We start from the raw sequence: 55,185 nt of genomic DNA, 5'->3' as shown, positions 1-55,185 counted from the left end.
AACGTCTGTACGCCCGTCGAAGTGTTCCCCTCGACCGTCCGCTACGTCGACCTCCACGTCGACGTGGTCAAACACGGCGACGGCACGGTCGAGCGCGTGGACGACGACGAACTCGACGCGGCCGTCGACGCCGGACACGTCGCCGCGGACCTGGCCGAGAAAGCACGCGGCGTCGCCGCAGCCGTCGAGAACGCCCTCTAGCGGCGACGCCGCCAGGCCTCGATCCCGAGCCCGGCGAGTGCCGCGGTGACGTCGAACCCGGGACCGCTGGCGTCGGTCGTCGATCCTGCTCCTGTCCCCGTCCCTGTTTCTGTGGCCGTCTCGTTGCCCCGGAGAGACGCTGCGGCCGCGTCGGGGATCGGGAAGGTGTAGAGGCGATCCGTGATGGTGACGTCCTGTCGGCGATCGATCCCGCTGGGTGCGACGATGGCCTCGGTAGCGACCTGCGCGTTCCAGAAACTCGCCGCCTCCGAGTCGCGCCACGCGGCGACCTCGGTGGGACTCGCGGGGTCGCTCACGTCGAACACCTTGATCCCGCCCTGGTACCAGGACGTGTAGAGGTGGTCGCCGGCGAACTGGAAGTTGTGTGAGGTGGTCCACTCGCCGCTGTATCGGGGGTCCGACGACGGGGGCGGCGCGATGGTCGAGAGCCGACTGGGCGCCGTCGGGTCCGAGACGTCCCAGAGTTCGACCCCGCCCGGGCCGCCGCGGCCGTCGCCCTGTTCTGCGTCCCAGGATTCGATGCCGATACCGAGCACGGACGCGTCCTCGTCGACGGCCACGTAGTGGTCGTTGCCCGGCGGCTGGAGGGCTTCGAGGCCGCTCTGGGCCTGCCCCAGCGACGCCAGGGCGTCGGCCGACCGACCGCGGACCTGGGAGAGCAGCGAGGGAGAGCGCGGGTCCGAGACGTCGACGATCCAGGTACCGGCGTCCCAGTGTGCGAGATACGCTCTGTCGTCCTGCACGTAGACGTCGTGGACCGGCCACAGGCCGGGCCAGACGTCGCCCCACCGCTTCGACCGGTCGAAGAGCGACCAGGACCCGACCTGCGTCGGCTCGTCGCCGACTTCGACGAGCGTGAGACCGTTGCGCTGGTAGCGGTTGGCCGAAAGGTAGGCGACGCCGTCCGCGAAATAGCAATTGTGAATCGGATAGCTGGTCTCGTGGACGCCGAGTCGCTGCGGGTCGGCAGGATCGGACACGTCGTAGAAGATCGCGGCGTTGAGGGCGTTCTGTTTCGGGTTCGCCGGACCGACGACGACGAGTCGGTCGCCGTCGACCTTGGCGTCGTAGATCTGGGACAGTGGACCGGACGCGCGATCGGCGAGGAGGTTCCGTCGGTCGGCGAGGACGGTCGGGTTCGCCGGGTCGGCGACGTCGATCGTGGCGAAGCCGTCCGTCGCAGCCGCGTAGACGGTCGTCCCGTCGGGACCGACGACTGCCTCTTTGATGCCGTCGACCGCGACGGTACCGAGCGGGGCGAACGCGTCAGCCGTCGGTCGAGAGCGAGTGGAGGGCGCTCCGATCGCGACGCCGGAGCCGAGCGAGACGCCGACGGACGCAGATACGAACTGGCGGCGGCGCATACAGCGTAGTCGGTCGTGGCGCACCTATGGATTGTGGTCGGCCACGCCGTGCCGCGTCAGGTACAAACCCGCCAGTGTGCTAGACGGAGACATGGACGAAGACGAGCAGACGGACGCGGCCGCGGCCCTGACTGAACAGGAACGCGAGGCCCTCCACCAGGTCGAACTGGGACTCGAGTGGTTACAGCGGGCACACGGACACCTGATCGAGTTCCACCACAACACGGGGCACGCGATGGACCACCTGGCCGATGCAGAGACGATGCTCCGGGAGTGTGGGTACGAGGAGCTGGCGAACGCGCTCCGGGACCAGTACCTCCCCCGGGGCGTCATCGACGAGGACCGCTGGTCCTACGACGTGCTGGAGTGTTTCCAGGAGGACATTCTCGCAGACATCCGGACGTTCGAGACGGAAACGCGCGAGGCCGTCGCGGACGGCCAGCGTCACGTCGCAGAGCGGACCCAGAAGTGGGAGTGGCGAGAGCGGGCCAGGCGGGACTGATCAGGCGTCGATCTCGACGTCGTCAGTGACCAGCCGACTTCGGACGTAGGCGTCTAGCTCCTGGCGGACGACGTCGACGTCCACGTCGTCGATCGTCGCCTGCCGGAGGATCGCCCCGTCGATCACCGTCAGCAGCATCTCGGCGGTTCGGTCGGGATCGACGTCACGGAACGTTCCCTCGTCGATGCCGTTCCTGACGATCTCGGCCAGTTTCGACTGGATGAACTCCTCGTTGGCCGTGAACTGGCGCCGGTACGTTTCGTCGGTCGCCGCCTGGGCGCGCAGTTCCAGCACCGCGCGCAGGAAATCGGGTTCCTCGAACAGTTCGCCGAACGCGTGACGGAACGCGGACATGAGCTGATCGTAGGCGTTCCCCGACTCCTGGATGGGAACGTCGGCCTCCATCTGTTCGAGCATGAACCCGAGGAAATCGACGAGCAGCGCGTCCTTGCTGTCGTAGTGGTGATAGAGGAGCGACTTGCTCTTGTTGAACTCGTCGCTGATGCGCTGGATCGTCAGGTCCGCGTAGCCGTGTTTCGCGAGCGCCGCGTACGTCGCCTGCATGATGGCCTCGCGAGTACTCGTCGGCTCGTCGTCGAACAGCTCCATCGGCGGGGCCATTGTTGACTGAATATTCAATCACCCACAAATAACCTTTCGCATCACCGGACGTCCTGTACCTAAGTGGAAAGTTTTTTGTATTGAATGAACGTTCAATCAGAGCAAGTAGCTGAATGAACGTTCAATCAAAATCATGAGGGGTTCACAGATCGCGGTCGCACTGGTAGTCGTATCGTTGCTCGTGCCGACGTCGGTAGTAGCGTCGGTCAACGGGAGTCCAGAGTTCAAAGTCTCAGTTCCGAACGAAAAATTAACGCCAGACGAGAGTACGGACCTGACGGTCAAACTGACAAATCAAGGACAGCTCCAGGTGAGTTCGACCAGGAATCCCAGTCTGAACAACGAAGTGACGACTGCACGGGGTGTGGAAGTGGAACTGAAATCCAATGGGGCACCGATCAAAGTCCGAGACAACGCACAGACGAAGGCCCAGATAGCCAAGGGAACGTCGGCACCGTTCGATTTCGGGGTGACAGTCGCAGAGGACGCCGAGCCGGGGACCTACGAGATGGAAGTCGTCGTCGAGTACAAACACGCCATGACGGTCGGGGAACTCGAGGGCGGAGTAAACGAGAAAACGACGAAGCGACACTTCGACGTGGAAGTCGAGATCGAGGACAGAGCACGCTTCGAGATCGTCGACACTGAGACCAACGTCCGGGTCGGATCGTCGGGGACCGTGGACATGACGATGGAGAACGTCGGCACCGAGGCGGCCAGCGACACCACGGTCGCGATGCAATCGCCCAACGGTGACCTTACCTTCGGGAACGGAGCGAGTTCGGCAACGCGATACAAAGGCACCTGGCGGCCCGGCGAGCAAAAGACCGTCTCGTATCAGGTCAGAGCCTCTGAAGACGCCAAAGAACAGAGTTACGCCTTCACGGCAACCACTGAATTCGAGGACACCGACGGAGTGAACTATCAGTCCGACCCGCTCAAACTGGGCGTGACCCCGCTGCCGGAGATGGAGTTCTCCCTCAGCAACGTCTCGAGCGACCTCCAGGTGGGGGAAGAGCGGACGTTACGGGGAACAGTTACGAACGACGGGGAAACCGTCGCTCGCGACGTCGTCATGCGACTTACGACGGAAAACGAGAACGTCAATCCGACCGAACGAGAGTACTCAGTCGGCAATCTCGAACCCGGCGAGTCCGCGAACTTCGACTTCGCGGTCGAGATCAGCGACGGGGCCGAATCCGGCCCGCGACAGTTCTCCTTCGTCGCGGAGTACCGTGATAGCGATGACGAGATCAGAAAGAGCGACTCCCTGACGACGCGCCAGAAGGTCGGCGAGAAAACCGACACCTTCGACGTCGACGTCAAGAAGGGGAGCCTCTCGAACGGCCAGACCGCGAACCTCGAGGTCGTCGTGACCAACACCGCGAGCGAGACGATGACGGACATCTCGGCGAAGTTGTTCGCCGACGACCCGATCTCGGCCGGTGACTCCGAGGCGTACATCGACGAGTTGCAACCCGGGAACTCGACGACGATCTCGTTCACCGTCTCCGCCAGCGGCGCGATCGCGAAGGACTACCCGGTCTCGATGGACTTCCAGTACGACGACGAAGACGGCGACACGTTCGTCTCGGACACGTACCGGGAGCCGGTGACTGTCACCGAGAAACAGGGCGGCGGAAGCGGCGGCTTCCCGCTCGTGATCGTCGGGATCGGCGTCGCGGCGGTCGTCGGCATCGGCGGCTACTTCCGGTTCCGGTAACCCGCGGAGATTCGTTTCATACATGGACTACCAGCGCATCATCGACCGCGTCGACGAGACCATCGTCGAGCGGCCGGGCCGAATCATCCTGGCCTTTCTCGTCCTGACAGTCGTGTTCGGGACGGGGCTGGGCAGCGTCGGCACCTCGGCCGGAACGTCCCAGTTCACCACCGGATTGCCCGCAGAGAAAGCCTACACTGCAGTCAACGAGGACTTCGAGGACCCGTTCGCGACCGACACCGGGAACACACAGCTCATCCAGTCGAGTCAGAACGTCCTCTCGAAGCCCGCCTTGCTCCGGATGCTCCGGACCCAGGAACAACTCGAAGACCAGCAGGGGCTCCGCGTCTCCTCGACGTCGAGCGCTGCGGGCCTCGTCGCCCAGCAGCTAGACCCGAAGGCCAGCACCCCCGCCGAGCGGGTCGACGCCGTCGAACAGGCCACGCCGTCACAGGTCGAGGCTGCCGTCGCGCGGGCGGCCGAACAGAACCCCCGGTTCACGACGCTCGTCAGCACCGACTTCAACCGCCGCTCGGCGTCGGCGTCGGCGACGATCGGCCTCGTCGAACACGACGTGCCGGCCGGCATCTCCCAGAGTTCGGGCCAGGGTGGGTCAAGCCCCCTGACGCCGCTCCAGGAGCAGAGCCAGTTCATCGTCGAATCGGCCGACAGCGGCGACAGCATCGACGTGTTCGGCTCGGGGATCATCGCGAACGAGTTCTCCAACGTCATCACCGACTCGCTGCTGATCGTCGTTCCCGCGGCGGTCATCTTCATCACGTTCTTCCTCGTCATCGCCTACCGCGATCTGATCGACCTGCTGTTGGGAGTCGTCTCGCTGGCGATGGCGATCGTCTGGACGTTCGGGTACATGGGCCTCGCGGGAATCCCGTTCAGTCAGATGCTCATCACCGTCCCGCCGCTGTTGCTGGCGGTCGGGATCGACTTCGGGATCCACGCGGTCAACCGCTACCGCGAAGAGCAGGTCCAGGGGAAGGACGTCGAGACCTCGATGCGCATCACGACCGACCAGTTGATCGTCGCCTTCTTCATCGTCACCGGGACGACCGTGATCGGCTTCGCGGCCAACCTCACGAGTTCGCTCCCGCCGATTCAGGACTTCGGCGTCGTCGCATCGGTCGGGATCGTCTTCACGTTCCTCATCTTCGGCGTGTTCCTCCCGGCGGCGAAGGTGTACGTCGACAAGATACGCGAGCGCTATCCGATCCCGCAGATGAGCACGACGCCGCTGGGATCGGAAGGATCGGCGTTCAGTCGCGTGCTCCGGGGCGGCGTCGTCATCGCCGACCGCGCGCCGGCGATCTTCCTCCTGCTCATGCTCGTCACGAGCGGAGCGGCCGGGTACTACGCGACGGGCGTCTCCACCTCGTTCACCCAGGAGGACTTCCTGCCGCCGGAGGACAACCCCGACTGGGTCATGCAGCTCCCCGAGCCGTTCCGTCCCCACGACTACACGGTCACCGAGCAGACGAACTTCCTCGAAGACAAGTTCGCCTCGACGCAGAGCGACTCGGCGACGGTCTACGTCCAGGGAGCGATGACGAGGGACACGGCGCTCGAGGACATCCACAAGGCCGGCGAGAACCCGCCAGACAGCATCGTCACCGACGACCGACGCGCCGACAGCACGAGCATCGTCACCGTCATTCAGTCCCACGCCGAGCGGGACGAGGAGTTCGCCGCACTCGTCGCGCGCAACGACCGCGACGACGACGGGGTGCCCGACGACAACCTGGAACAGGTCTACGACGCCCTGCTATCCTCCCCGGCGCGCGACCAGGCGCTGCGGTACATGACCGAAGACCGCCGGAGCGCCCGCGTCGTCTACACCGTCGAGGCCGAGGCCAGCCAGGGCGAGATCACGGCGGACTCCCGGGAGCTGGCTGACCGCTACCGCGACACAGCGATCGCGACCGGACAGATCGTCGTGTTCCAGGCCGTCTCGGACGTCATCTTCGAGTCCGCGATCCAGAGCCTCGCCGTTGCACTCCTGGGTGCGACGCTGTTCCTGGTGCTGGTCTACTGGGTACTGGAAGGCGAGGCGTCGCTCGGCATCGCGAACACCATCCCAATCGTGGTGACGGTGGCGCTGCTGGCCGGGACGATGCGTTTCCTCGAGATCCCGTTCAACGCGCTCACGGCGACGATGCTGGCGATCACCATCGGCCTGGGGATCGACTACTCCGTCCACGTCGTCCACCGCTTCGCCGACGAGCGCCAGGAACGGCCGCTCATGCCCGCACTCGACCGCACGGTGCGCGGCACCGGGGGCGCGCTGATGAGCAGCATGTTCACCACCGTGTTCGGCATCGGCGTGCTCGCGCTCGCGCTGTTCCCCGCCATCGGCCAGTTCGGCATCCTGACGGCGATGAGCATCGTCTACGCGTTCCTCACGTCGATTTTCGTCCTCCCCGCGGTGCTCGTCCTCTGGGACCGCTACACGCCCCACGACCTGGGCGCCGGCCAGCACTCGGCCCAACCGGAACTCGGCCCGGAACCGGCGACGGCAGTCCCCGGTCCCGAGATGGACGGCGAGAGCGACTGACGTACCGATTTCCTCGTGGGGATGCGCTCGCTCCGCTCGCCCACTACTCCTCGCAAAAATCTACGCTAAAAATGGCTGCTGGCTCGGTCTTCGTCGTCGGCGCGTAGCACCGGCTACCAGAGGGACCTTCGGTCCCTCGCTGACCTCGCCAGCAGTGAACCGCCTCGCTCGCGTTGCTCGCTCGGCGGATGCTGACGTGCGCAACACAGCACCGATACTGGGCAGCGAGCGTCCGTGTGACTAGCGACAGAGCGGGGCGAAAAATCCCGACGATGAAAAGAGATGGGACCCAAGGAGAGGTATGCTCGCACCCGACCTCTCCGGACAGACGGCACTCGTGACTGGCAGCGCGAAAGGCGTCGGCCGCGAATTGCTCCTCGCACTCGCTGCCTGTGGCGCAGACGTGGCCGTCCACTACCGGACGAGCGACGACGAAGCCGCCGAAGTGGCCGGGCGCGCCCGAGAGAGCGGCGTCGACGTGACGACCGCACAGGCCGACGTCACGGACCCCGACGACGTGGACGCGCTGTTCGAGACCGTCGAGGCGGAGTTGGGAACCGTGGACGTTCTCGTCAACAACGTCGGTGCGTTCGCGCCCGAGCACTGGGAGGACATGGATTTCGAGACGTGGAATACGGTACTGGAAACGAATCTGAACGGCACGTACCTCTGCTCGAAGCGTGCGCTCCCGGGGATGCGCGCCCAGGGGGCCGGCCGGATCGTCAACGTCGGCTATGCGAGCGCGGAGCGAGCGCTCGTCAGCCCGAAGAACTTCCCGTACTTCGTCGCCAAGACGGGCGTAGTAATGTTCACGCGGATGCTCGCGGCCGACACCCAGTCAGAGGGCATCACGGTCAACGCCGTCTCGCCGTACGTGGTCGAGAACTCCGACGAGTTCCCCGACGAGCTCCCGCGCGGGCGCCCGGCGAGTTTCGAGGACGTGATACAGCCCGTACTCTTTTTTGCTGCTCCTGATAGCGACTACGTCAGCGGTGCGAACGTGGAGGTTTCCGGCGGGTGGCTCCCCGAAACGGTTTGACAAATCCCTTACAAGCTCCGGAACGCTTTTTTTATATCGGGTCGGCCCTCCGGTGTGGCAGCAACGAACCCGGACGACAGTGACGGAGGTATCGCCGAGTCAGTTGTCGAGTTCCTCATCGAGCGCGTACTCACGTTCCCGTGGGCCGGTGGCCTCGTAGCGGGGAGCGGAGCGTTCGTGCTCGGATATCTACTCCTGGGCGCGTATTATCTCGCCGGGGTCATCAAGGAGCTTCCCGGTGCCGCGTCGGAGAAGGCGATGCAGCTGGGCTTTATTCTCTACAACGCACACACGATAACGCTCATTCCCGAAGCAGCGGAGCCACTCCCGTCCGGGCAGTCGATCGCGCGAACGCCGTTCTCGCTGCTCGCGAACGCGACGGACGCCGGCCTGTACTACGCCGTCCCGATCCTCGCGATCCTGGGGGTCACCGTCGCCTTCACGTACTGGCACGACCCGGACGAGCGGAGCGTCGCACTTGCGGTCATGACCGGACTGTCGATGACCATCGGGTACCTCCTGCTCGCGCTCGTCGGGACGTTCCTCTTCGTGCAGACCCAGCAGACGAACCCGGCAAACGGGACCTCCATTGCGATCGCGTTCCACCCGAACCGCGTTCAGACGCTGCTCTACGGAACGCTGTATCCGCTCGTGGTCGGGACCGTCGCCAGCCTGCCGACGCAGGCCATCGTCACGAACGAGGGGTGAAGAGAAAGAAGCGACAGCAGCTCAGAGCGGACGAATCGTCGGGATTAGCTGCCGTGGCCGCTGATCGCGTTGACGAATCGGTTGAGCGTCCCGTCTTTCTGCTGCTCGTTTTCGACCGGGATCGACTCGTCGTCGTCGGCTGCCGACGCGGCGTCGGCCGACGTCTCCACGTCGTCGGCCGGCGAGTCCGCGTGAATGTCGTCGACGGTCGGCGCGTCCCCAGGCGAGTCGCTGGCAGCGTCTTCGGGGACTGGTTCGAGCGTGCTGGTGATCCGCGGCGTCTCGCCCTCGCCGATGTCGAGGACGGCCGCGGGGTCGGTCGCGACGTCGCGACCGATGAGCAGGCGGACGACGAGCGTCCGGTAGGGCCGAAGCGGGTCGACGCCGGGAGTGTCGAGATCGGGGATGGTCGCGAGATGGTCGACCCCGACGATGTCGAGAATTTCCTCGTCAGAGAGACCAGGGGCGTGTCGAGAGATGATGAGACCGCCGACGGTGCCGCCGACGGTATCGACGAACTCGACGGTTTTCTCCGCGTCGAGGACGGCTGCCTTCGTCGGCGTCGTCATCACGAGGGTTTCGTCGGCCACCGCGATGGGGACCGCTGTTTCACGAGTGATACCACTTGACGTGTCGAGGACGACAGTGTCGTACTGGTTGGCGAGGTCCTCCACGACGCCGGTGAGCGCTTCCGGATCAGCGGTCGCGAAGGCGTCGAGTTCAGTCGCGCCTGGTAAGACGTCGAGTCGACCCGGCGTGTCCAGGACGTCTTCGGACTCCTCGATGATAGCCTCGTCAAGCGAACACTGGCCGCCCAGGACGTCGTGAATCGTCAGCTCGTGGGTCAGCCCGATCACCTCTTTCAGGTTAGACATGGCGAGGTCCGTGTCCACGAGCACGACCGCCCGGCCGGTCGCCCGCAACGTGGCCGCCAGATTCGCTGCCGTCGTCGTTTTGCCGACACCACCCTTGCTGCCGGCAACTGCATACACTGTTCCAGGCATCATCTGTGATATTCCCCGCACGCACAATAAAGAGGCACTACCGTTCGTGTCATTCAATTCCTGATTCTGGCCATTTACCGCGGTGAGAACCCATTTTCACCGATGATATCAAACGGTAGCGCCACTCTCGTTGCAGTCCTGGTTATCACACGTGAAAACTGCCAGTGGGCGTGAACGATGGCCGAACACGCACCGTTCACGGTCGGATCGCTGGGCGTAGGTGGTGGTCGGCCGGGGTGGCGGGCAACCCACGAGTACGACCGCGTCGACGAGGGGAACCGACAGGGTTTCACTGGGTGCGCCCGTGACAGCGCATAGATGACCAGAGAGAACATCGAGGTCCGCGGGGCTGAGGAACACAACCTCAAGGACGTCGACGTGACAATCCCGCGCGAGGAGTTGACCGTCGTGACGGGACTGTCGGGGTCGGGGAAGTCCTCGCTCGCGTTCGAGACGATCTACGCCGAGGGCCAGCGGCGCTACATCGAGTCGCTGTCGGCATACGCCCGGAACTTCCTCGGCCAGATGGACAAACCACAGGTCGAGAACGTCGAGGGGCTCTCGCCCGCGATCAGCATCGACCAGAAGAACGCCGCGAACAACCCCCGTTCGACCGTCGGGACGGTGACGGAGCTCCACGACTACCTGCGACTCCTCTACGCACGGGTCGGCACTCCGCACTGTCCCGAGTGTGGCCGCGAAGTCGGCGAGCAGAGCGCCCAGCACATGGTCCGGCGGGTGCTCGAACTCCCGGAAGGCACGAAAGCCAAGCTGGCTGCCCCGGTCGTCCGCGATCAGAAGGGCGCGTTCGAGGACCTGTTCGACGAGCTGGTCAGCGAGGGGTACAGCCGCGTCGAGGTCGACGGCGAGAGCTACGACCTCACCATGGACCGCCCCGACTTAGACGAGAACTACGACCACACCGTCGACGTGGTCGTCGACCGCGTGAAGGTCAGCCCGGACGCTCGCTCGCGCATCACCGACTCCGTCGAGACCGCCCTTGAGAAAGGCGAGGGGGTTCTGAAGGTCATCCTCCCGAACCCACCGGCAGACGTGGAACTGGGGGGCGCGACGGCCCGCGCGACCGGCGATCTCGCCGACGACGAAGCGGCCGAGAACGCAACCGACGACGATCGGCTCGTCGTCGAGTTCTCCGAGGACCTGGCCTGCACTCACTGTAACATCGACATCTCGGAGATCGAGACGCGCAGTTTCTCCTTCAACTCCCCCCACGGCGCGTGTCCGGAGTGTGAGGGCATCGGCTCCACGAAGGAGGTCAGCGAGGACCTCGTGATCCAGGACCCGTCGAAGCCGCTCAAGCACGTCTTCGAGCCCTGGAGCTACAACCGGACGTACTACTCGCGCCAGCTCGACAACGTCGCCGAGCACTTCGGCGTCAGCCTCGACACGCCGTTCGAGGACCTGGACGAGGACGTCCAGCGGCAGTTCCTCTACGGCACCGACGGCGTGGTCCACTTCGAGTGGACGACCAAGAACGGCACCCGCGAGAAGACCGAGCGCTTCGAGGGCGTCATCAACAACCTCGAACGCCGGTACGTCGAAACCGACAGCGACCGGGCGCGCGACCACATCGAGGAGTACATGGCCGTCACCACCTGTCCCGAGTGTGAGGGAACGCGGCTCAAGGCCGAGTCCCGCGCCGTTCTGGTCGAGGACACCGACATCACGGAGGTCAACCGAATGTCCATCGGCGACGCCCTGGAGCACTTCGAGGGCATGGAGGAACACCTCGACGAGCGCGACACGAAGATCGCCGAGGAGATCTTAAAAGAGATCCGCGCCCGCCTGGGCTTCATGTGCGAGGTCGGCCTCGAGTACCTGACCCTGGACCGTGAGGCGTCGACGCTCTCCGGTGGGGAGAGCCAGCGCATCCGCCTGGCCACGCAGATCGGCTCCGGGCTCGTCGGCGTGCTGTACGTGCTCGACGAACCCTCCATCGGCCTCCACCAGCGGGACAACGACCGGCTGCTGAACACCTTGGAGGAACTCCGCGACATCGGGAACACGCTGCTGGTCGTCGAACACGACACGGAGACGATGCGCCGCGCCGACAACATCATCGACATGGGCCCCGGCCCCGGCAAGCGCGGCGGCGAGGTCGTCGTCAACGGCGACTTCGACGAGGTCGTCGACTGCGAAGAGAGCACCACCGGCGAGTACCTCGCGGGCGAGCGGACCATCCCCGTCCCCGAGGAACGGCGCGACCCCGACGGCCACATCACCATCGCGGGCGCCCGCCAGCACAACCTCGACGATCTGGACGTGGACCTCCCGCTGGGTTCGTTCACCGCCATCACGGGCGTCTCGGGCTCCGGGAAGTCCACCCTGATGCACGACATCCTCTACAAGGGACTCGCTCGCCGGATGAACGACAACACCTCCGTCGATCCCGGCGAGCACGACGACATCGAGGGCCTCGACGAGATCGAGACCGTGCGCCTGATCGACCAGTCGCCCATCGGGCGCACCCCGCGCTCGAACCCCGCGACCTACACGGACGTGTTCGACCACATCCGCGAGCTGTTCGCCGAGACCAGTCTCGCGAAACAGCGCGGCTACGAGAAGGGTCGCTTCTCGTTCAACGTCAAGGGCGGCCGCTGTGAGGGCTGTGGCGGCCAGGGCACGGTGACGATCGAGATGAACTTCCTCTCTGACGTGCAGGTGCCCTGTGAGGAGTGTGACGGCGCGCGCTACAACGACGAGACGCTGGACGTGACGTTCAAGGGCAAGACCATCGCGGACGTCCTCGACATGAGCGTCGCGGAGGCCTACGAGTTCTTCGAGAGCCACAGCCAGATCCGCCGCCGGCTCAAGCTCCTGAAAGACGTCGGCCTGGGCTACATGCGACTGGGCCAGCCCTCGACGACGCTTTCGGGCGGGGAGGCCCAGCGGGTCAAGCTCGCCGAGGAACTCGGAAAGAAAGACGCCGGCGAGACCCTGTACCTGCTGGACGAGCCGACCACCGGGCTGCACCCCGAAGACGAGCGCAAGCTCATCGACGTGCTCCACCGGTTGACCGACAACGGCAACACCGTCGTCGTCATCGAGCACGAACTCGATCTCGTGAAAAACGCCGACCACATCGTCGACCTCGGCCCCGAAGGCGGCGAGAACGGCGGCGAGGTCGTCGCGACGGGGACGCCCGAGGCCGTCGCCCGCTCAGAGGACTCCTACACCGGTCGCTACCTCCGTGACCTGCTTCCGGCCGTCGATCTGGAGGGACCGCGCGCCGACCGGGAACACGCCGCCGCGGTGACCGACGCCGAAACGGAGACGGAAGCCACCGGCGCGGGCGACGACTGACCACGACGCGAATTTTTGCTGTTAGACGCTGTCGTCGGTGACGGCCTCGTCTGACGGAGCTGTTTCCGTCGTCTCGGCGATCAGTTGTTCCGCGGTTCGGAGGGCCGACGCGCTGAGGCGCGGGCCGACCTCGTCAATGGAGAGCAGGAGCGCCGTGGCCCTCGCGGGGTCAGCGTCGCCGCGTTCCGCGGCTCGGATCAGGACCGCGAGTGACCCGGCCACGGGAATCGAGAGGGTCCGACAGCACTTCCGTAGCGGATTGTCGTCAGTAATGACGACGGCGTCGGGAGCGGCGAGCGCGTGGGCAAGCAGCAGGATGTCTCCGTTGTAGGTAACCCGATCGACGTCGCGGCCGAGATGCATCGCCGCGTACTGGACGTACTGGTCGGGCGGTGGGGCTGCGATCTGTAACCAACCAGCGTCGACGGCTCTCTCAAGCACTGTCGCAGCCGGTCGGCCGACGATCTCCTGGTCGACCGGCACTGGCATCCACAGCACGCCCGCCATCGTCCGCAGAAGGTCCGTCGCACCGATCTCGGCGAAGGTGATGAACACGTCAGCGTCGATCAGGAGCGTTCGGTCGGTCCGATTCATCGGAGCACCTTGACGTCCCGTTCGATGTCCGTCGCGTCGTCGTTCGAGAGGGTGTCCCGGTCGTTGGCTGCCGCCATCATCTCACCGATGGTGAGGCCTGCGAGTTCGGCCGCTCCTCGCATGCCGACCTCTCCGTTTCTGTAGCGTTCCAGCGCAATCTCGATCAGTTCGTCGCGAACGCAGGTGCGGATCGCGTCTCGAACGACGTCGTTCCGACTGCCACCGCGAATCTCGACCAATCGATCCAGCAGCGCCACCTCCCCTTCCCGCAGTCGGGTAGTGACGGTCTCCATGCCTACTAGGGTGGGCGCTCGGAGGTATATCGCCTCTTGCCGGCGGGTTGCCGTCTGCCCACTGATGGTCAGGATTCGTCGAAACGCTCAGGAGGGAGAACGTCCACTGAGAGGTATGGACGCTGATCGACGGGCCGGCGTCATTATGCTGCTGGGCCTCACCAGCGGCGTCGGCCTCTTCCTGCTCATGGGCCAGTTCGGCTACACGGGCCCGCTCCGCTGGGCCGCGCTGGCGCTGGGCGTCGCCGTTCCGAGCGGGATCATCGGACATTTCCAGGATCGGGAGCCACCGGGTGCTGACTGACAGCCACGTACTGATCCAAGCAGTCGAGGAACCCAGGCGCCGAGACGGCTATCCGTCTAGGAGTGCAATTCGTTCGCATGACTCGCATCTACGCCGCAATGGCGGACTCCCTGCTCGTGGCGACCGAAGAAGCGGGGGACGTCCGCGTCACCGAGCGGCTGCGAACCCACGACCTCAAGTGCGTACTCGCGACGGCCGCACGACCCGACCGCGTGCTCGTCGGCACCTTCGACGACGGACTCTACCGGAGCACTGATCGCGGCGACACTTTCGAGCGAGTCGGAGCAGACACCATCGAGTCGTCGACAGTGATGTCACTGGCAGCCAGTCCCGCTGACCCGGACGTGGTGTGGGCCGGAACGGAACCCAGCGCCGTCTACCGGTCGACGGACGGCGGGGAAACCTGGCGCCGACGACCGGGGGTGACCGACCTGCCGTCGGCAGCCGGGTGGTCGTTTCCGCCGCGGCCGTCCACCCACCACGTCCGCTGGCTGGAGGTCGATCCACGCGACCCCGAACACCTCTACGTCGGGATCGAAGCGGGCGCACTGATCCGGACGGACGACGGCGGCGAAACCTGGCGGGACCACCCCGACGGAGCGCGCAGGGACAATCACTCGATGGCGACGCACCCGGATCGCGAAGGCCTCGTCTACACGGCCGCGGGCGACGGGTTCGCGGTCTCCAGAGACGGCGGCGACACGTGGTCGCATCCACAGGACGGGCTGGACCATCGATACTGCTGGAGCGTCGTCGCAGACCCGGGAGATCCGGACCGACTCGTCGTGTCCGCCGCACGCGGCGCACGGACGGCCCACTTTCCCGGCGCGGCCCAGTCGTACGTCTACCGGCGCGACGGGCGCGACGCGGCGTGGCAGCGCGTCGACAGCGACGTCTTGCCGACCGGTGAGGGAGTCCTCCGCGCGGTGCTCGCGACGACGGGGGAAGCAGGCGTCGTCTACGCGGCGAACAACCACGGCCTGTTCCGCTCTGCCGACGCCGGCTCGTCGTGGGACGCTCTCGACGTCCCGTGGCCGGAGCGGTTCGAGTCACAGACGTGCCGCGGACTGGCGGTCGTCGCATAGCGAACAGGGGACACGGCGGCTCCGACGGACGGTGTGTCCCACGACCGCGACCCGTCCGCCGGCAGGAGTCAGGTCACGTCGCGGGCTGGTCCCGTCCACATACGTGAACTTTCGCTGGCGAAGGGGCGCAGGGCAGGGAACAACGAAAGTATTTGTCGCACGAGACGGACTCCAGTGACATGTACGACTTCGTCGTGGTGGGTGCCGGGCCGGCGGGTTCGCGGTTCGCCCGCCGGGCCACCGAGTGTGGGCACGACGTCCTCGTCTTCGAGCAGGGAGAGGTGGGGAAGCCGCTGGCCTGTTCGGGCCACGTCAGCACGGACGTCTGGGAGTACACCCCGCCGGGGGCGCGTGAGGAACTCCTCCAGAACGAGGTGTCCGGCGCACGGTTCCACCGCGGTGGCCCCGAGAGCGACGCGCATCCCTTCTACAAGGACGAGGTGATCTCGAACGTGATCGACCGCGTCGGCCTGGACAAAACACTCGCGGACGCGGCCCGTGACGCCGGTGCGGACCTCAGAGAGCGACACACGGTCCTGTCGGTGCGCGAGCGGCGCGACCACGTGGAGGTGACGGCCCGCGGACCGGACGGGACTGATACGTATCAGGCGCGCATGGTCGTGGGCTGTGACGGGCCACGGTCACGCGTCCGGACCGAACTCGGCCTCCCGGAGCCGGGTGAGTTGCTCCACGGCGTCCTCGGATTCACCGAGGAGCCCGACCACGACGATTTCGTGGACGTCCACCTGACAGTCCCGACGTTCTTCGCCTGGCGCATCCCGCGCGGGGACGCCGGCGTGGAGTACGGCCTGGCGACGCCGCCCGGCGACGACGTGCGCGCCGAGTTCGAGGCCTTTACCGACGCGTACGGCGCCGAGACGACCCGTCGCTGTTCGGGACTGATTCCAATCGGCCCACCGAAGCGCGTGACGGGGCGGCGGGGGTTCCTGATCGGGGACGCCGCCGCCCAGACCAAGCCGTTCACCGGGGGCGGCATCCTCTACGGGATGACGGCCGCCGACCACGCTGCACGGGAGATCGATCCGACAGATCCGGGGTCGCTCGGGGACTACGAGCGGGCCTGGCGCGACGACCTGCGCTCGGAGATTCGCCTGGGCCACCTCGTCAGGGCCGGCTACTCGATGCCGGGACCGGTTCAGGAAGTCGGCATGCGAGCGTTCTCTGGTGAGATCGGCGTCCACATGGACCGACCGAGCACGATGTTCTCGACGGAACAGTTGAAAGCGCTGCTGTCGCGCACCTGAGACTGAGCCTGAAGGCGCTCCCGGCCGTGTGACGAGACATGCGCGCTTCAAGATTCACACTGGCTGCGGCCGTCCTCGCACTGCTGGCCTGCCCGCTGGCGATCATCGCTCCCTTCGCCCTGAACGTCCCGCCCGGGCCGCGCGGCGGGATCTCGCTGTCGGGACTCGTCGGCGGCATCTTCGCAGGATACAACGTCTACGCGGTCTGGCGAAGCGGCCGACCGCACTTCGCAGCGGCGGTGATGGCGACTGTCTTCGGCGTCTGGCTCATCCTCGCGCCGCTCCAGTACGACGTGGACGCACCCATGATCGCGACGACGCAGTTCGCCGGTATGGTGCTCGCGTCCTTCGGCGGCTTCTCCGCGCTGGAGGCAGTGCAATCGCGCTGGGTCGACGCCGGCGAGCGGGCGACAACGAGAGACTGACGAGTACCGCGGTCCAGCCCTGGCTCCCGTCGTCAGTCCTCGTCGCCGTCGGACGAGAGGTTCTGGACGACGCCGACGGTTCCCTGGAAGCCGTTGTCGAGCGGGAGCAGGGAGATCGAGAGGTCGGCAGTCAGGTGCTGGCCGGACGCGTCCCGGGCCGCGACGGTCATCTCGCAGGTCCGCCTCCCCGTTTCGAGGAGTTGACGAATCGCCGAGCGGCAGCGCTCGACGTCTCGATCACGGAGCAGAACTGAGACGTGTTCCCCCACGAGCGACGCCCGGTCGTAGCCGGCTGCCGACGACAGCGCGGCGTTCACGTACGTGAACCGACCGTTGCTATCGAGCGTGTAGATCGGCACGCCAGCGACCTCGACGACCGACCGAAAGCGTTCGACCGCGTCTTCGGAGTCGAGGGGAGTGACACACATGAGCGAAACTCGCCGAACGGTAATTATAGCCTTTTTGTAACCGTGGTCGACCCGGAACCGCTCACTCGGCAGCCGGATACGTCGGCAGTCGCGCAGAGGCGTCCGACCCGTCGACGAACGGGAGGTCGACGACGGACGCGGCCACGTCCTCGCCCGCGACGCGGACGGTCAGGTCCTCGGCGTCGGTCTCGAAGTCGACGAACGCGAGCGCGATCGGCTCCTCGCGGTCAGGGCTGTCGACGGCGCGCGTCACTTCGCCGACGGCGCTGTCACCGGCGAAGACGGCTGCGCCGGCGTCGGGGACCGCCTCGACGGTGAGCCCGACGAGTCGCTGGCTGGGTCGGCCGCGGTTCTCGACGCGGGAGACGACTTCCTGGCCGACGTAACAGCCCTTCTCGAAGTCCAGGGCGTTGCGGACGCCGGCGACGTTGGGAATGCGGCCCTCCAGTTCCGTCTCGAACAGTGGCGTCCCGGCCTCCAGGGTCAGCGTGTCCCAGGTTCGGTAGCCGAAGGGAGCGGCGTTCATCCCGCGGTTGACGAGCGTATCGAACACGTCTTCGGCAGCGTCGGCGGCACAGATCACCTCGTAGCCCTCCTCGCCGGCGAGGCCGTCGCCGCGAACGACGGTGACGCCGGCGTCGACCATGGACCCGCGGACGAACGAAAGGTGTTCGTCGGGCGAGGCGGCCTTGTTGAGGACGCTGGCGATCTTCTCGGTCGCCTTGGGGCCGTGGACGCCGAAGACGGCGAAGTCGTCAGTGGCGTCGCGGATCGACACGTCCTGGATGAACGTCTTGCTCTCCCAGTCCTCGGCGACGGCGTCGGTCCGTGACGGGGGCACGAAGACGAGGAGGCGCTCGCCGGCGTTGTAGACGTACATTTCGGTCGTGATCGCGCCCTGTGGGTCGAGCAAGAGTGCGTAACAGCCCTGGCCGTCGGTCGCGGGGACGCGGTTGGAGACGGCGTTGTCGACGAACTCGCGGCGGTCGTCGCCGTCGACGACGAGGACGCCGTAACCGAACTCACAGACGCCGACGACCTTGCGGACGGCGCGGTGGGTTCGCTCCGGACGACCGTAGGTGTCGACGACGCGGCGACCGCCACGTTCCGTGAACGTCGCTCCGTGATCCTCGTGGACGTCCTGGAGGACAGTCATCACCGAGAAAAGGACCGTCGACGGCGTTAAAGCACCGGTTCGGGACGGTCCGTTAGCGGCCGAGCCACGCGCGAATCTGGTCCAGCAGGGACTGGTCTTCCTCGGGGTCGTACTGCCCGATGGCGTGGTCCTCGGGGACGATCACTGTGCGGTCGTCCTCGTCGGTCGCTTCGATGAGTCCGTCGGCTTTCAGGTCCGCGAGCGCGGTTTCCAGTTCGTCGATGTCTGCGTCCACACGGGAACGTAGCTCGAAAACGGTCATGCCCTCGTCCCGTCGGTCGGCGAGAGCGTCCAGCACCGCGACCTGCGTGTCGCTGCGGTTGCGGTACTCCCGCTTTGCCCTCATACTCCCCCGTTCGGCCGGGTGGGTCTTACAGTTGTCCCTCGGCCCCACCGTGACGGCCTGTACCCAGTCGCAGCGTGCGCGGTCTCCTCCGCCGCACGGAACACGGTCACATCCGGACGCAGCTAAACTGCGTGCCAGCTATTTTCGAAATAATGACTCATCACATCTGGCAGATGTCAGGTCGATAAGCAGTACGCTTATTTACCGCACGGCGGCAATATCGTGTCAATGGGTATCAAGTGTTCGCTACTCGGGCACGATTTCAGCGGTTCGAAAGTCGAAGAGGAGCGAGAGGAACAGGGTAGCGAAGTCCTGATCACGATCAAGGAGGTCGAAACCTGTGATCGCTGTGGCAAACAGCGCGTCGTCTCGGAGAACAAGGAAGTCACGTCGCTGGAGGCCGCGGAGGACGCGGCGGCCGACGACGCCGAGGAGATCGAGGACGCGACCGACGACGACGCCGAGGAACCCGAGACGGGTTCGTCCCCGTCCGGAGTGACCCCGACGCCGGACATCGACGCGGCCGAGGACGACGCCGAACTCATCGGCGAGGCCGAAGACGAGGACGAGGCGCCCGCCAGCGACGACAGCGACGCCGAACAGGAACCGGACCACCAGCCCGACCCGGCCACGACGGGCGAGGACGAACCGGACCAGTCGGTGACTGCGGCTGACGACGACGCGGTCATCCTCGGCGATGACGACGACGACGAGCCGGACCGGGAACCCGGCGAATGGCCCGACGACGAGCCGGATCACGGCGTCGAAGCGGACGCCGAGTCCGAATCGACGGCTGAACAGAACGAGGAGGAGACGACGACCACCGAGGAGTGGCCCGACGAGTTCGGTCACGACGAAGCGACGAAGACCGCCCCGGAAGTCGAGTGGCCCGAAGAGGACGAGCCCGCCAAAAGCGAGTGGGAACCGACGGAGAACCTCACGAAACAGATCGACGGGGCCGACGTCGAACCGGCGGGGAGCGCAGCCATCACCGTTCCCGAAGGCGAGTTCGAGTGTCCCGAATGTGGCTTCAGGACCTCCGTCGAGGAGTCGTCGCTCCGTGCGGGCGACTTCTGTCCGGACTGTCACCGTGGGTCGCTCGAACACCGCGCGGAAGATCAGACGCGAAAAGAGTAAAACGGCTCCTGTGTATACGTCCGTTCATGCGGGAGTACAAGATGCGTCGGGGCGAACATCTAGAAGAGCGCGTACCAGACATGAAAGCGAAGATCGAGGAGACCTTCGGCCCGGTGAGCGGCACCGAGGAGTACAAGGGCAGTGATCTGTACGTCGTCGAAGACCCGGACAATCCCGTGTTCGAGCGGATCACGGCGGGCACTGTCGAATACAGCGGCAAGAAAGACAAACTCGGCGTCGACTTCGAGGAGCGACCGGCCGAAGAAGTCATCGCCGCGGGCGAGGCCGAGGCCGCCGCCGACGCCGTCGACGCGAAAAACGACTTCCTCCTCGAATGTACCGGACGTGACGCGAAAAGCCGGCGCGACTCGATGAAACGCGCCGTCGAAGACGACGCCGACAAGCCCGACAACGTCTGACGTCGTATCTCCACCGCGTTTTCAACCCCTCAGCTAACGGATAGCTACGCGTCACTCATTTATACCTGGCTGTCATAGGTTAACATACGCCTCGCCCGGAGGCGGTCAGAAGTATCCGGTCGCCGAGTCGGTCCCGTGTTCCCGCGTCGTTACTGACAGAGACGAGATCGGATGGATGGTTTGGTTTGGATTCGCCCTGCCGGGGGCGAACACTGGCAGTCGTGCGTCACCACGACGTCAGCACAGTATCCGGCTCACACGCCATTTGCATATGCTTTCTGGTAGTATCGAACCGCTGAGAAGCGACGCGTCGTCAGGTGGCTCGCGGCGAGTGCAGGAGCTACCGTTCGGCCGCGAAGATGCCGTAGGTCCAGAGGCCGTCGTCTAAGGTTTCGTGCTGGTAGCGAGCGGCGACGCGGTTTTGCGCCTGGGTCTCGGTGCGCAGGCCCGTCTTCAGCATGACCTTCTCGATCGGTGCGGCGAGTCGGCTGACCCAGTAGAGTCGCTTCGAGGAGGGCATGACGTTCTCGGTGGCGTCCTCGAACCGGATGTCGTCGAAGCCGCGTTCGTCGAGTTCTTCCCGGAACGTATCGGCACCGGCGAGGTTCGGGACGGCCCACCCGTCGAGCCACTTGTCCATCGACTCGCGCTCGTGGGGCGTCATCTGGTCGACTGCCCGGAACCCGTCGGAGAGAACGAGCCGGCCACCGTCGTCGAGCAGCCGCGCGGCCTCCGCGATGAAGTCCGCCTTGTCCTCGGCGTGGCAGATGGCCTCGATCCCCCAGATCACGTCGAAGGAGTCGTCGGGGTACGCGGTGTTCGTGAAGTCCTGCCGTGAGAACGAGACGCGGTCGTCGACGCCGCGCTTGCTGGCGAGGTCCCGAGCTTTTCGGAGCTGCATCGGCACGAGGTCGATCCCTTCGACGGTCGCACCGCGGTGGTCGCCGAGCCAGACGGAACTCCCACCGACGCCGCAGCCACAGTCCAGGACGCGATCGTCGGGACCGACGTCTACCTTGTCCGCGAGCACGCGGTTCATGTTCTCGACGGCCGCCCCGTGTGTCGAGTACTCCTCATCGTGGTAGCCGGCGTGGAGCCCGTGACTGACGGGCAGTTGCCAGATGAGTTGATAGTCGATGTGGCTCTCGGTGTAGTACTCTGCAATCGTCGCTGTGTCCATGCTCCCAGCCCCCATGGCTGTATAATTAACATAAATGCAGCAGTAACTAACTTTCGGTGCGCGAGAATTCTACTTGGAAAAGTTCGGAATTAATTTGAGATCCTACTCGTCCGTCTTCGGAGTGGAGAGGAGACAGGAAGTCGCAAAACGACAGACAGTGGTTCGATCGTCGGTCAGACTAGACGGCGGACGGCCGGGTTCACTCCTCGTCGTCGACGATCTTAATGCCGCGGTTGTTCACCGCGGACGGGTCAAGGCCGACTTCGTTGAGGAACGTTCGGTATTCGCGTTCGCACTGTTCGGCGTCCTTCTGTTTGTCCGAGGCGTGGTCACAGAGGTCCGCGAGTTCCACCGGGACGTCGTTGGTGTAGACGATCCAGTGGTTGACCAGGTCCGACAGCCGGCGGATGGGGCTGGTGAAGTGGCCGTAGATCTCGAAGTTCAGTGCGTGGTGGCCGCCGAAGGGGTCGGACATGTACTTCGCCCGGGGCATCACCTTCATCACGGCGCGCTGGATCTGGTGGAGCTGTCGGTCCGGCGCGTCCTCCAGGGTCTCGTTGACGGCGATCCGCGGGTCGTCGTGGCTGGCCGAGACGGAGACGCCGTCCAGGTCCTGGATCTCTCGGAGTGCCTCGTTCCACTGGTCGGGCGTCGGCTGTGGGTGGACGCGGTACATCGCCTCGAGCCCGCGCGACCACTGGAGCTCGTGCGTGACGGCCTTGTTGGCCTTGAGCATGCACTCCTCGATGATGGTATGCGCGCGGTCCCGTGCGGGGTTCAGGACGAGCGAGCCGTCCTCCTTGCGCTGTTCGTGGAGTCGGTCGGCGAGTTCCCACACCTGCTCGCACTTCGTCGCGAGGTCCACGTCGGCGTCCTCCAGCAGGTCGTCGGCGCTGTCCGGATCGTCGAGCAGCGTCTCGGCCTGGGAGTACGTCAGTCGCGCGTCGCTCCGGATGACGGACTTGTAGATGTCGATGGTCTCGTAGGAGAGCGTCTCCGGGTCGAGGTGCATCTCGACGGTGTGGGCGAGGCGATCCTCGTGAGGGACCAGCGAACAGACGGTCTCGGCGAGGATCGGCGGCAGCATGTGGATGGTGTAGCCCGGGAGATACACCGTGTTGGCGCGTTCGAGGGCTTCGGTCCACATCTCGCTGTCGGGGTGGACGTAGTGGGTGACGTCGGCGATGTGGACCCAGAGGACGATCTCGTCGTCGCGAACGTCGATCGAGATCGCGTCGTCGAAGTCCTGGGCGTCGACGGGGTCGGTCGTCCAGGCGGTCATGTCCCGGAGGTCCTCCCGGTCGTCGATTTCGTCCTCGATCTCCTGCTGGACGTCCTCGGTGCGTTCTTTCGCTTCGTCCAGCACTGCCTGCGGGAACTCGTCGCGAATATCTAACTTCTCGAACAGTTCCTCGCGCTTGTTGGCGAGGTGGCGGGCCATCTCCGCGTCGATCTCGACGGGGCCTTGCCCCTCCGCGGTCCCGGCCTCGGCCTGGTCGCTCATGACGGTCGGTACGACTAGGCCACAATTAGGTTTGTCGAACGAACTGACCGCAGCGAACTGCCGATCAGGACTCCGGTGGGGAGTCGCGCTCCCGTTCGATCAGTTCGTGATACCGGGCGAGGAACGCGTCCTGGTCACACTCGCCGGCCGCGCTCTCGACGAGCAGCGATTCCAGGCCCCTGCGCGGCTGGTGACAGAGGTCACGATGGCAGCGCTTACAGAGGTGCTCGAACTCCTTGTTCTCGCGGTCCCATCGGTCGCCGTGTTTGTCGTACTCACGGGCGTTACTCCGGGCGACCGACCTCCCGCAGGCGATACAGGTGACCTGCGAACCGTCCCGGGTTCGCCGGGAACCCCACATACCAACCGGTTCGACTGGGTCCTACTTAGCACTTTTCGAGCCGGCACTGGAACTGTATGGGGCGAAAATCACCGCACGTCCGACAGCGCCACGGCGTGGTCGCGGTCGGCAGTGAGCCAGGCAGTATACAGGCTGTCTACTTCGTCCGTCGAGAAGATGGTGACCTCCGACGGGTCGTCCCAATCGTCGTACATGCACTCCAACTCGAACGCGGGTAACTGGTCGAACGGAACGTCGGCTTCCTGTTCGGACCTGTCGACAACACTCATAGCTGGCTCACCTCTGTGTCGGCGCCCTGCCGACCAGTCTGGCCAGCAGTCGGCAACGCGGCCCACCGCTCGACCGGCTGTGACGACGAGGGCGCCATCTAGCCGAACGTGTGAGATGGATTGACAAAATACTTCGGCGCACAGTATCATATGTGATAATTGGAGGTGGATGGAAGCGCGGAGCGGTCGATTTATGCGGTGAGCGGGCACACGGTCGGGTATGCAGGTCAAGTCTCGACACCATCTTCGCGCGGACGCCGTCTCCGACCTGGAGACGGCCCTCGGAGAGCAGTTGGGCGTCGATCTCGACGCCGACACCTACGAGAAGGTCGAACTGGAGGGGACGGCGTTCGACATCGTGCTCGTCGACGGCGAGCCGGCAGTGGTGTACATAGATGATGAGCCGTTCCTGACGGTCCAGGGCGCAAACGAGTACGACCCCGAGCGCAGCATCGTCACCGTCGACGCCGGCGCGATCTCGTTCGTCAGCGACGGCGCGGACGTGATGCGGCCCGGGATCACCGAAGCCACCGACGACATCGCTGAGGGTGACCTGGTCGTCATCGCCGAGGAGACCCACGGCAAGATTCTGGCTATCGGTCGCGCCCGAACGAGCGGTGACGACATGGTCGGCGACGAGGGCAAAGTCGTCGACTCCATCCACCACGTCGGCGACGAGCTGTTCGAATTCTCGGTCTGAGAGTCGGTTTCGGTCGCGACACAGTGACGGACGGCGTAGCGCTCGCAAACCACGAAGCGGCAGACGATTCGGAGACGAACTGTGGCAGGTGCAACGCAACTCATCACGCTGGTCGTCACGATCATGGGTCTGGGAGTCGCTTCCCAGGTCATCGCCGACAGGCTCAGAGTCCCGAGCGTCCTCTTTCTGATCCTTGCTGGCGTGATCGTCGGGCCGGAGGGACTGGGCTACATCACCCCAGCGGAGTTCGGTGGCGCTCAGACGCTGCAGGCCATCGTCGGCCTCAGCGTCGCCATTATCGTCTTCGAGGGCGCCTTCCACCTCCACCTCGAACGGCTCCAGGAAGCGCCCAGAGAGACGATCCGGCTCGTCACCGTCGGTGCCGTGGGCACGTTCGTCGGGACGGCCGTCGTCGTCCGCTACGCCCTGGAGACCGGCTGGGATCTGGCCTTCCTCGTCGGCTCCCTGCTGGTGGCGACCGGCCCGACCGTGATCACGCCGATCGTGAACGTCGTCCCCGTCCGCGAGCGGGTCGCCTCCACGCTGGAGACCGAAGGCGTCGTCAACGACGTCACCGCAGCCATCCTCGCCATCGTGATGTTCGAATTCGTCGTTCTGCAGGACAACGGGCTCGAAACCGTCGTCGTCGAGTTCCTCCGACGGCTCGGAATCGGCATCGCCGTCGGCGTCGCCGTCGCGGCCATCGTCTGGTTCCTCCTTCGACACGTCGACCTGTCCGTTGAGAACGCACCGCGGAACGCCCGGCTCATCGTCCTCATCGCGGCACTTGCGGCATACAGCGTCGCCGAGACGTTCGTCACCGAAGCAGGTATCGCCGCCGTCGCGGCCAGCGGGTTCGTCCTCGGAAACGTCGAAATTCCCTACCGCGAGGACATCGAGCAGTTCAAAGGCGACGTGACGCTGCTCGTGCTCGCCTTCGTGTTCATCGTCCTCGCGTCCCTGTTGTCGCTGTCCGACCTCCGGGCGCTGGGCATCGGCGGGCTGCTCGTCGTCGTCGGCGTGGCGGTCATCCTCCGACCCGTCCTGGTCATGCTCTGTACCGTCGGCGACCGACTGACGGTTCGAGAGCGGCTGTTCGTCAGCGCCATCGGGCCGCGGGGAATCATTCCGGCTAGCGTCGCCACGCTGTTCGCGCTCGAACTCCAGTCCCAGAACCCCAGCGCGGCGACGACGCTCGTCGGCACGGTGTTCCTCGTCATTCTCGCGACCGTCGTGTTTCAAGGGGGCCTGGCACGACACATCGCACAGACACTGAACGTGATTCCGATGCGCGTCCTGATCGTCGGCGGCGGTCGCGTGGGCAAAGCACTCGCAGAGCGACTGGAAGACCGCGGGGAAGACGTCGTCATCATCGAGAAAAACGAATCCAAGGTCGACCAACTGCGCACGGACGGGTTCACCGCCCGGCAGGGCGACGGCACCAAGCGCGAGACACTGCGAGCGGCGGGCGCCGAGAACGCCAAAGTCGTGGCCAGCGCGACCCGCTCGGACGACGTGAACCTGCTGGTCGGGCAACTCGCCAGGAACACGTTCGACGTCGGAACGGTCGTCGCCCGCGTGAACGAACCCGCCAACGTCGACGCCTTCGAGGACCTCGACATCGAACCGATCTCGACGGGAATGTCCGTCGCCTGGTCGATGGACAACGTGATCGAGCGGCCGGCGATCGCCCGCTGGATGACCGAACTGGACCGCACCGGCGACGTCCAGGAGGTCGAGGTGACCGCCGCCGCCACTGCGGGCACGACCGTCTCGGAACTCGCCGACGAGCTGCCCGACGACTGTTACATCGCACTCATCAGTCGCGAGGACGACAACCGCATCCCACACGCCGACGAGACGATCGAACGCGGCGACCACCTCACGTTCATCGGCCGCAAACCCGCCGTCCGCGAAGCGATCTCCTACTGCCAAGCCTGACCGGCTACTCCCCGGTCGGCCAGCGGTCGCCGCAGGAACCACCGTCCCGAAGCGCGCCCGACCTAGTCTCATATTATTTATATATGTCTGACGAAAAACCTATACTTTTCCCGGAGAGTTTGCGGTGTATGGGCTTCATGAACAAACTCATCGGGGACGCCGGGGCGTCACGGCGAACGGACGACTACGTTGAACTCGATGGGGTCAACGCACCGGAACCGGAAGCAGAAACGCAGGTCCACATCGCTCGCATCAGCGAGAAGCAGGACGTCATCGACATCAAAGACACCGTCTACGCCGGTGACATCGTGATCGCCGACATCACGCGGCACACGACCCAGGACCGGACGATGGATCAGATCACGGACGAACTGCAGCAGGTCGCTCGCGGCGTCGGCGGCGACATCGTCCAGAAGGACGAAGACCAGATCATCATCACCCCTCGCGGCGTCAAGGTCAGCCGCGAGAAGCTCGGGCGGTAACGCGGCGCTCCGAGGCCCGTTAGATCGCGCGAAGCCACTTTTCTGGGGGGGTCACTCGGCTACCGGTACGTTTTCGTCGGCCGGCGTCCAGGCGAAACAGAGGATACTCCCGACGCTCGCGACGACCATGCCGACGAGGAGCCCACCGAACGCGACGGGGAACGAGATCGTCGCCAGGACGAGCCCGGCGAGTCCGATCGCCGTCGAGTACTCGGGGCGCGTAAGCACGCCGACGCCGAGGAAGACGAGCAGCGCGCCGACGACCACACCCAGACTGACGACCGACTGGCTCTGGAGCATGCTCGTCTGCAGGAGAAACTGCAGCGACGGCCAGGCGATGACGAGACCGCCGGCGATGAGGGCCAGTGCCCCCCAGAAGGGGCGGGTCGCTCGCCACTCGCCGAACGTAATGGTCTCGTCGCCGGTCATCGACGCCTCGGTCTCGCTCACGGCCCCATCGCCGCTCTGCGTTGAGGAGAGTGACACGATCATAGTCAGTCCGTCATGGTTCCGTTCAGGCAGTTCGACGGCGGTTCCGTGGGGTGTGCGTCCGCCACCGGGCGATCACGCTTGCCCGGCCTGACTTTTAGCTTGAAGTTAGTCAGCGTCGTCTTCGTACTCCCGAGCTGGTGGCCAAGCAGGGTCGCGTCCTTGCCGTCGGTGAGCGTCGGGTTCGAGTCCACTTTGAATCGGATGTCGTTGATCGTCCCCTGCCCGGACTCGTTTTGAGGCGTACAGGTCCAGTAGTCGACGTTGTCGACCTTGATCCCGGGGTCCTCGATCAGCGGGATGTCCACGAGGTTCAGCCGCGCCTCGTTGTTCTCGGCGCGGTACTCCGAGATGTACACCGACACCGCCCGAGGGTCCTCGCCGTCCTCCGTGTCGGCGATCGCCTGCGTCGCCGAGAGTTCGACGTGTTCGAACGTGTTCTTGTCCCGGTTGTAGAAGTTCTTGAAGATGAGGAAGTCGTTGATGATGACCTTCCGGCCCTTCGCGCTGTCCAGTTGCTGGCGCGCGACGCGGTCGAACGAGCCTGCCGCCCGCTCACTCGAATCGACGTTTGCGTCGAGACACGGCTCGGTGAAATCGAAGTCGATCGGCATCGTGATCAGCGGGTCTTCGGGCTGCGGGCAGTTCGCCTGATAGCTGTAAAAGCCCGCGTCGAGCGTTCCCTGGTCGAGGACGAGTCCACCGAGTTCGCCCTGCTGCTGGGGGACCCGCTCCTGTGCAGTCACGGCGGGCGCACCGTTGAGGATCAGGAGCGCGACCATGCCGACGACGAGCAGGGACCGCCCGTGGCCGAGGACGGAGTCGAACCGGCCGAAGCGAACGGCCGGTCCGCTCGCCCGCCACCCCACACAGAGGACCGCGCCGACGCCCGCGACGAGCAGTGCGGAGAACACCACCTTCGGATGCTCGATCGGGGTCGGGGCGTACAGCATCCCGACGACGTCCGCCAGCGCGACGCCGCCACCGATCGCGCCCGCGACAGCCGAGTGAGCAGGGCGGGCGACGACGACGAGGGCGGCGACGAACGCGATCAACGGCGCCGCCACGCCCGCGATGCCAGCCGGCGTCACGCGTGACAGCGAGGCACCGCCCAGCAGCGCAGTCGCCTGCCAGGTGAGCACCAGGCTCCCGAGTGCAAGGAGGAGCGCACCCGCAGACGGCCGACCGCTCGCCCACGCACCCAATCCCGATCCGGTGGGAGCGTCTGCCGGCGAGTCGTCAGCGTTCGTCTCGTGGTCCTGCGCGCCTCGGTCGGTGTCCGTGTTACGTGCCATACTCGTAATCCCCGTCGCTGTTGACGTCCCACTGCACCCGCAGGTCGAGGTTCGACAGCTGGACCTGATCGGCAGTCAGACTCGACATCTCGATTCGTGCGTTGTACAGCTGGAATCCGGGCTTCTCACTCTTTTTGACGGCGCCCGGCGTGCTCCCGCCGACTTCCATCGGGTCGTCCGTGTTCGGCGCGTCTTCCGGGTTCGGCCCCGCGTACGAGTAGAACTGCTCGAACCGCGACTCGTTGTAGCGCTCGTCGAGGACGAACCCGCGCCAGCGTGCGGTGCTGGCCGTCAAATCGTTCGTCCTGAACGTCACGCCCTGCAGCGTCGCCGTGTCACTCTGGATCAACAGCCGCATCGTCCCGTTGAGACCGGGCACGTCGCTCACGTCGAGCGTCTTCTTCAGCGTCAGATACTCCGCGTAGCTCTTCGTAATCCGGAACTTCGCAGCGGGAACGCCGGTCGTTCTCGTTTTCGACGCCGTCGAGATCGATTGCTCCGCACCCAGATAGTTCGCCTCCACGACGAACCCCCCCGACGGGGACAGTGGTGCCGAGACAGCTAACCCCACCCCGGAACTCATCACCAGCAGTCCGACGAGCGCCCACAACGAGAGCAACACGCCAACGCCGCTGGCTAATCGTTTGGTGTCGTACATGCGTCAGTCCTCACAGACCTGCCGCGAGTCCCCGACCACCGACCAGTCAGCAGCACCAACGCCGAGCACAGCGACCGATCCACTGCGAGATACCCGGCTACCGCTTTGCACACTGCGCGCTACGACGATGTGGTGCCGTCCCCCCGGTAGTTAGCTCGGTCGCGGTCACTTCGTCCACGGACCGATCGGAGCCAACTCGCGTTCGGTCTCTTGGCCCCGACATGGATACCAAGTTACATCAATGTTCCGACCAGGAAGGAAAATTCGAATGCGGGAAGTTTACGAATTAACTGTACCGTACGGCAGAAAACAACCCCCAAAGACGGAAGGGAGTTCGTACTGCTTAACCGCTCGCGACCACAGGTTCCGGACATGCCGCAGGCAATTCGGGCCCGAGATCTCGAGAAGGATTACGGCGACGTGCGGGCCCTCGACGGGCTCGATCTCGCCGTCGAATCCGGCGAGTTCTTCGGCCTGCTTGGACCGAACGGTGCCGGAAAGACCACGTTCATCAACATCCTCGTCGGCCTGGTCCACAGCACGGACGGCGACGTGAGCGTATTCGGCCACGACGTCGAACGCGAGTACCAACAGGCGCGGGACGCCATCGGACTCGCCCCCCAGGAGTTCAACGTGGACCGGTTCTTCCCGATCAAGGAAGTCCTCGAACACAAAGCGGGCTACCACGGGATTTCCCGGGCGGAGGCCAGCCGCCGGGCCGAAGAAGCGCTCCGAACCGTGGGCATCTACGACAAGCGAGACACCCGATTCGACTGGCTCTCCGGCGGGATGAAACGCCGGTTCATGCTCGCCCGCGCACTCGTCTCGGACCCGGATCTGCTCATCCTGGACGAGCCGACGGCCGGCGTCGACGTCGAACTTCGACGCGACCTCTGGGACCTCATTACGGATCTGAACGACGACGGTACCACGATCTTGCTCACCACCCACTACATCGAAGAGGCAGAGCGGCTCTGCGATCGCGTCGCCATCATGGATCAGGGCCGGAAAGTCGAGGTCGCCAGTCCCGACGAGCTGATGAATCGCGGGACCGATAAGCTCACGATCGGTTTCCGGTCGCCACCGTCGACTGCGCCCTCGCTCGGCCTTCCCGACGTCCGCGACGTCACGCTGACTGACGACCGGCTCGTCGTGACCGCTGCACGCGGAACGGCCATCGTCCCGGACGTGCTGCGCGAACTGGAGTCACAGGGGTACGAAGTGAGCGACCTGGACATCAAACGTGCCTCCCTCGAAGAGGTGTTCGTCGATCTGACCCGCACGGAGAGTGCCATCGAAGCGTGAGTCGAGATTCCACCGACGCGCTCGCTGGTAACGGCGAGCGTCCGACCGACGCGCACGGCGACGCGGAGTCGAGCGTCCTCGATCGCCTGTTCCCGACCGGGTTCCGGACGCTGTTCCGACGGGAAGTCCTGCGGTTCGTCCGTCGGCCGCGCAACACCTTCCTGCCGCCGGCCATCACGAACGTCCTCTACTTCTCGGTGTTCGGCGTCATTCTCGGCGGTCGCATCGACCAGATCGCCGGGTTCTCCTACATCGTGTTCATCCTGCCCGGCCTGATCGTGCTCGGCGCGATCTCGAACGCCTTCGAGAACGCTTCGTTCTCGATCTTCCACGGCCGCTGGAACGAGTACATCCACGAGGTGCTGACCTCACCGCTCCCGTACACGTCGATGGTGCTCGCCTACATCTTCTCGTCGGCGCTCCGGGGCGTGCTGGTCGGGATCATCATCGGCCTGGTCGGCCTGGGCTTTACCTCAGTGAGCGTCGCCCAGCCGCTGTATCTCGTCGCGTTCATGCTCGTCATCAGTCTGCTGTTCGCGGGCTTCGGCGTCATCGGCGGCCTCTGGGCGCGGGATTTCGACTACCTGACCGTGATGAACCAGTTCATCGTCCGCCCGTTGACGTTCTTCGGCGGCGTGTTCTACTCGCTCGACATCCTGCCGCCGCTCTATCAGACGCTCTCGCTCCTCAATCCGATGGTGTACATGGTCAACGGCGTCCGCTACGGCTTCCTCGGGTACTCGGACGTTAAGCCCGGCCTGTCGCTCGTCGTCCTCACCGGACTGACGCTGGCGGTGATCCTCGTCGACATCGCACTGTTCCGACGCGGGTACGGCCTGGTCGACTGAGCACCCGCACGATTCCTTTTGTGGGACGCGCGCGTACACGCGAGATGATGAGTCCCGTCCTCGCGGTCAACCGACGGAACCTCAGTGCGCTCGGGGTCGTGTCCGGACTGTTGGCCGTCGTCTACCTCCTGGTACCCCACCCGGTCGCACAGTACGGCGCGTGGCTCGTCGTCTTCGTCGTCTGGATGGCGTGGTTCGTCCTCGCCGGCATCGACTGGCTCTCGCAGGCCGACTTCTGACGGGAGAGCAGTATTGTCCGGATCGGTGATAACCACCCACACACGAGTGGCAAGTCGTGAGGGCTTTGTACCCTGGGTAGGTACGTCCTACTGTCACGGGACGGCAACGGAACCACCCCACATTTCCCCCACCCCCCACATCGACGTCTCGTGACGCCATCTGGCTCTTCACTCGAGCCGGTTACCACACCACCTCTCTCTTTCCACACTGTCTATTAGTCACCGACTACCTGTGGGACGGCGGCCAATTGTTTTTGCGCGCGTGGCCCGAATACCGGGTATGGGAGAGATCGACCCCGACACGCTGCTTCCGAGCGAGCGCATGCGCGAACAGGCAGTCGCCGGCGACGTGACGCAGATTCATCGCGGACAGCAGTACGCCGACGTTGGCGATACGTTTACCGTCGGCGAGACGACGTTCGAGATCGTCGAGGTAACCGATCGCACGCTCGGCGACATGACCGACGCCGACGCTCGTGCAGAGGGAGCCAGAGACCTCGCCCATTACAAAGAGATCCTCGAACACGCCCACGACAATTTCGAGTGGGACGACGAGTCCGAGATCGTCTGTCACCGCTTCGAGCCCCAGTAAGTCACCGCTCGGTGACGAGGAACTCCCGGCCCTCCGGCATCCGAGTCGTTATCTGCGGCGACACCGGCGGCTCTCCGTCGTCGTCACCGAGCCAATACAGTTCGTACTCACGACCGATCGTCGCGAGGACGAGCTGCGCCTCCAGCAGCGCGAACTGGCGACCGATACAGATGCGCGGGCCGCCGCCGAACGGCGCGTACGCGAAATCGTGCAGGTCGGTCCGGAGGTCGCCAGCCCACCGCGAGGGCCGGAACGTATCGGGCTCCTCGAAGAAGCGCTCGTCTCGCTGGACGACGCGAATCGGGAGGGTGACGACCGAGTCCTCTGGAATCCGGTAGCCGTCGACGACGACGTCGGCGTCCGTTTCCCGCGGCAGCATGTAGACGGGCGGAAACAGCCGCAACGTCTCTGTGACGATCCGCTCCGTGACCTCGAGGTCGTCGACGTCAGCGATCGTCGGTGGCCCGTCGAGGGCGTCCACCTCCGCGTGAAACCGTTCGCGGACCGTCGGGTTCGTCGCCAGCGCCCAGAACGCGAACGTCAACGTCGTCGCCGAGGTGTCGTGTCCAGCGAAGATGAGAGTCACCAGCTGATCGCGGAGCCGCTCGTCCGACAGCATCCCGCTGTCGGTCGCCCCTGCCTCCCGCAGTCCGACGAGCAGGGAGAGGAGATCCGTCGCCGCCGCCGGCTCCGTCGAGCCATTCCCAGCCGCGGCGTCGAGCAACCGGTCGGCTTCGGCCCGGAGCGTCCGTTTTCCCCGTTTGAACCGTCGACGCGCCGGCGTCGGCAGCCACTGGGGAAGCACGTACGAGGTGGGCCGAAACCACTCGTTCAGCGCTTCGGCCGCCTCCCGGAGCCGCTCGTCCCCGTCGAGTTCGAGTTCGCGGCCGAGCACCGTCGCGAACAGCACGTCCAGGGCCATGTCTCTGCACTCCTGCTGGAGTGCGAGCCGCTCCCCGTCGGCCCACCGACGGGTTCGACGGCGAATCTGCTCTACCATCCCGTCTGCGTACCCCGTCACGCTCTCCCGCGAGAACAGCGGCTGGAGCACGTCCCGCTGTTTTTGCCACTCGTCTCCCTCGACGGTCAGCAACCCCTCACCGAAGGCGATGCGGAAGTCCTCGCTCTTGCGAAACCGCTCGCGGTCGGTCAGCAACGCGCGCTTTAGGTAGTCGGGATGACCGAGTCCGTACACGTCCCCTTGACTGGGGATGCGAACCCGGACGACGTCCTGCGTCTCGAACGACCGCTCGATGAACCCGAACGGGTCGTACATCTGACGGACGAAGTGCAACTGCGGCGGTCCGAGGTTCGGAGGATAGGGCGGTACGGGCAGGTCGTCGCTGTCCCGGTCGCTCCCCACATCCCCTGACCCCGCTGTCTCTCTCCCGCCCCGGAACCACTGACCGAAGTCTGAGAGCATAGCATCACAATCGTCGGCCAGTCAAAATAATCCCGATGTCAGCAGAGATAAAGAGCGAGGGCGTCGTGACGATCAGTCCGTCGCGCTGTCGAACTGGGCGTCCTCGTGGCCGCGCCAGGTCGTGGGATCGTACAGGCGGCTCATCTCGCCACCCTGCTGACGGATCGCGACCGCGGTCGCAAAGAGGAACGCGGCCGCGAGGACCCGGCCAACCAGGACGAAACTGGTCGCGACCACGGCGTCGCCCAGTCCGTAATAGAGGCTCTGTTCGGCGACGACGACCGCCGCGAACGCGACGAGCGCCGGCGTGAACTGTCTGGTGACGGCTGCGATGCTGGTGCCCTCCTGTTCGCGAACGGTCGCGATCGCACACACGAGCGTGTACACGACAGCGATCGCCAATCCGACGGTCTCGACGAGCGCGACTGCCAGCGGCGGGCCGAGTAGATACGCGGCCCACCACGTGAAGACGAACGTGCCGAGCACGGCCGGCAGGACCCAGGTCGGCAGGTCCCGTGACGCCAGCACGCCGTCGTTGCCGGTCGCAGTCCGGTACATGGCCCGGACGCCGACGGCCCCGAACAGGAAGAAAAACAGCGTGGCACCCAGGCGAAACGTCCGCGCGCCGGCGACGAGACCCTCGCTCGTGGCGAGCAGTTCGACGAGTCCCGCGACCGCGTACACGCTGGCAGCACCGATCCCGACCGCGAGATACCGCCAGCGCTCGCGGTACGGCTCGGCCAGCACGTGATTCCGATAGCGCAGCAGATAGAACAGCAATACCCCCGTAGCAACGAGTACTGCAGCGAACCCGAGGACGCTGACCAGCGCCAGCGTCGCCGCCGACTCCGTGGCACCACCAGTCGCCAGTGGTCGTGCCGCTCGGAGCATCCGAGCGGGCGATACGAACTGGGCCAACGCGAGCAGCATCGCTATCATCGTACCTGACGATAACGCACGGGAGTACTTCAGCAGCCAGCGGATTCCCACCCGGTGAGAACCCGGCCCAGCCGAGTAACGAGTACGCGGACAGAATCCACCTGAACGACGGTGAGAATCCAGGGAGGGAACACGACGAACGCGACGCAACCGCACGCACCGTGACAGTGCCTGCTCGTCGTCGATCGGGTACCGGCAACTGATCGAACCCATCTTCCACGAGAAGGTAACGGTGCAATGAACTCGCAGGGAACGAAGCGGCCTGCCGTTTTGCACGCATCCGCCGAGCGGAGCGAGGCGGTTCCCCGAGTCCGAACGCAGTGAGGACTCGGCCTTTTTCGCCCACGTTTTTCGAAGAGTGGTCGCCGAAGGCGACCCGACGATGAAAAAGGTGGAGTGGACTCGCGGGGAACGAATCAGTTGGCTGTAACAGTAGCATCCGCCGAGCGGAGCGAGGCGGTTCACCGAGTGCGAGCGAAGCGAGCACTCGGCTGTTTTTAGTCCAGGTTTTTGCGAGGAGTGGTTCGCGGAGCGAACCCGACGAAGCAAAAAAGTGGAGTGGACTCGCGGGGATTTGAACCCCGGGCCTCTTCCTTGCGAAGGAAGCGATCTACCGCTGATCTACGAGCCCGCACGGCTTAGTATTGGACCGACGCCGTTATACCTTCCGTTTAGTCCTCGAAAGCGCGCGCGTGAAAACCCCGCGCGTGAGACGACGATATCGAACGACGGGGAGTCGTTCGTTCGTCGCGAACACCGTCGTTCGCTCAGTTCCGAAAGACGCCGGCGGCGTCTTTCGACCCTCGCAGACCGAAGGTCTGCTCAGTCCTCGAGGACGATCTCGATGGAGACGTCGTTGGGCACCTGGATGCGCATCAGCTGGCGCAGCGCCCGTTCGTCGGCGTCGATGTCGATCAGCCGCTTGTGAACGCGCATCTCCCAGTGTTCCCACGTGGCGGTCCCCTCACCGTCGGGGGACTTCCGCGAGGGAACTTCGAGCGTCTTCGTCGGGAGCGGCACCGGGCCGCTCAGCTTGACGCCCGTCTTGTCTGCGATCTCACGGACGTCGTCGCAGATGTCGTCCAGGTCCTCGGGACTCGTGCCTGCGAGCCTGACGCGAGCCTGCTGCATGCGTTAGTTAGGCTCCTCGACGTCTAGGACCTTACCGGCCGCGACGGTCTGACCCATGTCGCGGATCGCGAAGGAACCGAGTTCCTCGATCTCCGAGGACGGCTCGATGCTGAGTGGTTTCTGCGGACGAACCGTGACGACCGCAGCGTCACCGGACTGGATGAAGTCCGGGTTCTCCTCGGCGGTCTCGCCGGTGGACGGGTCGATCTTCTTGTCGATGGACTCGACGGTACAGGCGACCTGTGCCGTGTGAGCGTGGAAGACCGGGGTGTAGCCCGCCGTGATCACGGACGGGTGCTGCATGACGACGATCTGTGCCTGGAACGTCTCGGCGACGCTCGGCGGGTCGTCGGCCGGACCACAGACGTCACCGCGGCGGATGTCGTCCTTGCCGATGCCGCGAACGTTGAACCCGACGTTGTCACCGGGACCAGCCTTCGGGACCTCTTCGTGGTGCATCTCGATCGTCTTGACTTCGCCACCCACGTCGGACGGCTGGAACGAGACGTTGTCGCCCGTGTTCAGGGTCCCCGTCTCGACACGTCCGACCGGGACGGTCCCGATACCGGAGATGGTGTAGACGTCCTGAATCGGCAGGCGCAGCGGCGCGTCCGTCGGCGGCTGGGGCTCCGGCAGCTCGTTGAGCGCTTCGAGCAGCGTCGGGCCGTCGTACCAGGACGTGTTGTCCGAGGCCTCGGAGACGTTGTCACCCTCGAACGCGGAGGTCGGGATGAACTTCGCGTTGTCCGAGTCGAAGGCAACCTGCTTGAGCAGCGTCTTGACTTCCTCGACTACCTGGTTGTAGTCCGACTCGCTGTAGTCGACGAGGTCCATCTTGTTGACGGCGACGATGAGCTCGTCGATACCGAGCGTCTTCGAGAGGAAGACGTGCTCTCGGGTCTGCGGCTGGACACCGTCGTCCGCGGCACAGACGAGCACAGCGTTGTCTGCCTGGCTCGCGCCAGTGATCATGTTCTTGACGAAGTCGCGGTGGCCAGGACAGTCGACGATGGTGAAGTAGTACTCGTCGGTGTCGAACTCCTGGTGGGCGATGTCGATGGTGACACCACGCTCTCGCTCCTCGGCGAGGTTGTCCATGACGTAGGCGAACTCGAAGCCACCTTTGCCCTTCTCTTCTGCTTCTTCTTTGTGCTGTTCGATAACGTGCTCGGGTACGCTCCCCGTCTCGTAGAGGAGTCGCCCGACCATTGTACTCTTTCCGTGGTCGACGTGGCCAATGACGGCCAGGTTCTGGTGCGGTTTGTCGCTCATTGGTTTATCTCACGCGCAGAGGCGCTATATCGGAGTCTTTTGGTTGAGGCTGTTAAAACGATTTCGATAGGGAGCGTTCGTCTCCGCCCCGCCGTCTTGCGTTTTGACAGACTGTCACACGACCCCAGAGAGAACAGGGCACGCCCGGGCTTGAACGCAACGGTCACGTACTGCCCAGAGAAGGGGAGAGCTACAGTTCTGGCAGTCGGCCGACGTCCGAGAGGACGGCCGTCGCCGTTTCGGGGCCGCCAGCGCCTCGGCCGCTCAGGTTCAGTCGACCGGCGTTGTCGGTCTCTAACTGCACGATGTTCGTCGTCCCGCTGACCGCCAGGTCACTCTGCTCGGGGACGAGTCGGGGACCGACCCGAACGGTATCACCCGTGATCTCGCCGATGAGTCGCACCGTCCGGCCGTCTTCGTGTGCGAGTTCGAGCGCGCTGCCCGAGACCTCGGTGATTCCCTCGACTTCGGCGTCGTCGAGCCGGTACGTACGCTCACCCTGCGCGAGGACGTTCGCGAGGATGACGCACTTCAGTGCCGCGTCGATCCCCTCGACGTCGAACGTCGGGTCCGCCTCCGCGACGCCCATGTCCTGAGCCTCGGCGAGGACGTGTTCGTAGCCGAGTCCCTCGGCCGCCATCCGCGTGAGGATGAAGTTAGCCGTCCCGTTCATGATGCCGCGCGCCGCGGAGATGTGGCCCGGCCCGTAGTCCTCGACCGTCGAGAGAACGGGGATCGCGCCCGCGACGGTCGCCTCGAACCGGACGCTGCCCTCGCTCGCGACTTCCAGTTCCCGAACCTCGTCGTACCGTTCGGCGACTGGCCCCTTGTTCGCCAGGACGGCGTGGCGGTCCCGTTCGAGCGCCGTGCGGACGTGGTCGAAGCCGGGCTGGGCGTCGTCCAGCGTCGTCGGCGTCGCCTCGACCAGCACGTCGTACTCGCCATCGAGCGCGGCGTCGGGCGACGCGGGCCCGACCTGCCCCTCGTCGCGTTTGCGGTCGAGGGCGGCCGCCACGTCGATCCCGTCCGGATCGGCGACGGCGGTCGACGAATCGGCGAGCGCGGTGACGGTGTGTCCGTACTCGCCAGCGAGTTCCGCGACTGATCGACCCACGTCGCCGGCACCGAGAACGGCGACCTTCATGCGTCACCACCCACCGTGAGCGGTTCGATGACGTGAAGGTCTTTCTCGGTCGCGACCTCGCGGACGGACGCGAGCGCGGGTTCGGCCGCCCCGCTCTGGATCGCCAGGCGGAGGCGGGCGCTCGCCCCGTTCTCGGTTCCTTCGGGCGCAGATAGCGACACGTCGGTCACCGAGGCGTCGGTTCCCTCCTGAATCTGGGAGAGGGTGTCCGAGAGGTCGGTCTGGACGAGGTCGCCGACGAGCAGCAGCGTCACTTCCTCGCTGTAGCGCTCCGCGCCGGCCTGGATGACGTTGACGCCGTTGTCCCGGAGCGCCTCGACGATGGTGTCGAAGCGTTCGGGCGTCGCCTCCAGGTCGACTTCGACGGGGATGTGCCCGCGCGGTGTCAGGTTGCCCCGCTCGTGGAAGATCGAGAGGAGATTGCCTCCGTTGTCAGCGATCGGGTGGAGCGCTCGCAACAGTTCGCCCGGTTCGTCGACAAGTTCCAGCCGAATCGTGTAGGCGTGGACCTCGTCACCGTGTCCGTCACTCATGACAGGCCACCTCCGGTCGGTCGCCGTCAGCACGACGGGCTGACGAGGGGCGCCACGCAGTGGGGAACCCACCACAGACGGCCCGGTCTTCGGTCATGCCTGCATCTCACGCACCGCCCGGTATAACTTTTTACTTCGTTAGGTTTCGCGGGGCGCGGTCGCAACACCGTGTGGCACTCTCAACCAACCCGCCCGCGCCGCGTGCCACCCTCAATCGAAACGACGTGACTCGACACGCCGAGCCTACGGCAGAATCCGCTCGTACAGCGCGTCGATCTGGTCGTTGATCGCCGCTGCCTGCTCCCTGTTGGTGCCCCAGGGGTTCCGCGAGAAGTAGTACATGCTGGCGAGAATGACGCTCACGGTCACCGCGAGCTGTTGGTCCGCGACGACGAACCCGATCACGAACGTGGAAAGGCCCGCGATGAGCCCCCCGATAATCACGTCCAGAAGCTGCGAGAGGAACGACATACCCAGGCTACGGGTCTGTCGTGGGTAAAGCCCCCGACTACTCGTCGTCCCAGTAGTCGACGTCCGCGTCCGTCGGGAAGTACCCCTCGAACGACCGCTCGTCGCGGCCCCCAGGTGGCGAACCGACGTAGACGCCGAACTTCTCCATCTCGGGGTAGATCGTCACGTCCGGCTCGTCCATGGTCGACATCGCGAGGTATCGAAGGGTCTCGTCGCCGTCGTTGACGACCTGATGCGCGCCGGACTCGTCGGCCGGGAACGCGACGTAATCGCCGGCCGTTAGCGAGCGTTCCTCACCGTCGAGCCGAAGCATCCCTGAGCCGGCCAGTACGTACAGTGCTTCCTCGTTGGCGGTGTGGTAGTGATACGGCCACGACCGCTTGCCGGGTTCGAGTTCGTAGAGGCTACAGCCCAACTGGTCGGCGTCGGTTGCGGCCGCGAGTTCCTTCCGGCGGAAGGCGTTCTCCCCTTTGTCGTACGCTTTCCACTCGACATCGTCTTCGTTGATCTTGGACATGGGAACAAGAACGGTTGGCATCCCAATGAAAATTATGTGGCTGGTAGCGGGAGAAATCGGAAGCGGTGCTGGGCGGTAGGCACTCGGATAGCAACTGCTCGCGAGCAAAGCGAGCGAGCAGCAGTTTTTCGCCCACGTTTTTCAAGGAGCGGTTCGCCTTCGGCGAACCCGACGCAAAAAAGGTGGGTGGTCTAGAAGTAGTCGATCGCTTCGGGCAGTTCCGTCTTCATGCCCTTGCGCTCGCGAATCTCCGTGATGGTCTCGGGCTGGAGGTTGTCAGCCATGACCTGGAAGCCTGCGTTCTCGGTGTTCCAGGAGGCACGGCCCTCGGTCGCGGAGCGGATGTCGGAGGAGAACCCGATCATCTCGTCGACAGGTGCGACGCCCTCGACGACCATGAGGTCTCCTTCCTGGTACATGTCGTCGACGCGGCCACGGCGACCCTGGATCTCGCCGGAGGCAGCGCCCATGTGGTCGTTGGGCACGTCGATGCGGACTTCCTGGATCGGCTCCAGGAGCTTGATCTTCGCGTCGACGAGCGCGTTGTGGACGGCCTCCCGGACTGCGGGGATGACCTGTGCCGGACCGCGGTGGATAGCGTCCTCGTGGAGGCGAGCGTCGTGCAGGCGGATGAGTGCGCCTTCGACGGGCTCTGCGGCGAGCGGGCCGTCGTCCAGGGCCTCTTCGAGGCCTTCGACGACGAGTTCCATCGTCTCGTTGAGGTGCTGGATCCCCTTCGTGTCGTCGATGAGGATGTTGGTGCCGTGCATGGTCTCGACTTCCTGGGCGGTGTCCTTGTCGAGGCCAGCCTCCATCAGGGCTTCACGGCGTTCGAGTTCCGGCATGTCCATGGACGCGTCGCCCATCTTGATGGTCTCGATGACTTCCTGGTCGAGCGGCTCGATGGAGATGTAGAACCGGTTGTGGCGGTTCGGCGAGATGCCCTCGACTTCGCGGGACTGCTGCTGGGGCGCCTCGCGGAAGACGACGATCGGCTCACCGGTGTTGACCGGGATGCCCTGGTTGCGCTCGATACGCTGGGTGATGACTTCGAGGTGGAGCTCACCCTGGCCGGAGATCAGGTGCTCGCCGGTGTCCTCGTTGATCTCGATCTGGATCGTCGGGTCCTCTTTGGAGACCTGCTGGAGCGTCTCGATGAGCTTGGGCAGGTCGTCCATGCGCTGTGCCTCGACGGATTTCGTGATGACCGGCTCGGAGATGTGTTCGATGGACTCGAACGGCGTCATCTCCGTGCTGGAGACGGTGGAGCCTGCGATGGCGTCCTTGAGACCGGTGACGGCGGCGATGTTCCCGGCGGGAACGCGGTCGACTTCCTCGCGCTCGCCACCCATGTAGATCCCGACGCTCTGGATGCGGTTCTTGCCCGCGGTCCCGGAGACGTAGAGCTCCTGTCCTTTCTCCAGGGTCCCGGAGAAGACACGACCGGCGGCGATCTCGCCGGCGTGGGGGTCGACGCCGATGTCGGTGACCATCAGGACGACGTCGCCGTCCTCGTCGACGAGGCGCATCTGCTCTGCGAGTTCGGACTCGTCGTCACCACGCCAGACGCGCGGAATACGCATCGGCTGCGCGTCGATGGGGTTCGGGAAGTGCTCACAGACCATGTCCAGCACGACGTCGGCCAGGGGCGTCCGGTTGTGGAGTTCCTGGCGCTTGTCGGCCTGTTCGAGGTCGATGATGTCGCCGAAGTCCATCCCGGTGCGCTGCATCGACGGCATGGAGACACCCCACTTGTACAGGGCGGACCCGAAGCCGACGGTGCCGTCTTCGACGGAGACGGTCCAGTCGTCGATGTCGTCCATCTCCTCGGTCATGCCCCGGATCAGGTCGTTGACGTCGCGGATGACCGCGGTCAGACGCTCCTGCATCTCCTGGGGCCCTTCCTGGAGCTCCGAGATGAGGCGGTCCACTTTGTTGATGAACAGTGCCGGCTTGACACCCTCGCGGAGTGCCTGGCGCAGCACGGTCTCCGTCTGCGGCATCGCGCCCTCGACGGCGTCGACGACCACGAGCGCACCGTCGACGGCGCGCATCGCACGCGTCACGTCGCCCCCGAAGTCGACGTGGCCAGGCGTGTCGATCAGGTTGATGAGGTGGTTCGTGTCCTCGTACTCGTGGGTCATCGACACGTTCGCCGCGTCGATGGTGATCCCACGTTCCTGCTCGTCCTCTTCGGTGTCCATCGCGAGCTGCTCACCGGCAGTCTCGTCGGAGATCATCCCCGCCCCTGCGAGCAGGTTGTCCGTCAGCGTCGTTTTCCCGTGGTCGACGTGGGCGGCGATGGCGATGTTCCGGATGTTCTCCGGTTCGTCCATCAGCCGCTCACACTCCTGTACAATCTTCTTACGTCGGCCCATTATACTCCCTCTTATCGGAAGGAGGGTCAAAAGTGAAGTGGTTTGGCTTGCACCTTTTTTCCGCTCGGGTGCGCTCCGCGAACCACTCTCCACTCACGGGCACGTAGTGCCCGTTCGTACGGCCCGAGGGACCTTCGGTCCCTCGCGGCGCAAAAAATCTGCGCTAAAAAAGCCGCCTTCGCGGGGCAAAGCCCCGCTCCAGCGGTGTCTGCGTGAGTGCGCCGCACGAACGAAGGCGTGGAAGACACAGGGTGTCTTCCAGTGAACCGCCTCCCTTCGTCGCCGGCCTACGGCCGGCTGCCAGCGAGACCGAAGGTCTCGCCCCGGTCGGCGGATGCTTGTGATTTGCGTCTCGCCGGTATTGAGTGCTGAACACATACTTTCTGTTAGTACCAAGTGATTTTCAGAGTGGCGTGCTGAATAGAGGGCGCGTATCTCGCAGATCGAATCGCTCAGATGTAGTGCAATCGGGTTAGTCAGTACAGGGAATGAATTACCCGTGCGGGTATCGTATCGATTCTGTATGCCTGAAGAAGTACTGTTCAAATCAGAGAGCGACCAGAGTCGAGAAGAGATTGCATCGTACCTCCGGAACGTCGCGGACAATCTCGACAGCGGAACCGCTATCACCCTGAAAGCAGGCTCCGAATCTGTCACACTGGACCCCCCAGCACGACCGACCTTCGAGGTCAAAGCCGAACGCGAAGGCCCGGCTGGCAACATGACTGAACGAAGTGTCGAGTTCGAACTCGAATGGGACGAGAACGACGGTGAGGAGGGCGGTGGAAGTGGCGACTTAACAATCGAGTAGTTACCTTTGCACGGACATTGAGTGCTTGATTCAACAGGGGATTTCTGTGCTGACTACAACCTCTGTAGTCAGCGTGCAGTTTTTGATGGCTACTCGATGAGTCCTTGTTCGAGATGAGAGAGCCGTTGTCTGTACTGCTACACCAGCATCCGCGCGAGCGAAGCGAGCGCGGTTCACTGAATCGAGGCCGGAGGCCCAGATTCAGCCTTTTTTCGCCCACGTTTTTCGAGGAGAGGTTCGAGCGCGGCGAAGCCGCGACTCGAACCCGACGAAGAAAAAGGTGGTGCGTCAGAGTAATTTTGCTTGGGTCCCTGTTATCGGTAGACATGGACGTACGCGTGCAGACAGTCGGTCCCACGGAGCCATTTCTCAGTGCGCGTGACCTGTTCCAGACCGAATACGACCTCGACCGGCCCGTCGAGGTCCACGTCCGCGAGGACCCGGACGAACGAACCTGGACCAGCCACGACGACGACCACCACATCCTCAACATCTCGCGACAGGCCGCCACGAGCGCGATGGCTCGCGAACTCGCCCTCCACGAGTACGCCCACATGCACCGCAACGAGCAGGGCCACCCATCGCACACCCAGTCAACCGAGGAAGTCCTCTACCTCGCACTCTCCGGGCGGAGCGTCGAGCGCCGGAAGCTCACTCACTGCTATCAGATCGCCAACCACATGAAGGACATCTACGCCGACGACATCACGCTCTCGGTCGCGCCCGCAGACAAGCTCGTCGCCTTTCTCGAGTCGGGACTGGCGATCGCGCTGGCAGACCGGCCCGTCGATCCCGCCACCTGGACGCGGCGAACGCCCGCGTCTGACCCCGAGATCACCGCGGTCAACGCTGCCTTCGCCCTGGCGCTCGTCGAGCGCCACGACCTCGTCGGCCGCGACCACCGGCTGTACGACCTGGCGCACGCGGCCGCACAGGACGCGCCGAGCATCCGGTTCGAGACGTTCAAACGTCATTTCCGCACGCTCGCGCGCGACCCCGGCGAGAGTGAGTACCGCAAAACGCTCGTGGACGTCACCCGCGAGTACGCGATCGACTCCGGCCAGGCCGCAGACTGAACGCGACCGGTGTTACTCCGACTCCTCGTCCTCCCAACTGAACCGTCGTGATTCGTCGGGCGGTTTCCACGCGAAACTGAGCACGCTCCCGACCCCACCGAGAACCGTGCCCGCGAGGAACCCGCCGAGCGCACCGAGCAACGCCAGCGTCGAAATCAGCATTCCGAGAAACCCGAACAGACCGGAGACCGACGGGAACGTAAGCACCGTCACGCCACAGAGCAGGAGAAGGACTGCGAACAGGACCGCAGTCGTCGAGAACCGACCGGTCGGGAAGAGGAAGAACTGGTCGTAAGCCGCCGGAAAATAGCCCGTCACGAGCGCCGAGAGGACGAGCAGGGTTCCGCCCCAGAAGGGACGACGGCGTCGCCACCGACCGAACCCCTGCCACCAGCGCCGAACCGCTTGCACGCGGCGAGAACCGTCGGTCATGTCGACGTATCACATCTTGTTGACTGATAAATAACGGTTGTGACGAGCGGACTCACAGTTTGTACCGGTCGTCGAGTTCGAGGTCGGCGTCCGAGTCGCTCACCGAGTCGGCGTCGCCGTCGCCCGACTTCGAGTCCGTGCCGTTCGCGCCGTCTGTTTGCCAGATGAATCCCGAGGACCCCTGCCAGATGAAACCGCCCGTTTCCTGCCAGATGAACTCGGATGCTTCGGCCAGTGTCGTCTCGTCGTACCCGCACTCCGCCGGCGGTTCCCAGGCGTAACAGAGGATTCCACCAATCGTCCCGACGATCATGCCGACGAACAGGCCACCGAGTGCACCGAACAGGGACAGCGTCGAGAGCGCGATGCCGAGGACGCCGAAGATCGACGACAGTTCCGGTCGCACGAGCGACGCGATGCCACAGAACACGACCAACACGGCGAACATCATGCCGATGATCGTGAACGCCCCGCCGATGAACATCAGTTCGGACGTGAACTGCACCGGGACGTACCCGATCATCAGGCCGCCGAGAGCCAACACTGAACTCCCGAGCAGCGGTCGTGGCTGTCGCCATCGGTGGAACTCCCCCCGCGGATCGCTCACCCAGTCACCGAGCGCCGAACGTCCCCCAGACAACGGTCCCATTCCAGCGTTAGTCGCATCTCAATCTGCTTTTGTCTTTCGGCAGACCAATCGAGCGTAAAATTTGCGGCGAACCTGTCGTCAGGTAATACTGATCTCGATGGTGGCAGTCGCCGTCGCGCCGTCGTCGTCGGTCACCGTCAGCGCCACCGTGTAGTTGCCCGTCGAACTGTACGCGTGGGTGGGCGTCGCGCCGGTCGTCGTCGTCCCGTCACCGAAGTCCCACTCGTACGTGCTGATCGACCCGTCCGAGTCCGACGACCCCGTGCCGTCGAAGGCGATGGTCTCGTTGACCGTCGCCGTCGTCTGGTTCGCGGTCGCGTTCGCCGTCGGGGCCGCGTTCGACTCGACGGTGATACCGAGCGTGTCCGTCGCGGTCGCCCCGTCGTCGTCGGTCACCGTCAGCGTCGCCGTGTAGTTGCCCGTGGCGTCGTACGAGTAGGTTGGCGTCGCCCCCGTCGTCGTGGTGTTGTCGCCGAAGTCCCACTCGTAGGTGCTGATCGACCCGTCCGAGTCCGACGACCCCGTGCCGTCGAACGAGATCGTATCGCTCGTCGTCACCGTCGTCTGGTTCGCAGTTGCGCTCGCGGTCGGTGCCGAGTTCGCGCCGACGGTGATCTCCACCGTATCGGAGTCCGTCGCCCCTTTGTCGTCGGTCACCGTCAGCGTCGCCGTGTAGTTGCCCGACGAACTGTACGCGTGTGTGACGTTCGCTCCGGTTGCCGTCGAGTTGTCTCCGAACGCCCACTCATAGGAACTGATCGACCCGTCCGAGTCCGACGAGCCGCTTCCGTCGAAGGAAATGGTATCGCCAGTGTCCACCGACGTCCGGTTCGCGGTGGCGCTCGCAGTCGGTGACGAGTTCGCCCCAACCGTGATCTCGACTGTATCCGTCGCTGTCGCTCCTTTGTCGTCGGTCACCGTCAGCGTCGCCGTGTAGTTGCCCGACGAACTGTACGCGTGCGTGACGTTCGGCCCGGTCGCCGTCGAATTGTCTCCGAACGCCCACTCATAGGAACTGATCGACCCGTCCGAGTCCGACGAGTTCGTTCCGTCGAACGCGATGGCGTCACCGGCGATCACCGACGTCCGGTTCGCGGTCGCGTTCGCCGTCGGCGCCGTGTTCTCGTCGACGGTGATGAAGACTTCCTCCCGGTCCGTGATGTTGTCGTCGTCAGTCACCGTCAGGTTCACCTCGTAGGTACCGGCGGCATCGAACGAGTGCGTGACCGTCGGACCGGTCAGGTTCTTCCCCCCGTCGCTGAAGTTCCACTCGTAGGAGACGATCGAGCCGTCCGGGTCCGAGGAGTTGGTCCCGTCGAACGCGATCGCGTCGCCGACGAGCGCCGACGTCCGGTTCGCCGTCGGTCTGGCTTCGGGGTCCTTGCTCTCGACGGTCACGGTGACGGTTTCCGTCGCGGTCGCGCCGTCGTCGTCGGTCACCGTCAGGTCCACCGTGTAGTTCGCGGGCGTACTGTACGTCTGCGACGTGGTCACGTTCGTCGAGGTCGTCCCGTCGTCGAACGTCCACTCGTAGGAACTGATCGAGCCATCGGCGTCGTAGGACGCTGACGCATCGAAGGTGACGGTTTCGTTGACCACGATCGGGTTCGGGGACGCCTCCGGGGCCGGCGTCGGCGCTTGATTCCCACCGATGTCCTCGTCCATTCCCCAGTCCGGCTGCGTGGTCGCGCACGACCCGTACTCGAAGTCGCCGTCGCTGTCCGGATCGTAGCACGCCACGAGTTTACTCCCGGGGACCGAGATGGAGTTCGTCGCCAGGTAGTGCGCCCGAATCTGGACCGGCTGGCTCCCGACCCCCTCGAGTGTGACCGAACCGTTGGACGCGATCTCGAACTGGCCGAACGCGTCCGGAGACTCCATTTCCTTTATCGAGAAGTCGTTGAACGTCGCCTCTTCGGAGCGAAGCACACTCGATTTCAGGACGACGGACGATCCCGACGTGTTCCCCGTCGAGACGAAGCTTATCTGCATCTTCCCGGATAATCCCGGTGTCGAGCCGAGATCGATCGTCTTCGTGAGCGTCAGATCCTCGAGTGTGGTTTCCTGGAGCTCCGTGATCGTCTGAGGATAGGAGTCCAGTTCGCTGGTGTCACCATTGCCGGGATACAGGAGCAGGTTATCCGCCGTGACCTGCTCTGCCGTGATGGTGAACCCACCGATGCCAGCCAGCGGGAGCGCGTAAGCCACGCCAGTCGAGAGCACTATCCACCCCACGAGCGCCCAGACTGCAATTGTAGACCCTGCTCCCCTCGCAATTCGTGTCCTGTTGTACATAATTTCCCACTCCCCTGTGCGGACCACCCACGCCCGCGTACCGGTTACTGAAAGACAACACCAGACATATCCATGTTAAAATACCCCCGGCCATTGACGGCCCACTATATCAATATGCCCGTGCAAACGAGGACGTTAATGACCGGGGGCGTATCGATGGGGAATCAGTGGCGGCACCGCCGTCAATAGCCAGCCGGTACAAGGCGAGCCGCGCTGTAGAAAGCCGAGGAAGCAGAGTACTCACCACGGGCGGCGGCCGGGAGGAAGTCGATCGTCGACAGACAGTCCCTGTAGTCCCGAAACGGGAGTTCGCGACGGCAGGTATCCCCGGCGCAGTCAGCTGTCAGTCACCGGCATCTGGTGATCATCGCTGTCGTTCGACAGTCGAAAAAGCGACGCGGGGACGGTCAACAGAACGTGTCGAAGTAACAGTTCGCGACCTCGACCTGGACGGTGTCCGTCGCAGTCACGCCGTCGTCGTCAGTCACCGTCAGCGTCGCGGTGAACGTTTCTTTCTTGTCCGGATCGATGTCGACGACGTTGTATCCGCCGTACGTGGTGATTTCACCGCTGCCGGTCGAGTCGTCACCGAAGTCCCACGCGTAGGAGGTGATCGAGCCGTCGGGATCGGACGACGCCGACGCGTTGAACGTGAACGTCGTCTCTTCGGTTCCGGAAGTCGGCTCGACGGCCGCACTCGCAGTCGGTGCGTCGTTGACGTCGATCGTCACGGTGTCCGTGTCAGTCGCACCCTTCACGTCGGTCACCGTCACCGTGGCCTGATAGGTGCCGCCGGAACTGTACGAGTGCGTCGGCGTCGCACCGGTCGCGGTCGTGCCGTCGCCGAAGTCCCACTCGTAGGAGACGATTCGGCCGGTCGAATCCGTCGAGTCGGACGCATCGAAGGTGATCGACTCACCGGGGTTCGGTGCCGTGTCGTCCGCGGACGCACTCGCTGTCGGCGGTTCGTTCGGCACGATCGAGACGTCGACCGTGTCCGTGCTCAGGAGCCCCCAGTTGTCGGTCACGTTCAGGCGCACCGTGTACGTCCCCGTGGAACTGTACGAGTGAGTCCGAGAGACGCCGATCGCAGTCGTGCCGTCGCCGAAGTCCCACGCGTAAGAGGCGATCGAGCCGTCCGGGTCCGACGAGTTGGAACCGTCGAATCGGATCGTCTCGCCGGTGATCGCCGTCGTCTTCTCCGTCGAGATCCGCGCTTCCGGCGCCTTGGTCCCGACGCCGACGGTGAGCGTGTCCGTCGCCGACTTCCCTTCCTCGTCGGTCACCGTCAGCGTCACCTCGTAGGTGCCAGTGGCGCTGTAGGTCCGCGTCGCGGTCGTGCCCGTCGCAGTCGAGCCGTCCGAGAACTCCCACTGGTGGGACGTGACCGACCCGTCGGGATCGAACGACGACGACGCGTCGAAGGTGACCGTCTGGTTGGTGTCCACCGGGTTCGGGTCCGCAATCGCGACGGGATTCGGCGCTTCGTTGCCGCCCATGGCGGGGTTGGTCCCCCAGTCCGGCAGTGATCCGTCACACGAACCCCACTCGTAGGCGTCGTCGTCGTCAGGGTCGTAACAGACCGAGAGCCTGAGGTTCGGCGTCGAGATAGTGTTGATCGCCAGGTAGTGAGCGCGGATACGAACGGGATACTGACCAGACCCGTTCAGCGTGATCGGACCCTTCGATTCGATTCCGAACTGGCCGAACGTGTCCGACGACTCCATCTCTTTGATCGCAAAATCGTTGAACTGGGCACTGCTCGACTGCAATGCGGTCGATTTCAACAAGACAGCGCCCCCTTCGCTCCGCCCCTCCGTGACCAAACTGACTCGGAACTTCCCGGTCAAAGCCGGCGTCGAGTCCAGATCGATCGTTTTCGACGCCGTCAGATCTTTCAGCGTCGTTCCCTGGAGTTCCGCGATCGTCTGCGGGAACGCCTCCCGCTCACTGGTATCACCGACGTTGGGATACAGGACCAGGTTGTCCGCCGACACGGAATCCGCTGTGATCGTGAACCCGCCGACGCCAGCGAGTGGTAATGCGTACGCGACCCCAGTCGACATGATAAACACACCGAGGAGCGCCCAAACCGCGATAGCCGTACCTGCCCCCCGGGCAACTCGTTTGCGATTGTACATAGGTAGTACCTGAACACACCCCGCTACGGGCACTTCCCCACTGCCCGATCGACGGGTTAGCTGCGGTAGTTCGTTGTAACAATCCTAACGCCCCTTAGTCTTAAGCACCTTATACGAGGGATTTTATATATGCCGGCGCCACATCGCGTCGTTCAGTCGTCGTGCACCAGAAAACCGTCATCTGCGCCTGTTGGCACGACACCGAACCGACAGGCAAGAGAAGTCAGGAACGGGTGCGATGCCGGCCGTGTGAACGCTGGCTGAAATCGACGGCACAGTCCGACCCCGACGGAACAAGAACCGCCACTGTCGGTGATCGGGATGCCGAGTGTCGCCGAAAATCAGCACGTGGCGGCGACAGTCGCGGACGTGAACAGCCCACTGCCGTTCGGCCCGGTCGTCGTCGGGTCGGCCTACTGGTCGCCCTGCCAGCTGAACTGCACGTCTTCGTTCGCACTCGGAGTGCTACTACTGGTGGTCGTCGTCGCCTCGGGATTGGGGTTCTGCCAGGCGATACAGAGGTTCCCGCCCGCGATCCCGATGAGCATCCCAACGAACAGCCCACCGAGTGCGCCCACGAGCGACAGGATCGACAGCGCGATCCCGAGGACGCCGAAGATGGTCGACATCCCCGGCCGGGCGAGGACGAACGCACCGGTCAGGAACACCATCACGGCGAATACGAGGCCGATGACGGTGAACGCACCGCCGATGACTGCGAGTTCAGTCGCGAACTGAATCGGTACCCAACCGATGATCAAACCCGCGAGCATGAGCAACACCCCTCCCCAGAAGGGGCGCGGCTCTTTCCAGTCGTTGAACTTGGCGAGGCGGTCATCGAGTCGTCGCTGGATCGGTGTCGGAAGCGCGTGCCACAGTGCTGATTTTACGGACATGGTATTTGGTATCGTGTGTTTCTGTATGGTTCTGTTGTACTAAAAAAATTCGCGGTCAGTTAGTTGACGGCGACGTTACGTGTAGTCCTGCGGATCGGTGTAGTTGCCGTTGTTGTTGGTGTCGAGCTGCACCTCGAGTCCGAGGTCGGGCAGCGTGATCGTGTTGGTCGCGAGGTAGGTCGCGCGGATCTGCGCGCCCTCGAGCAGCAGAGCAGGGTTGGAACCGCCAGTCAGGTTGACCTGGCGCGTGACCGAGGCTTCAGTCGCGTTTGCCGGCGCGCGCAGCGTCAGGACGTTGTGAAGACCCGCCTGGGAGTCGTTCGCGTTCTCCTCGTCGATCTCGAGGCCGCTGAACTGGGCCTTGTCAGCCGACAGTTCGGGCGTCTTGAGGAGGAGCTGTCCGGACGTCACGTTCGAGGATCCGCCACCGGCGGTAATGACGAGCCGCGCGTTGGCGTCCGCGACGTTGTACTGATTGAGGTTGAAGCGCTTGATGAGCTTCAGGTTGTCAATCGTGACAGCGTTCAGTTCGACGATACCCTGCGGGTACTGGGAGGTGTTCTCCGCGTCACCCGCTCCGGGGTACAGGATGAAGTCGTCGCCCGTGATCGTGTCTGCTTCGATCACGAAACCGCCGATACCTGAAATGGGTGCTGCGAACGCCGTACCGGTGCTCAGGAAGAGCATCCCGACGACGGCGACAACCCCCAGCGATGCGCCAGTACTCTTGGCGAGGATGGATTTATCGTACATGTGTTCTCTCACTCTCGTAGGTTACTGCGTATCTGCACGCGTGGTGCACAACGAATCGTCACAGTTTGCCCCCCGAAACAGTCGGCACGCGTGCGAGTGCCGACCCCCAACACCACGGGACGCACGCTGGCGGTAGCCTCTCCCCACGAGGCCCCACCCAGCGTGGCTGTGGTCGAACCACAGCGGGAGGTTTCCCCTCATATCGTCTGTCGTCACCACGACATCGTATGCAAACACTCTGTCTACCCTGATTGTTTTCCCGGATATGGACGGGCATTTATTACAGTACGACGTGGTAAGGTAAAAACGCCATCTCGCAACTATCCGAAACCACGAGACGGCAGCCGACACGGACGCCTGGCGACGTCACTCGGCGGTGGCAGTGATCGAAACGAGACTGCAGAAAGGTGGCGACCGGTTAGCGTGCGGCAGCCGCGACGCGCTCGTTCTCTTCTTTCTGATTGACTGCGTAGGTCTGGACGTCGTTGTTCGCCGCGCCGATGAGCTGGTCTGCCAGCGCCTCCTCGGCGGAGGTCGGCGTTTTGAACGAATCCTTGTGCACACCCTCGGCGAGGAACTTCAGGGCCTGGTCGACCCGTCGCTGCGGGGCGACGTCGACGGCCTTCGGGACGGAGATACCACCGTATTTCAGGCGAACCGTCTCCTCACGCGGTGCGCTGTTCTCGACTGCGCGCACGAGGATCTGGACCGGGTTCTCCTCGGTCCGGTTGTGGATGAGGTCGAACGCCTCGCGGACGATGCGCGTGGCCTGCTGTTTCTTTCCGGTGTTCTCCTCGGTCTGCATCAGGCGGTTGATCAGCCGCTCGACGATGGAGATCTCGCTTTTCTTGAACTGCTTCGAGGCGTGGCGACCCATCGTGTGGGCGATGGGCGTGACCGTGATGTACCGTTCGGTACTCGGGTCGTTGTACTCGATCTCGGTGATGTCCCACTCCTCGAACAGCTGTGCGACTGCGCTGTCGTCGTCGGTGCCGGCAGGTGCGTCCGGCTCGGGTGCGTCGCTCGACATTGTTAGCGCACCGGTTTCTCCGCGTTCCCGCGAACGAGTTCGATCAGCGAGACGCCGTTGACCTTCTCGACCTTGTAGTTCACGCCCGAGAGGTCACCCATCGCACGACCCTTCGCCCCACCGATACCGGCGATGGTCACTTCGTCGTGTTCGTCGATAAAGGAGATCGCGCCGTCACCAGGACAGAACGCAGTCACCTGCTTCCCGTTCTTGATGAGCTGGACGCGGACGCATTTCCGAACTGCGGAGTTCGGCTGCTTCGCTTCGACAGCTGTCTTTTCGAGCACGATACCGCGACCCTGAGGTGCACCCTCGAGGGGGTCGGACTTCTCGCGAAGTCCCCGCTCTCGGCGCGCGTACTTCGAGTCGGACCAGCGGTGCTGCTGCCGGTCCTTCTTGAGCTTCCGCGCGGCGTATTTGCCGTTCGCCATAGTACCGTCGAATATCCAACGGAGCTACTTAAGCACAGTCTTTCGGAGCCACCTTTTTTAACGGGAGAATCGCGCTCGCCTGTGGCGAGCGCTCAACCCCCGTCAAAAATCTGGACCAAAAAAGGCTGCCGGTTCGTCGCTGCTCACGGGCTTCGCCCGTTCGCTCCGAGACGCTCGCTGCGCTCGCGCCTCGCCCGCCTCACCGGCAGTGAACCGCGCGCCACTGGCGCGCGGATGCTTATGTCCAGTCCAATCCGTTGGAACTGTTTCAGATTCGAGGTTTCAACAAATCTTTTGACTGTGGAGTGGCCACTTACAGATGGCTTGAGGGTCATTCCGGGATTCATCCCCTCGGATGATTTTTCCGGACGATTACTGCGATACCACCAGGTCAGCGACCGAACTTTGCCGGTTATCCAGTGAGCACGAGTGACCACGGGGGAGCCCCCAAGACAAGCATCTGCGAGCGAAGCGAGCGGTTCACGGAACTCGCGCTCTGCGCGAGTTCCGCTTTTTTAGCGTGGATTTTTTGCGCGAGCGGTGCCCGCAGCGGGTCGAAGACCCGCGAGGACACCCGAGCGGAAAAAGGTACGCTCAGGTTAGCTGAATGTCGTCCACGTCGAAGTGGCGTTCGGCCATCAGCCGGGCGGCTTCGATGTTGCGCCCGCCCTTGCCGATGGCGACGCCGGTGTCGTCGTGGTCGACCTCTGCGTAGGCGACGGTGTCTTCGTTCTCGCTGATCGTGACGTTGTACACGGCGGCCGGCGCGAGCGCGTTCGCGACGAAGTCCGCGGCCGCGTCGGCGTCTTCGATGAGTTCGACCGGACGATCCAGTTTGTCTTCGATCCGCTCGACGTTGCGTCCCCCCGGCCCGATGGCATCACCCATGTCGCCGGCCTTCACGACGAAGATGATCCGGTCGTGATCCTCGTCGACCACGCAGTCGCGAATCGTCACGCCGACCTCGTCCTCGAAGAGGGCGATGTACCGGCGCTCGCGGTCCGAGAGGGTGACAGTCATCGGCGCTTAGTCGGCCCCTTCACCGTCGCCGCGGGCAGGCGAGGAACCCATCCGGAGGTTCACGTCGCCGGTACCGAGCTTGATGGGCTTGCCGACGATGACGTTCTCCGTGACGCCGTTGAGGTCGTCGACTTCGCCGTGGATGGCGGCGTCGAGCAGGTGGTTGACCGTCACCTCGAACGCTGCCCGGGCCAGCACGGACTCCTTGTTCCCGGAGATGCCGTGGCGACCGATGGACTCGATTGTCCCACGATTTGTCATGATGTCCGAGACCAGCATCAGGTGACGGATGTTCACGTCGTCGAGTCCCTGCTCTTCGAGCGTGTTCATCGTCTCCTCGATGATCGACTCGCGGGCCGCCTCGACGCCGAGGTTCCGGTAGATCTCGTGGATGTTGTTACAGGTCGAACGGCTGGCGTCGACGCCCTCGATCCCGAGGACGTCGCCCAGTTCGGACCCTTCGGTGTAGAGGACGAACTCGCCGTCCGGTGCCTGGTCGGTCTCCTCGCGGCGGATGACGACGCGATCGATCTCCTCGATCCCTTTGAAGACGATTTCGCGCAGGTCCTCGACGAGCTGGAGGAGTTCGCGGTAACTCGGCTGGTCCGGGCCGAACTCGATGACAGTCTCGTCGAGCTGGACGACCTCGACGCCGAGTTTGGACTCGATGGTCTCGGAGATCTCGGCGACGATGTCCGAGAGGCGGTCGACGGTCGGCCAGCGTTCCTGGAGTGTGTCCGGGTTGAGGTTCACGCGAACGAGCATGTCGGCGACGTCCGTCGAGATGTCACCGAGCGCGAGGATGCGCGTCGCCTCGATTTTCCAGACGACTTCGTGGGCGCGCTCGCGGTTCTCGGCGAACTCGTCCTCGAGGTGGACCGTCATCATCGGCGTGTCCGGCGTCTTCCGGGCGTCCACCAGCTCGATGAGCCGGGGCAGACCCTGGGTGACGTCGATCTCCGCGACGCCCGCGTAGTGGAACGTGTTCATCGTCATCTGCGTCCCCGGTTCCCCGATGGACTGGGCACTGACGGTGCCCACGGGGTCGAGCGGGTCGACGCGCGTGTCGAGATAGCGGGTCTCGACTGCTTTGGCGATGTCGTCGGCCTGTTCGACGCTGACGCCGTCGCGCTGTTCGATGGTGCTGTACACCTCGTCTTTCAGCCGTCGCGGGAGGTTGGTGTCCTCGACGACGGCCTCGATGTCTGCGGATACGTCGTACTCTGTCATTGTTTAGTCGTCACTCTGGGCCATCCACCAGTCGTCGGCGTGTTCGGAGAGGTTCGTCGGCGCGGCCTCCTCGCCGAGGAACTGCTGTTTCTCGGTCTCGTCCGCGAACTCCGCGTCCATGACGCGGTCCGCGATCTGTTCGACGTCGATGTCGTTCTCCTCGCCGGAGGAGACCTTCACCGGACTGGTGCCGTCTTCGCCGAACTCGAACTGGACGATGGTGTC

At 64.4% G+C, this 55,185-nt stretch carries 57 protein-coding genes and 1 tRNA gene (2 of these 58 only partly in view); 22 read left to right on the top strand and 36 right to left on the bottom strand.

The genetic code is table 11. The features are described 5' to 3' along the window. Window positions 1-201, top strand: partial view of a ribonuclease FAU-1 family protein gene (locus MU553_RS19365; RefSeq protein ID WP_247380724.1) — the end only. The gene continues 1,251 nt to the left of window position 1, outside the view; 201 of the gene's 1,452 nt are visible here — the last part of the coding sequence; the start codon falls outside the window, past its left edge; its stop codon occupies window positions 199-201. On the opposite strand, the gene MU553_RS19360 is transcribed toward MU553_RS19365, so the two are convergent. Then, window positions 198-1,586 (bottom strand): LVIVD repeat-containing protein, encoded by a 1,389-nt coding sequence (locus MU553_RS19360; RefSeq protein WP_247380723.1) that lies wholly within the window; start codon window positions 1,584-1,586, stop codon window positions 198-200. The genes MU553_RS19365 and MU553_RS19360 overlap by 4 nt on opposite strands. Window positions 1,587-1,677: 91 nt before the next feature. On the opposite strand from MU553_RS19360, the gene MU553_RS19355 reads away from it, so the two are divergent. After that, window positions 1,678-2,088: a hypothetical protein gene (locus tag MU553_RS19355; protein WP_247380721.1), complete on the top strand. Its 411-nt coding sequence runs from the start codon at window positions 1,678-1,680 to the stop codon at window positions 2,086-2,088. Here the strand turns inward: MU553_RS19355 and MU553_RS19350 are convergent, their stop codons facing one another. Further along, entirely contained in the window at window positions 2,089-2,709 is a 621-nt protein-coding gene (locus MU553_RS19350; protein WP_247380719.1) for a TetR/AcrR family transcriptional regulator, read from the bottom strand. It lies immediately after the preceding gene. Window positions 2,710-3,019: 310 nt separating this feature from the next. Here MU553_RS19350 and MU553_RS23805 point away from each other — a divergent pair, with 310 nt between their 5' ends. The 4 genes from MU553_RS23805 to MU553_RS19330 all read left to right on the top strand — a co-directional run bounded on the left by MU553_RS23805 (window position 3,020) and on the right by MU553_RS19330 (window position 8,745). Further along, a complete protein-coding gene (locus MU553_RS23805) occupies window positions 3,020-4,432 on the top strand; it encodes a COG1361 S-layer family protein (RefSeq protein WP_247380718.1) in 1,413 nt (470 codons plus the stop codon). Window positions 4,433-4,454: 22 nt separating this feature from the next. Beyond that, window positions 4,455-6,998 (top strand): efflux RND transporter permease subunit, encoded by a 2,544-nt coding sequence (locus tag MU553_RS19340; RefSeq protein ID WP_247380717.1) that lies wholly within the window; start codon window positions 4,455-4,457, stop codon window positions 6,996-6,998. A gap of 301 nt (window positions 6,999-7,299) precedes the next feature. Beyond that, complete coding sequence (locus MU553_RS19335; RefSeq protein ID WP_247380716.1) at window positions 7,300-8,037, top strand: SDR family NAD(P)-dependent oxidoreductase; 738 nt, start codon at window positions 7,300-7,302, stop codon at window positions 8,035-8,037. A 54-nt stretch (window positions 8,038-8,091) separates the two neighbouring features. Further along, a complete protein-coding gene (locus MU553_RS19330) occupies window positions 8,092-8,745 on the top strand; it encodes a DUF7978 family protein (protein WP_247380715.1) in 654 nt (217 codons plus the stop codon). Between the two features lie 44 nt (window positions 8,746-8,789). Here the strand turns inward: MU553_RS19330 and MU553_RS19325 are convergent, their stop codons facing one another. Then, the gene (locus tag MU553_RS19325; protein ID WP_247380714.1) at window positions 8,790-9,749 is read right to left on the bottom strand and encodes a MinD/ParA family ATP-binding protein; all 960 of its coding nucleotides are present in this window, start codon (window positions 9,747-9,749) and stop codon (window positions 8,790-8,792) included. Window positions 9,750-10,067: 318 nt separating this feature from the next. Between MU553_RS19325 and uvrA the strand changes: the two genes are divergently transcribed. Further along, window positions 10,068-13,073, top strand: a complete 3,006-nt coding sequence (gene uvrA / locus MU553_RS19320; RefSeq protein ID WP_247380713.1) for an excinuclease ABC subunit UvrA — start codon at window positions 10,068-10,070, stop codon at window positions 13,071-13,073. A gap of 21 nt (window positions 13,074-13,094) precedes the next feature. On the opposite strand, the gene MU553_RS19315 is transcribed toward uvrA, so the two are convergent. Together MU553_RS19315 and MU553_RS19310 are read right to left on the bottom strand one after the other, a co-directional pair. Further along, window positions 13,095-13,667, bottom strand: coding sequence for a PIN domain-containing protein (locus MU553_RS19315; RefSeq protein ID WP_247380712.1), 573 nt, complete (start codon window positions 13,665-13,667; stop codon window positions 13,095-13,097). Continuing rightward, the gene (locus MU553_RS19310) at window positions 13,664-13,960 is read right to left on the bottom strand and encodes a UPF0175 family protein (RefSeq protein ID WP_247380711.1); all 297 of its coding nucleotides are present in this window, start codon (window positions 13,958-13,960) and stop codon (window positions 13,664-13,666) included. The genes MU553_RS19315 and MU553_RS19310 overlap by 4 nt, the downstream gene beginning before the upstream one ends. Before the next feature lie 115 nt (window positions 13,961-14,075). Between MU553_RS19310 and MU553_RS19305 the strand changes: the two genes are divergently transcribed. From MU553_RS19305 to MU553_RS19290, 4 genes are all read left to right on the top strand, one after another. Then, window positions 14,076-14,264, top strand: a complete 189-nt coding sequence (locus MU553_RS19305; RefSeq protein ID WP_247380709.1) for a hypothetical protein — start codon at window positions 14,076-14,078, stop codon at window positions 14,262-14,264. A gap of 77 nt (window positions 14,265-14,341) precedes the next feature. Further along, window positions 14,342-15,349 (top strand): WD40/YVTN/BNR-like repeat-containing protein, encoded by a 1,008-nt coding sequence (locus MU553_RS19300; RefSeq protein ID WP_247380707.1) that lies wholly within the window; start codon window positions 14,342-14,344, stop codon window positions 15,347-15,349. Window positions 15,350-15,528: 179 nt separating this feature from the next. Then, window positions 15,529-16,614: a geranylgeranyl reductase family protein gene (locus MU553_RS19295; protein WP_247380704.1), complete on the top strand. Its 1,086-nt coding sequence runs from the start codon at window positions 15,529-15,531 to the stop codon at window positions 16,612-16,614. 38 nt (window positions 16,615-16,652) lie between these two features. Beyond that, window positions 16,653-17,039, top strand: coding sequence for a hypothetical protein (locus tag MU553_RS19290; protein ID WP_247380702.1), 387 nt, complete (start codon window positions 16,653-16,655; stop codon window positions 17,037-17,039). Between the two features lie 32 nt (window positions 17,040-17,071). Here the strand turns inward: MU553_RS19290 and MU553_RS19285 are convergent, their stop codons facing one another. The 3 genes from MU553_RS19285 to MU553_RS19275 all read right to left on the bottom strand — a co-directional run bounded on the left by MU553_RS19285 (window position 17,072) and on the right by MU553_RS19275 (window position 18,969). Then, complete coding sequence (locus tag MU553_RS19285; protein WP_247380700.1) at window positions 17,072-17,467, bottom strand: PAS domain-containing protein; 396 nt, start codon at window positions 17,465-17,467, stop codon at window positions 17,072-17,074. Window positions 17,468-17,528: 61 nt separating this feature from the next. Next, window positions 17,529-18,623 (bottom strand): CAF17-like 4Fe-4S cluster assembly/insertion protein YgfZ, encoded by a 1,095-nt coding sequence (ygfZ, locus tag MU553_RS19280; protein WP_247380698.1) that lies wholly within the window; start codon window positions 18,621-18,623, stop codon window positions 17,529-17,531. A gap of 52 nt (window positions 18,624-18,675) precedes the next feature. Continuing rightward, window positions 18,676-18,969 carry a DUF6432 family protein gene (locus MU553_RS19275; RefSeq protein ID WP_247380696.1) on the bottom strand — a complete coding sequence of 98 codons (294 nt, stop codon included), beginning with the start codon at window positions 18,967-18,969 and terminating at the stop codon, window positions 18,676-18,678. A 228-nt stretch (window positions 18,970-19,197) separates the two neighbouring features. Here MU553_RS19275 and MU553_RS19270 point away from each other — a divergent pair, with 228 nt between their 5' ends. Then, window positions 19,198-20,106, top strand: a complete 909-nt coding sequence (locus tag MU553_RS19270; RefSeq protein ID WP_247380694.1) for a DUF7093 family protein — start codon at window positions 19,198-19,200, stop codon at window positions 20,104-20,106. A 26-nt stretch (window positions 20,107-20,132) separates the two neighbouring features. Beyond that, a complete protein-coding gene (locus tag MU553_RS19265) occupies window positions 20,133-20,525 on the top strand; it encodes a DUF5611 family protein (protein ID WP_247380692.1) in 393 nt (130 codons plus the stop codon). A 340-nt stretch (window positions 20,526-20,865) separates the two neighbouring features. Here MU553_RS19265 and MU553_RS19260 read toward each other — a convergent pair whose 3' ends face one another. The 4 genes from MU553_RS19260 to MU553_RS19245 form a co-directional block, all read right to left on the bottom strand. Then, on the bottom strand, window positions 20,866-21,705 hold the full coding sequence (locus MU553_RS19260) for a methyltransferase domain-containing protein (RefSeq protein WP_247380690.1): 840 nt from the start codon (window positions 21,703-21,705) through the stop codon (window positions 20,866-20,868). Window positions 21,706-21,904: 199 nt separating this feature from the next. Then, window positions 21,905-23,209: an RNB domain-containing ribonuclease gene (locus tag MU553_RS19255; protein ID WP_247380689.1), complete on the bottom strand. Its 1,305-nt coding sequence runs from the start codon at window positions 23,207-23,209 to the stop codon at window positions 21,905-21,907. A 64-nt stretch (window positions 23,210-23,273) separates the two neighbouring features. Next, window positions 23,274-23,570 carry a DUF7562 family protein gene (locus tag MU553_RS19250; protein WP_247380687.1) on the bottom strand — a complete coding sequence of 99 codons (297 nt, stop codon included), beginning with the start codon at window positions 23,568-23,570 and terminating at the stop codon, window positions 23,274-23,276. Between the two features lie 68 nt (window positions 23,571-23,638). Further along, window positions 23,639-23,839 (bottom strand): DUF7511 domain-containing protein, encoded by a 201-nt coding sequence (locus MU553_RS19245; protein ID WP_247380685.1) that lies wholly within the window; start codon window positions 23,837-23,839, stop codon window positions 23,639-23,641. Between the two features lie 220 nt (window positions 23,840-24,059). Here MU553_RS19245 and MU553_RS19240 point away from each other — a divergent pair, with 220 nt between their 5' ends. The 3 genes from MU553_RS19240 (at window position 24,060) to MU553_RS19230 (ending at window position 26,962) form a co-directional block, all read left to right on the top strand. Beyond that, the gene (locus MU553_RS19240) at window positions 24,060-24,539 is read left to right on the top strand and encodes an RNA-binding protein (RefSeq protein ID WP_247380684.1); all 480 of its coding nucleotides are present in this window, start codon (window positions 24,060-24,062) and stop codon (window positions 24,537-24,539) included. Between the two features lie 123 nt (window positions 24,540-24,662). Continuing rightward, on the top strand, window positions 24,663-26,480 hold the full coding sequence (locus MU553_RS19235) for a cation:proton antiporter domain-containing protein (RefSeq protein WP_247380928.1): 1,818 nt from the start codon (window positions 24,663-24,665) through the stop codon (window positions 26,478-26,480). Between the two features lie 128 nt (window positions 26,481-26,608). Next, window positions 26,609-26,962 carry a cell division protein SepF gene (locus MU553_RS19230; RefSeq protein WP_247380682.1) on the top strand — a complete coding sequence of 118 codons (354 nt, stop codon included), beginning with the start codon at window positions 26,609-26,611 and terminating at the stop codon, window positions 26,960-26,962. Between the two features lie 51 nt (window positions 26,963-27,013). Here the strand turns inward: MU553_RS19230 and MU553_RS19225 are convergent, their stop codons facing one another. The 3 genes from MU553_RS19225 to MU553_RS19215 are packed head-to-tail and all read right to left on the bottom strand — an operon-like array spanning window position 27,014 to window position 29,404. Beyond that, window positions 27,014-27,448, bottom strand: a complete 435-nt coding sequence (locus tag MU553_RS19225) for a DUF6114 domain-containing protein (RefSeq protein ID WP_247380679.1) — start codon at window positions 27,446-27,448, stop codon at window positions 27,014-27,016. Between the two features lie 8 nt (window positions 27,449-27,456). Next, complete coding sequence (locus MU553_RS19220) at window positions 27,457-28,746, bottom strand: hypothetical protein (protein WP_247380677.1); 1,290 nt, start codon at window positions 28,744-28,746, stop codon at window positions 27,457-27,459. Beyond that, window positions 28,736-29,404, bottom strand: a complete 669-nt coding sequence (locus MU553_RS19215; protein WP_247380675.1) for a hypothetical protein — start codon at window positions 29,402-29,404, stop codon at window positions 28,736-28,738. Before MU553_RS19215 ends, MU553_RS19220 begins: the two co-directional genes overlap by 11 nt. Before the next feature lie 372 nt (window positions 29,405-29,776). On the opposite strand from MU553_RS19215, the gene MU553_RS19210 reads away from it, so the two are divergent. The 4 genes from MU553_RS19210 (at window position 29,777) to MU553_RS19195 (ending at window position 32,388) form a co-directional block, all read left to right on the top strand. After that, entirely contained in the window at window positions 29,777-30,709 is a 933-nt protein-coding gene (locus MU553_RS19210) for an ABC transporter ATP-binding protein (RefSeq protein WP_247380673.1), read from the top strand. An 86-nt stretch (window positions 30,710-30,795) separates the two neighbouring features. After that, window positions 30,796-31,557 carry an ABC transporter permease gene (locus MU553_RS19205; RefSeq protein ID WP_247380925.1) on the top strand — a complete coding sequence of 254 codons (762 nt, stop codon included), beginning with the start codon at window positions 30,796-30,798 and terminating at the stop codon, window positions 31,555-31,557. Window positions 31,558-31,604: 47 nt separating this feature from the next. Then, on the top strand, window positions 31,605-31,796 hold the full coding sequence (locus tag MU553_RS19200) for a hypothetical protein (RefSeq protein WP_345893405.1): 192 nt from the start codon (window positions 31,605-31,607) through the stop codon (window positions 31,794-31,796). A 280-nt stretch (window positions 31,797-32,076) separates the two neighbouring features. Beyond that, window positions 32,077-32,388 (top strand): ASCH domain-containing protein, encoded by a 312-nt coding sequence (locus MU553_RS19195; RefSeq protein ID WP_247380669.1) that lies wholly within the window; start codon window positions 32,077-32,079, stop codon window positions 32,386-32,388. A 1-nt stretch (window position 32,389) separates the two neighbouring features. Here the strand turns inward: MU553_RS19195 and MU553_RS19190 are convergent, their stop codons facing one another. From MU553_RS19190 to MU553_RS19145, 10 genes are all read right to left on the bottom strand, one after another. After that, window positions 32,390-33,811 carry a cytochrome P450 gene (locus MU553_RS19190; RefSeq protein ID WP_247380667.1) on the bottom strand — a complete coding sequence of 474 codons (1,422 nt, stop codon included), beginning with the start codon at window positions 33,809-33,811 and terminating at the stop codon, window positions 32,390-32,392. Between the two features lie 72 nt (window positions 33,812-33,883). Beyond that, on the bottom strand, window positions 33,884-34,741 hold the full coding sequence (locus MU553_RS19185; protein ID WP_247380665.1) for a hypothetical protein: 858 nt from the start codon (window positions 34,739-34,741) through the stop codon (window positions 33,884-33,886). 568 nt (window positions 34,742-35,309) lie between these two features. Then, window positions 35,310-35,381: transfer RNA gene (locus MU553_RS19180), tRNA-Ala, on the bottom strand. 191 nt (window positions 35,382-35,572) lie between these two features. After that, on the bottom strand, window positions 35,573-35,881 hold the full coding sequence (gene rpsJ, locus MU553_RS19175; protein WP_077205861.1) for a 30S ribosomal protein S10: 309 nt from the start codon (window positions 35,879-35,881) through the stop codon (window positions 35,573-35,575). 3 nt (window positions 35,882-35,884) lie between these two features. Next, window positions 35,885-37,153, bottom strand: coding sequence for a translation elongation factor EF-1 subunit alpha (tuf, locus tag MU553_RS19170; RefSeq protein ID WP_247380663.1), 1,269 nt, complete (start codon window positions 37,151-37,153; stop codon window positions 35,885-35,887). Window positions 37,154-37,343: 190 nt separating this feature from the next. Beyond that, window positions 37,344-38,297 (bottom strand): homoserine dehydrogenase, encoded by a 954-nt coding sequence (locus MU553_RS19165; RefSeq protein ID WP_247380661.1) that lies wholly within the window; start codon window positions 38,295-38,297, stop codon window positions 37,344-37,346. Then, window positions 38,294-38,830, bottom strand: a complete 537-nt coding sequence (locus MU553_RS19160) for an amino acid-binding protein (RefSeq protein ID WP_247380659.1) — start codon at window positions 38,828-38,830, stop codon at window positions 38,294-38,296. Before MU553_RS19160 ends, MU553_RS19165 begins: the two co-directional genes overlap by 4 nt. A gap of 243 nt (window positions 38,831-39,073) precedes the next feature. After that, window positions 39,074-39,301, bottom strand: a complete 228-nt coding sequence (locus MU553_RS19155; RefSeq protein WP_247380657.1) for a hypothetical protein — start codon at window positions 39,299-39,301, stop codon at window positions 39,074-39,076. Window positions 39,302-39,338: 37 nt separating this feature from the next. After that, on the bottom strand, window positions 39,339-39,818 hold the full coding sequence (locus MU553_RS19150) for a cupin domain-containing protein (RefSeq protein WP_247380656.1): 480 nt from the start codon (window positions 39,816-39,818) through the stop codon (window positions 39,339-39,341). Window positions 39,819-40,009: 191 nt separating this feature from the next. Continuing rightward, window positions 40,010-42,196, bottom strand: coding sequence for an elongation factor EF-2 (locus tag MU553_RS19145; protein ID WP_247380655.1), 2,187 nt, complete (start codon window positions 42,194-42,196; stop codon window positions 40,010-40,012). Between the two features lie 523 nt (window positions 42,197-42,719). Between MU553_RS19145 and MU553_RS19140 the strand changes: the two genes are divergently transcribed. Next, window positions 42,720-43,007 carry an amphi-Trp domain-containing protein gene (locus tag MU553_RS19140; protein ID WP_247380654.1) on the top strand — a complete coding sequence of 96 codons (288 nt, stop codon included), beginning with the start codon at window positions 42,720-42,722 and terminating at the stop codon, window positions 43,005-43,007. A gap of 326 nt (window positions 43,008-43,333) precedes the next feature. Further along, a complete protein-coding gene (locus MU553_RS19135; protein WP_247380653.1) occupies window positions 43,334-44,083 on the top strand; it encodes a DUF5781 family protein in 750 nt (249 codons plus the stop codon). Between the two features lie 12 nt (window positions 44,084-44,095). Here MU553_RS19135 and MU553_RS19130 read toward each other — a convergent pair whose 3' ends face one another. The 11 genes from MU553_RS19130 to MU553_RS19080 all read right to left on the bottom strand — a co-directional run. After that, entirely contained in the window at window positions 44,096-44,515 is a 420-nt protein-coding gene (locus tag MU553_RS19130; RefSeq protein ID WP_247380652.1) for a DUF6114 domain-containing protein, read from the bottom strand. A 52-nt stretch (window positions 44,516-44,567) separates the two neighbouring features. After that, the gene (locus tag MU553_RS19125; protein ID WP_247380651.1) at window positions 44,568-45,122 is read right to left on the bottom strand and encodes a DUF6114 domain-containing protein; all 555 of its coding nucleotides are present in this window, start codon (window positions 45,120-45,122) and stop codon (window positions 44,568-44,570) included. A 120-nt stretch (window positions 45,123-45,242) separates the two neighbouring features. Next, the gene (locus MU553_RS19120; RefSeq protein WP_247380650.1) at window positions 45,243-47,387 is read right to left on the bottom strand and encodes a PKD domain-containing protein; all 2,145 of its coding nucleotides are present in this window, start codon (window positions 47,385-47,387) and stop codon (window positions 45,243-45,245) included. 479 nt (window positions 47,388-47,866) lie between these two features. Beyond that, entirely contained in the window at window positions 47,867-49,525 is a 1,659-nt protein-coding gene (locus tag MU553_RS19115; protein WP_247380648.1) for a PKD domain-containing protein, read from the bottom strand. A gap of 488 nt (window positions 49,526-50,013) precedes the next feature. Continuing rightward, window positions 50,014-50,496 (bottom strand): DUF6114 domain-containing protein, encoded by a 483-nt coding sequence (locus MU553_RS19110; protein WP_247380646.1) that lies wholly within the window; start codon window positions 50,494-50,496, stop codon window positions 50,014-50,016. A 75-nt stretch (window positions 50,497-50,571) separates the two neighbouring features. Beyond that, window positions 50,572-51,249, bottom strand: a complete 678-nt coding sequence (locus MU553_RS19105; RefSeq protein ID WP_247380644.1) for a DUF6230 family protein — start codon at window positions 51,247-51,249, stop codon at window positions 50,572-50,574. 418 nt (window positions 51,250-51,667) lie between these two features. After that, window positions 51,668-52,279: a 30S ribosomal protein S7 gene (locus MU553_RS19100; RefSeq protein ID WP_247380642.1), complete on the bottom strand. Its 612-nt coding sequence runs from the start codon at window positions 52,277-52,279 to the stop codon at window positions 51,668-51,670. 2 nt (window positions 52,280-52,281) lie between these two features. Beyond that, window positions 52,282-52,710: a 30S ribosomal protein S12 gene (locus MU553_RS19095; protein WP_247380640.1), complete on the bottom strand. Its 429-nt coding sequence runs from the start codon at window positions 52,708-52,710 to the stop codon at window positions 52,282-52,284. 594 nt (window positions 52,711-53,304) lie between these two features. Further along, window positions 53,305-53,730 carry a NusA-like transcription termination signal-binding factor gene (locus MU553_RS19090; protein WP_247380638.1) on the bottom strand — a complete coding sequence of 142 codons (426 nt, stop codon included), beginning with the start codon at window positions 53,728-53,730 and terminating at the stop codon, window positions 53,305-53,307. Window positions 53,731-53,736: 6 nt separating this feature from the next. Then, on the bottom strand, window positions 53,737-54,960 hold the full coding sequence (gene rpoA2 / locus MU553_RS19085; RefSeq protein ID WP_247380636.1) for a DNA-directed RNA polymerase subunit A'': 1,224 nt from the start codon (window positions 54,958-54,960) through the stop codon (window positions 53,737-53,739). A gap of 3 nt (window positions 54,961-54,963) precedes the next feature. Beyond that, window positions 54,964-55,185: the final stretch of a DNA-directed RNA polymerase subunit A' gene (locus tag MU553_RS19080; RefSeq protein ID WP_247380634.1), read on the bottom strand. 2,694 nt of this gene lie beyond the right edge of the window; 222 of the gene's 2,916 nt are visible here — the last part of the coding sequence; its start codon lies beyond the right edge, outside the window — the gene reads right to left on this strand; its stop codon occupies window positions 54,964-54,966.

It is taken from the genome of Halorientalis brevis (genome assembly GCF_023077655.1).
Note: the sequence above shows the minus strand (reverse complement) of the source record. Positions and strands in the feature narration are given on the sequence as shown.

Bases quoted from the DNA above. Each gene is read 5' to 3' on its own strand.
- MU553_RS19110 (WP_247380646.1), bottom strand. From the start codon at position 50,496: ATGTCCGTAAAATCAGCACTGTGGCACGCGCTTCCGACACCGATCCAG.
- MU553_RS19105 (WP_247380644.1), bottom strand. From the start codon at position 51,249: ATGTACGATAAATCCATCCTCGCCAAGAGTACTGGCGCATCGCTGGGG.
- MU553_RS19340 (WP_247380717.1), top strand. From the start codon at position 4,455: ATGGACTACCAGCGCATCATCGACCGCGTCGACGAGACCATCGTCGAG.
- MU553_RS19095 (WP_247380640.1), bottom strand. From the start codon at position 52,710: ATGGCGAACGGCAAATACGCCGCGCGGAAGCTCAAGAAGGACCGGCAG.
- MU553_RS19355 (WP_247380721.1), top strand. From the start codon at position 1,678: ATGGACGAAGACGAGCAGACGGACGCGGCCGCGGCCCTGACTGAACAG.
- MU553_RS19275 (WP_247380696.1), bottom strand. From the start codon at position 18,969: ATGAGGGCAAAGCGGGAGTACCGCAACCGCAGCGACACGCAGGTCGCG.
- MU553_RS19115 (WP_247380648.1), bottom strand. From the start codon at position 49,525: ATGTCGACTGGGGTCGCGTACGCATTACCACTCGCTGGCGTCGGCGGG.
- MU553_RS19160 (WP_247380659.1), bottom strand. From the start codon at position 38,830: ATGAGTGACGGACACGGTGACGAGGTCCACGCCTACACGATTCGGCTG.
- MU553_RS19265 (WP_247380692.1), top strand. From the start codon at position 20,133: ATGCGGGAGTACAAGATGCGTCGGGGCGAACATCTAGAAGAGCGCGTA.
- MU553_RS19230 (WP_247380682.1), top strand. From the start codon at position 26,609: ATGGGCTTCATGAACAAACTCATCGGGGACGCCGGGGCGTCACGGCGA.
- MU553_RS19300 (WP_247380707.1), top strand. From the start codon at position 14,342: ATGACTCGCATCTACGCCGCAATGGCGGACTCCCTGCTCGTGGCGACC.
- rpoA2 (WP_247380636.1), bottom strand. From the start codon at position 54,960: ATGACAGAGTACGACGTATCCGCAGACATCGAGGCCGTCGTCGAGGAC.
- MU553_RS19135 (WP_247380653.1), top strand. From the start codon at position 43,334: ATGGACGTACGCGTGCAGACAGTCGGTCCCACGGAGCCATTTCTCAGT.
- MU553_RS19315 (WP_247380712.1), bottom strand. From the start codon at position 13,667: ATGAATCGGACCGACCGAACGCTCCTGATCGACGCTGACGTGTTCATC.
- tuf (WP_247380663.1), bottom strand. From the start codon at position 37,153: ATGAGCGACAAACCGCACCAGAACCTGGCCGTCATTGGCCACGTCGAC.
- MU553_RS19310 (WP_247380711.1), bottom strand. From the start codon at position 13,960: ATGGAGACCGTCACTACCCGACTGCGGGAAGGGGAGGTGGCGCTGCTG.
- rpsJ (WP_077205861.1), bottom strand. From the start codon at position 35,881: ATGCAGCAGGCTCGCGTCAGGCTCGCAGGCACGAGTCCCGAGGACCTG.
- MU553_RS19235 (WP_247380928.1), top strand. From the start codon at position 24,663: ATGGGTCTGGGAGTCGCTTCCCAGGTCATCGCCGACAGGCTCAGAGTC.
- MU553_RS19150 (WP_247380656.1), bottom strand. From the start codon at position 39,818: ATGTCCAAGATCAACGAAGACGATGTCGAGTGGAAAGCGTACGACAAA.
- MU553_RS19290 (WP_247380702.1), top strand. From the start codon at position 16,653: ATGCGCGCTTCAAGATTCACACTGGCTGCGGCCGTCCTCGCACTGCTG.
- MU553_RS19195 (WP_247380669.1), top strand. From the start codon at position 32,077: ATGGGAGAGATCGACCCCGACACGCTGCTTCCGAGCGAGCGCATGCGC.
- MU553_RS19245 (WP_247380685.1), bottom strand. From the start codon at position 23,839: ATGAGTGTTGTCGACAGGTCCGAACAGGAAGCCGACGTTCCGTTCGAC.
- MU553_RS19100 (WP_247380642.1), bottom strand. From the start codon at position 52,279: ATGTCGAGCGACGCACCCGAGCCGGACGCACCTGCCGGCACCGACGAC.
- MU553_RS19220 (WP_247380677.1), bottom strand. From the start codon at position 28,746: ATGGCACGTAACACGGACACCGACCGAGGCGCGCAGGACCACGAGACG.
- MU553_RS19090 (WP_247380638.1), bottom strand. From the start codon at position 53,730: ATGACTGTCACCCTCTCGGACCGCGAGCGCCGGTACATCGCCCTCTTC.
- MU553_RS19295 (WP_247380704.1), top strand. From the start codon at position 15,529: ATGTACGACTTCGTCGTGGTGGGTGCCGGGCCGGCGGGTTCGCGGTTC.
- MU553_RS19190 (WP_247380667.1), bottom strand. From the start codon at position 33,811: ATGCTCTCAGACTTCGGTCAGTGGTTCCGGGGCGGGAGAGAGACAGCG.
- MU553_RS19305 (WP_247380709.1), top strand. From the start codon at position 14,076: ATGGACGCTGATCGACGGGCCGGCGTCATTATGCTGCTGGGCCTCACC.
- MU553_RS19335 (WP_247380716.1), top strand. From the start codon at position 7,300: ATGCTCGCACCCGACCTCTCCGGACAGACGGCACTCGTGACTGGCAGC.
- uvrA (WP_247380713.1), top strand. From the start codon at position 10,068: ATGACCAGAGAGAACATCGAGGTCCGCGGGGCTGAGGAACACAACCTC.
- MU553_RS19285 (WP_247380700.1), bottom strand. From the start codon at position 17,467: ATGTGTGTCACTCCCCTCGACTCCGAAGACGCGGTCGAACGCTTTCGG.
- MU553_RS19145 (WP_247380655.1), bottom strand. From the start codon at position 42,196: ATGGGCCGACGTAAGAAGATTGTACAGGAGTGTGAGCGGCTGATGGAC.
- MU553_RS19155 (WP_247380657.1), bottom strand. From the start codon at position 39,301: ATGTCGTTCCTCTCGCAGCTTCTGGACGTGATTATCGGGGGGCTCATC.
- MU553_RS19270 (WP_247380694.1), top strand. From the start codon at position 19,198: ATGGGTATCAAGTGTTCGCTACTCGGGCACGATTTCAGCGGTTCGAAA.
- MU553_RS19210 (WP_247380673.1), top strand. From the start codon at position 29,777: ATGCCGCAGGCAATTCGGGCCCGAGATCTCGAGAAGGATTACGGCGAC.
- MU553_RS19260 (WP_247380690.1), bottom strand. From the start codon at position 21,705: ATGGACACAGCGACGATTGCAGAGTACTACACCGAGAGCCACATCGAC.
- MU553_RS19185 (WP_247380665.1), bottom strand. From the start codon at position 34,741: ATGCTGCTCGCGTTGGCCCAGTTCGTATCGCCCGCTCGGATGCTCCGA.
- MU553_RS19140 (WP_247380654.1), top strand. From the start codon at position 42,720: ATGCCTGAAGAAGTACTGTTCAAATCAGAGAGCGACCAGAGTCGAGAA.
- MU553_RS19240 (WP_247380684.1), top strand. From the start codon at position 24,060: ATGCAGGTCAAGTCTCGACACCATCTTCGCGCGGACGCCGTCTCCGAC.
- MU553_RS19350 (WP_247380719.1), bottom strand. From the start codon at position 2,709: ATGGCCCCGCCGATGGAGCTGTTCGACGACGAGCCGACGAGTACTCGC.
- MU553_RS19255 (WP_247380689.1), bottom strand. From the start codon at position 23,209: ATGAGCGACCAGGCCGAGGCCGGGACCGCGGAGGGGCAAGGCCCCGTC.
- MU553_RS19250 (WP_247380687.1), bottom strand. From the start codon at position 23,570: ATGTGGGGTTCCCGGCGAACCCGGGACGGTTCGCAGGTCACCTGTATC.
- MU553_RS19215 (WP_247380675.1), bottom strand. From the start codon at position 29,404: ATGTACGACACCAAACGATTAGCCAGCGGCGTTGGCGTGTTGCTCTCG.
- MU553_RS19200 (WP_345893405.1), top strand. From the start codon at position 31,605: ATGAGTCCCGTCCTCGCGGTCAACCGACGGAACCTCAGTGCGCTCGGG.
- MU553_RS19360 (WP_247380723.1), bottom strand. From the start codon at position 1,586: ATGCGCCGCCGCCAGTTCGTATCTGCGTCCGTCGGCGTCTCGCTCGGC.
- ygfZ (WP_247380698.1), bottom strand. From the start codon at position 18,623: ATGACTGTCCTCCAGGACGTCCACGAGGATCACGGAGCGACGTTCACG.
- MU553_RS19325 (WP_247380714.1), bottom strand. From the start codon at position 9,749: ATGCCTGGAACAGTGTATGCAGTTGCCGGCAGCAAGGGTGGTGTCGGC.
- MU553_RS19130 (WP_247380652.1), bottom strand. From the start codon at position 44,515: ATGACCGACGGTTCTCGCCGCGTGCAAGCGGTTCGGCGCTGGTGGCAG.
- MU553_RS19165 (WP_247380661.1), bottom strand. From the start codon at position 38,297: ATGAAGGTCGCCGTTCTCGGTGCCGGCGACGTGGGTCGATCAGTCGCG.